At 39.7% G+C, this 57,467-nt stretch carries 59 protein-coding genes, 3 tRNA genes and 2 pseudogenes; 39 read left to right on the forward strand and 25 right to left on the reverse strand.

Going from position 1 to position 57,467, the window contains the following annotated elements; genetic code table 11:
• The 7 genes from Q0O89_RS02535 to Q0O89_RS02565 form a co-directional block, all read left to right on the forward strand.
• Positions 1-192, forward strand: a 192-nt coding sequence (locus Q0O89_RS02535; protein WP_293730202.1) for a hypothetical protein, incomplete at its 5' end; no start/stop codon positions are given.
• Between the two features lie 8 nt (positions 193-200).
• Entirely contained in the window at positions 201-653 is a 453-nt protein-coding gene (locus Q0O89_RS02540) for a hypothetical protein (protein WP_293730203.1), read from the forward strand.
• A gap of 63 nt (positions 654-716) precedes the next feature.
• Positions 717-1,121 (forward strand): DNA/RNA non-specific endonuclease, encoded by a 405-nt coding sequence (locus Q0O89_RS02545; RefSeq protein WP_293730204.1) that lies wholly within the window; start codon positions 717-719, stop codon positions 1,119-1,121.
• Between the two features lie 11 nt (positions 1,122-1,132).
• Entirely contained in the window at positions 1,133-1,531 is a 399-nt protein-coding gene (locus Q0O89_RS02550) for an NTF2 fold immunity protein (RefSeq protein WP_293730205.1), read from the forward strand.
• 285 nt (positions 1,532-1,816) lie between these two features.
• Positions 1,817-2,203 (forward strand): NTF2 fold immunity protein, encoded by a 387-nt coding sequence (locus tag Q0O89_RS02555; RefSeq protein ID WP_293730206.1) that lies wholly within the window; start codon positions 1,817-1,819, stop codon positions 2,201-2,203.
• Complete coding sequence (locus tag Q0O89_RS02560) at positions 2,169-2,276, forward strand: RHS repeat-associated core domain-containing protein (RefSeq protein WP_293730264.1); 108 nt, start codon at positions 2,169-2,171, stop codon at positions 2,274-2,276. Before Q0O89_RS02555 ends, Q0O89_RS02560 begins: the two co-directional genes overlap by 35 nt.
• A 427-nt stretch (positions 2,277-2,703) precedes the next feature.
• Positions 2,704-3,018 (forward strand): PBECR4 domain-containing protein, encoded by a 315-nt coding sequence (locus tag Q0O89_RS02565; RefSeq protein ID WP_293730207.1) that lies wholly within the window; start codon positions 2,704-2,706, stop codon positions 3,016-3,018.
• 305 nt (positions 3,019-3,323) lie between these two features.
• On the opposite strand, the pseudogene Q0O89_RS10505 reads toward Q0O89_RS02565, so the two are convergent.
• The 5 genes and pseudogenes from Q0O89_RS10505 to rdgC all read right to left on the reverse strand — a co-directional run.
• Positions 3,324-3,425, reverse strand: a pseudogene (locus Q0O89_RS10505) (site-specific integrase); the annotation flags it as partial.
• 165 nt (positions 3,426-3,590) lie between these two features.
• Positions 3,591-3,728: pseudogene (locus Q0O89_RS10510) on the reverse strand (IS3 family transposase); the annotation flags it as partial.
• A 13-nt stretch (positions 3,729-3,741) separates the two neighbouring features.
• Entirely contained in the window at positions 3,742-4,107 is a 366-nt protein-coding gene (locus tag Q0O89_RS02575) for a helix-turn-helix domain-containing protein (RefSeq protein ID WP_293730209.1), read from the reverse strand.
• A complete protein-coding gene (locus Q0O89_RS02580; protein ID WP_293730210.1) occupies positions 4,100-4,411 on the reverse strand; it encodes a DNA-binding protein in 312 nt (103 codons plus the stop codon). Before Q0O89_RS02580 ends, Q0O89_RS02575 begins: the two co-directional genes overlap by 8 nt.
• Positions 4,412-4,553: 142 nt before the next feature.
• Entirely contained in the window at positions 4,554-5,456 is a 903-nt protein-coding gene (rdgC, locus tag Q0O89_RS02585) for a recombination-associated protein RdgC (protein ID WP_293730211.1), read from the reverse strand.
• Between the two features lie 61 nt (positions 5,457-5,517).
• On the opposite strand from rdgC, the gene proC reads away from it, so the two are divergent.
• Positions 5,518-6,333, forward strand: a complete 816-nt coding sequence (gene proC / locus Q0O89_RS02590) for a pyrroline-5-carboxylate reductase (protein ID WP_293730213.1) — start codon at positions 5,518-5,520, stop codon at positions 6,331-6,333.
• Positions 6,334-6,378: 45 nt separating this feature from the next.
• On the opposite strand, the gene Q0O89_RS02595 is transcribed toward proC, so the two are convergent.
• Complete coding sequence (locus Q0O89_RS02595) at positions 6,379-7,596, reverse strand: pyridoxal phosphate-dependent aminotransferase (RefSeq protein WP_293730214.1); 1,218 nt, start codon at positions 7,594-7,596, stop codon at positions 6,379-6,381.
• Between the two features lie 165 nt (positions 7,597-7,761).
• Here Q0O89_RS02595 and Q0O89_RS02600 point away from each other — a divergent pair, with 165 nt between their 5' ends.
• From Q0O89_RS02600 to murA, 9 genes are all read left to right on the forward strand, one after another.
• Positions 7,762-9,030, forward strand: a complete 1,269-nt coding sequence (locus Q0O89_RS02600; protein ID WP_293730265.1) for an isochorismate synthase — start codon at positions 7,762-7,764, stop codon at positions 9,028-9,030.
• Between the two features lie 26 nt (positions 9,031-9,056).
• Entirely contained in the window at positions 9,057-10,763 is a 1,707-nt protein-coding gene (gene menD / locus Q0O89_RS02605) for a 2-succinyl-5-enolpyruvyl-6-hydroxy-3-cyclohexene-1-carboxylic-acid synthase (protein ID WP_293730215.1), read from the forward strand.
• 124 nt (positions 10,764-10,887) lie between these two features.
• Positions 10,888-11,685 (forward strand): ATP-binding cassette domain-containing protein, encoded by a 798-nt coding sequence (locus tag Q0O89_RS02610; protein WP_293730216.1) that lies wholly within the window; start codon positions 10,888-10,890, stop codon positions 11,683-11,685.
• Entirely contained in the window at positions 11,682-12,461 is a 780-nt protein-coding gene (gene mlaE / locus Q0O89_RS02615) for a lipid asymmetry maintenance ABC transporter permease subunit MlaE (RefSeq protein WP_293730217.1), read from the forward strand. Before Q0O89_RS02610 ends, mlaE begins: the two co-directional genes overlap by 4 nt.
• Before the next feature lie 34 nt (positions 12,462-12,495).
• Positions 12,496-12,987: an outer membrane lipid asymmetry maintenance protein MlaD gene (gene mlaD, locus Q0O89_RS02620; protein WP_293730218.1), complete on the forward strand. Its 492-nt coding sequence runs from the start codon at positions 12,496-12,498 to the stop codon at positions 12,985-12,987.
• Between the two features lie 27 nt (positions 12,988-13,014).
• Positions 13,015-13,650: a phospholipid-binding protein MlaC gene (mlaC, locus tag Q0O89_RS02625; protein WP_293730219.1), complete on the forward strand. Its 636-nt coding sequence runs from the start codon at positions 13,015-13,017 to the stop codon at positions 13,648-13,650.
• Between the two features lie 6 nt (positions 13,651-13,656).
• Positions 13,657-14,025 carry an STAS domain-containing protein gene (locus Q0O89_RS02630; RefSeq protein ID WP_293730220.1) on the forward strand — a complete coding sequence of 123 codons (369 nt, stop codon included), beginning with the start codon at positions 13,657-13,659 and terminating at the stop codon, positions 14,023-14,025.
• Between the two features lie 11 nt (positions 14,026-14,036).
• Positions 14,037-14,294, forward strand: coding sequence for a BolA family protein (locus tag Q0O89_RS02635; RefSeq protein ID WP_293730221.1), 258 nt, complete (start codon positions 14,037-14,039; stop codon positions 14,292-14,294).
• A gap of 22 nt (positions 14,295-14,316) precedes the next feature.
• Positions 14,317-15,594 (forward strand): UDP-N-acetylglucosamine 1-carboxyvinyltransferase, encoded by a 1,278-nt coding sequence (murA, locus tag Q0O89_RS02640; protein WP_293730222.1) that lies wholly within the window; start codon positions 14,317-14,319, stop codon positions 15,592-15,594.
• A 63-nt stretch (positions 15,595-15,657) separates the two neighbouring features.
• Here murA and Q0O89_RS02645 read toward each other — a convergent pair whose 3' ends face one another.
• Positions 15,658-16,356 (reverse strand): YggS family pyridoxal phosphate-dependent enzyme, encoded by a 699-nt coding sequence (locus Q0O89_RS02645; RefSeq protein ID WP_293730223.1) that lies wholly within the window; start codon positions 16,354-16,356, stop codon positions 15,658-15,660.
• 94 nt (positions 16,357-16,450) lie between these two features.
• On the opposite strand from Q0O89_RS02645, the gene sodC reads away from it, so the two are divergent.
• The 7 genes from sodC to Q0O89_RS02680 all read left to right on the forward strand — a co-directional run bounded on the left by sodC (position 16,451) and on the right by Q0O89_RS02680 (position 24,236).
• Positions 16,451-16,999, forward strand: coding sequence for a superoxide dismutase [Cu-Zn] SodC (gene sodC / locus Q0O89_RS02650; protein WP_293730224.1), 549 nt, complete (start codon positions 16,451-16,453; stop codon positions 16,997-16,999).
• 283 nt (positions 17,000-17,282) lie between these two features.
• A complete protein-coding gene (gene thrA, locus Q0O89_RS02655) occupies positions 17,283-19,739 on the forward strand; it encodes a bifunctional aspartate kinase/homoserine dehydrogenase I (protein WP_293730225.1) in 2,457 nt (818 codons plus the stop codon).
• The gene (thrB, locus tag Q0O89_RS02660; RefSeq protein ID WP_293730226.1) at positions 19,739-20,686 is read left to right on the forward strand and encodes a homoserine kinase; all 948 of its coding nucleotides are present in this window, start codon (positions 19,739-19,741) and stop codon (positions 20,684-20,686) included. Before thrA ends, thrB begins: the two co-directional genes overlap by 1 nt.
• 69 nt (positions 20,687-20,755) lie before the next feature.
• Positions 20,756-22,030: a threonine synthase gene (gene thrC / locus Q0O89_RS02665; protein WP_293730227.1), complete on the forward strand. Its 1,275-nt coding sequence runs from the start codon at positions 20,756-20,758 to the stop codon at positions 22,028-22,030.
• A 49-nt stretch (positions 22,031-22,079) separates the two neighbouring features.
• A complete protein-coding gene (locus Q0O89_RS02670; protein ID WP_293730228.1) occupies positions 22,080-22,424 on the forward strand; it encodes an ArsC family reductase in 345 nt (114 codons plus the stop codon).
• Positions 22,424-23,554: a succinyl-diaminopimelate desuccinylase gene (gene dapE / locus Q0O89_RS02675; protein ID WP_293730229.1), complete on the forward strand. Its 1,131-nt coding sequence runs from the start codon at positions 22,424-22,426 to the stop codon at positions 23,552-23,554. The genes Q0O89_RS02670 and dapE overlap by 1 nt, the downstream gene beginning before the upstream one ends.
• 1 nt (position 23,555) lies before the next feature.
• On the forward strand, positions 23,556-24,236 hold the full coding sequence (locus tag Q0O89_RS02680) for a M15 family metallopeptidase (RefSeq protein ID WP_293730230.1): 681 nt from the start codon (positions 23,556-23,558) through the stop codon (positions 24,234-24,236).
• A 218-nt stretch (positions 24,237-24,454) separates the two neighbouring features.
• Here the strand turns inward: Q0O89_RS02680 and yjgA are convergent, their stop codons facing one another.
• Positions 24,455-25,000, reverse strand: coding sequence for a ribosome biogenesis factor YjgA (gene yjgA / locus Q0O89_RS02685; protein WP_293730231.1), 546 nt, complete (start codon positions 24,998-25,000; stop codon positions 24,455-24,457).
• Between the two features lie 118 nt (positions 25,001-25,118).
• Here yjgA and pmbA point away from each other — a divergent pair, with 118 nt between their 5' ends.
• Positions 25,119-26,477 (forward strand): metalloprotease PmbA, encoded by a 1,359-nt coding sequence (gene pmbA / locus Q0O89_RS02690; protein ID WP_293730232.1) that lies wholly within the window; start codon positions 25,119-25,121, stop codon positions 26,475-26,477.
• A gap of 151 nt (positions 26,478-26,628) precedes the next feature.
• Here the strand turns inward: pmbA and Q0O89_RS02695 are convergent, their stop codons facing one another.
• The 9 genes from Q0O89_RS02695 to dnaQ all read right to left on the reverse strand — a co-directional run bounded on the left by Q0O89_RS02695 (position 26,629) and on the right by dnaQ (position 37,842).
• Positions 26,629-27,171: an NlpC/P60 family protein gene (locus Q0O89_RS02695; protein ID WP_273398329.1), complete on the reverse strand. Its 543-nt coding sequence runs from the start codon at positions 27,169-27,171 to the stop codon at positions 26,629-26,631.
• Between the two features lie 246 nt (positions 27,172-27,417).
• Positions 27,418-28,842 carry a dihydrolipoyl dehydrogenase gene (lpdA, locus tag Q0O89_RS02700; RefSeq protein ID WP_115638438.1) on the reverse strand — a complete coding sequence of 475 codons (1,425 nt, stop codon included), beginning with the start codon at positions 28,840-28,842 and terminating at the stop codon, positions 27,418-27,420.
• A gap of 53 nt (positions 28,843-28,895) precedes the next feature.
• The gene (gene aceF / locus Q0O89_RS02705) at positions 28,896-30,779 is read right to left on the reverse strand and encodes a pyruvate dehydrogenase complex dihydrolipoyllysine-residue acetyltransferase (RefSeq protein ID WP_293730234.1); all 1,884 of its coding nucleotides are present in this window, start codon (positions 30,777-30,779) and stop codon (positions 28,896-28,898) included.
• A gap of 123 nt (positions 30,780-30,902) precedes the next feature.
• Positions 30,903-33,560 carry a pyruvate dehydrogenase (acetyl-transferring), homodimeric type gene (aceE, locus tag Q0O89_RS02710; RefSeq protein WP_293730235.1) on the reverse strand — a complete coding sequence of 886 codons (2,658 nt, stop codon included), beginning with the start codon at positions 33,558-33,560 and terminating at the stop codon, positions 30,903-30,905.
• Positions 33,561-33,866: 306 nt separating this feature from the next.
• Positions 33,867-35,381 carry a ribosome biogenesis GTPase Der gene (der, locus tag Q0O89_RS02715; RefSeq protein ID WP_293730236.1) on the reverse strand — a complete coding sequence of 505 codons (1,515 nt, stop codon included), beginning with the start codon at positions 35,379-35,381 and terminating at the stop codon, positions 33,867-33,869.
• A gap of 162 nt (positions 35,382-35,543) precedes the next feature.
• Positions 35,544-36,605, reverse strand: coding sequence for a YedE family putative selenium transporter (gene yedE, locus Q0O89_RS02720; protein WP_293730237.1), 1,062 nt, complete (start codon positions 36,603-36,605; stop codon positions 35,544-35,546).
• Between the two features lie 177 nt (positions 36,606-36,782).
• A tRNA-Asp gene (locus tag Q0O89_RS02725) sits at positions 36,783-36,859 on the reverse strand.
• 35 nt (positions 36,860-36,894) lie between these two features.
• A tRNA-Asp gene (locus Q0O89_RS02730) sits at positions 36,895-36,971 on the reverse strand.
• A gap of 76 nt (positions 36,972-37,047) precedes the next feature.
• Entirely contained in the window at positions 37,048-37,842 is a 795-nt protein-coding gene (dnaQ, locus tag Q0O89_RS02735; RefSeq protein ID WP_293730238.1) for a DNA polymerase III subunit epsilon, read from the reverse strand.
• Between the two features lie 58 nt (positions 37,843-37,900).
• Here dnaQ and rnhA point away from each other — a divergent pair, with 58 nt between their 5' ends.
• A complete protein-coding gene (gene rnhA / locus Q0O89_RS02740) occupies positions 37,901-38,365 on the forward strand; it encodes a ribonuclease HI (RefSeq protein WP_293730239.1) in 465 nt (154 codons plus the stop codon).
• A gap of 77 nt (positions 38,366-38,442) precedes the next feature.
• Here the strand turns inward: rnhA and grpE are convergent, their stop codons facing one another.
• Positions 38,443-39,039 (reverse strand): nucleotide exchange factor GrpE, encoded by a 597-nt coding sequence (gene grpE, locus Q0O89_RS02745; protein ID WP_293730266.1) that lies wholly within the window; start codon positions 39,037-39,039, stop codon positions 38,443-38,445.
• A 113-nt stretch (positions 39,040-39,152) separates the two neighbouring features.
• Between grpE and Q0O89_RS02750 the strand changes: the two genes are divergently transcribed.
• Entirely contained in the window at positions 39,153-40,064 is a 912-nt protein-coding gene (locus Q0O89_RS02750) for an NAD(+) kinase (protein ID WP_293730240.1), read from the forward strand.
• 78 nt (positions 40,065-40,142) lie between these two features.
• Positions 40,143-41,819: a DNA repair protein RecN gene (gene recN, locus Q0O89_RS02755; RefSeq protein ID WP_293730241.1), complete on the forward strand. Its 1,677-nt coding sequence runs from the start codon at positions 40,143-40,145 to the stop codon at positions 41,817-41,819.
• Positions 41,820-41,896: 77 nt separating this feature from the next.
• On the opposite strand, the gene Q0O89_RS02760 is transcribed toward recN, so the two are convergent.
• Positions 41,897-42,544 carry an OmpW family outer membrane protein gene (locus tag Q0O89_RS02760; protein ID WP_293730242.1) on the reverse strand — a complete coding sequence of 216 codons (648 nt, stop codon included), beginning with the start codon at positions 42,542-42,544 and terminating at the stop codon, positions 41,897-41,899.
• 273 nt (positions 42,545-42,817) lie between these two features.
• Here Q0O89_RS02760 and Q0O89_RS02765 point away from each other — a divergent pair, with 273 nt between their 5' ends.
• From Q0O89_RS02765 to lexA, 7 genes are all read left to right on the forward strand, one after another.
• Positions 42,818-43,540: a hypothetical protein gene (locus Q0O89_RS02765; RefSeq protein WP_293730243.1), complete on the forward strand. Its 723-nt coding sequence runs from the start codon at positions 42,818-42,820 to the stop codon at positions 43,538-43,540.
• On the forward strand, positions 43,537-44,073 hold the full coding sequence (locus tag Q0O89_RS02770; RefSeq protein WP_293730244.1) for a septation protein A: 537 nt from the start codon (positions 43,537-43,539) through the stop codon (positions 44,071-44,073). Before Q0O89_RS02765 ends, Q0O89_RS02770 begins: the two co-directional genes overlap by 4 nt.
• A gap of 3 nt (positions 44,074-44,076) precedes the next feature.
• Complete coding sequence (gene yciA / locus Q0O89_RS02775; protein ID WP_293730245.1) at positions 44,077-44,538, forward strand: acyl-CoA thioester hydrolase YciA; 462 nt, start codon at positions 44,077-44,079, stop codon at positions 44,536-44,538.
• Between the two features lie 15 nt (positions 44,539-44,553).
• Positions 44,554-44,838 carry a YciI family protein gene (locus tag Q0O89_RS02780; protein ID WP_293730246.1) on the forward strand — a complete coding sequence of 95 codons (285 nt, stop codon included), beginning with the start codon at positions 44,554-44,556 and terminating at the stop codon, positions 44,836-44,838.
• Between the two features lie 191 nt (positions 44,839-45,029).
• Positions 45,030-45,737 carry a two-component system response regulator ArcA gene (arcA, locus tag Q0O89_RS02785; protein WP_293730247.1) on the forward strand — a complete coding sequence of 236 codons (708 nt, stop codon included), beginning with the start codon at positions 45,030-45,032 and terminating at the stop codon, positions 45,735-45,737.
• Positions 45,738-45,765: 28 nt separating this feature from the next.
• Positions 45,766-46,248 carry an SsrA-binding protein SmpB gene (gene smpB / locus Q0O89_RS02790; protein WP_293730248.1) on the forward strand — a complete coding sequence of 161 codons (483 nt, stop codon included), beginning with the start codon at positions 45,766-45,768 and terminating at the stop codon, positions 46,246-46,248.
• 135 nt (positions 46,249-46,383) lie between these two features.
• Positions 46,384-47,016 (forward strand): transcriptional repressor LexA, encoded by a 633-nt coding sequence (gene lexA / locus Q0O89_RS02795; protein ID WP_293730249.1) that lies wholly within the window; start codon positions 46,384-46,386, stop codon positions 47,014-47,016.
• 56 nt (positions 47,017-47,072) lie between these two features.
• On the opposite strand, the gene mnmC is transcribed toward lexA, so the two are convergent.
• Positions 47,073-49,085, reverse strand: coding sequence for a bifunctional tRNA (5-methylaminomethyl-2-thiouridine)(34)-methyltransferase MnmD/FAD-dependent 5-carboxymethylaminomethyl-2-thiouridine(34) oxidoreductase MnmC (mnmC, locus tag Q0O89_RS02800; RefSeq protein ID WP_293730250.1), 2,013 nt, complete (start codon positions 49,083-49,085; stop codon positions 47,073-47,075).
• A 165-nt stretch (positions 49,086-49,250) separates the two neighbouring features.
• Here mnmC and fabB point away from each other — a divergent pair, with 165 nt between their 5' ends.
• Together fabB and proA are read left to right on the forward strand one after the other, a co-directional pair.
• A complete protein-coding gene (gene fabB, locus Q0O89_RS02805; protein ID WP_293730251.1) occupies positions 49,251-50,471 on the forward strand; it encodes a beta-ketoacyl-ACP synthase I in 1,221 nt (406 codons plus the stop codon).
• Positions 50,472-50,583: 112 nt separating this feature from the next.
• On the forward strand, positions 50,584-51,834 hold the full coding sequence (proA, locus tag Q0O89_RS02810; RefSeq protein ID WP_293730252.1) for a glutamate-5-semialdehyde dehydrogenase: 1,251 nt from the start codon (positions 50,584-50,586) through the stop codon (positions 51,832-51,834).
• Positions 51,835-51,931: 97 nt separating this feature from the next.
• Here the strand turns inward: proA and Q0O89_RS02815 are convergent.
• Both Q0O89_RS02815 and Q0O89_RS02820 read right to left on the reverse strand, forming a co-directional pair.
• Positions 51,932-52,008 (reverse strand) — tRNA-Met (locus Q0O89_RS02815).
• Positions 52,009-52,075: 67 nt separating this feature from the next.
• On the reverse strand, positions 52,076-52,501 hold the full coding sequence (locus Q0O89_RS02820; protein WP_293730253.1) for a DNA polymerase III subunit psi: 426 nt from the start codon (positions 52,499-52,501) through the stop codon (positions 52,076-52,078).
• A gap of 61 nt (positions 52,502-52,562) precedes the next feature.
• On the opposite strand from Q0O89_RS02820, the gene rsmC reads away from it, so the two are divergent.
• Positions 52,563-53,555 (forward strand): 16S rRNA (guanine(1207)-N(2))-methyltransferase RsmC, encoded by a 993-nt coding sequence (gene rsmC / locus Q0O89_RS02825; protein ID WP_293730254.1) that lies wholly within the window; start codon positions 52,563-52,565, stop codon positions 53,553-53,555.
• Positions 53,556-53,633: 78 nt separating this feature from the next.
• On the opposite strand, the gene Q0O89_RS02830 is transcribed toward rsmC, so the two are convergent.
• The 3 genes from Q0O89_RS02830 to Q0O89_RS02840 all read right to left on the reverse strand — a co-directional run bounded on the left by Q0O89_RS02830 (position 53,634) and on the right by Q0O89_RS02840 (position 56,891).
• Positions 53,634-55,034 (reverse strand): porin family protein, encoded by a 1,401-nt coding sequence (locus Q0O89_RS02830; protein WP_293730255.1) that lies wholly within the window; start codon positions 55,032-55,034, stop codon positions 53,634-53,636.
• 88 nt (positions 55,035-55,122) lie between these two features.
• Complete coding sequence (locus tag Q0O89_RS02835; RefSeq protein ID WP_293730256.1) at positions 55,123-55,365, reverse strand: type II toxin-antitoxin system RelB/DinJ family antitoxin; 243 nt, start codon at positions 55,363-55,365, stop codon at positions 55,123-55,125.
• Positions 55,366-55,490: 125 nt separating this feature from the next.
• Positions 55,491-56,891, reverse strand: a complete 1,401-nt coding sequence (locus Q0O89_RS02840) for a hypothetical protein (RefSeq protein ID WP_293730257.1) — start codon at positions 56,889-56,891, stop codon at positions 55,491-55,493.
• Between the two features lie 146 nt (positions 56,892-57,037).
• Between Q0O89_RS02840 and Q0O89_RS02845 the strand changes: the two genes are divergently transcribed.
• On the forward strand, positions 57,038-57,430 hold the full coding sequence (locus tag Q0O89_RS02845) for a helix-turn-helix transcriptional regulator (RefSeq protein WP_273397330.1): 393 nt from the start codon (positions 57,038-57,040) through the stop codon (positions 57,428-57,430).
• The last annotated feature ends 37 nt before the right edge of the window (positions 57,431-57,467 follow it).

Consider the following 57,467-nt stretch of genomic DNA (forward strand, 5'->3'; position numbering starts at 1 on the left):
TTAAAACTTCTAAACCAACGCTCCATGATGTATCATTTGGGTGGAGCTAAATCAATAAATCCGCTAACTAATTTAATGAATAAAATAAGATCTTACTCTCCATCTAATCCTAATTCCGGGATATATGATATTGCTGGAGATTCGGCAAGTTGGGGAAAAGAAATATTTGATGATATTTTAAATAAACTATAGGAGCTTAAATGAAAAAAATCGAATTTAAAGAGGGAGACTTATTTTTTATCAATGATATAGAGCTAATAGGAAAAACAGAAAATAAGACTCTCAGCTTTGGAAACGAAAAACGAGTAGGTAAGTTAATTTATATCTCTTCTTTGTTTAAGGGAATGATTGGGTTTCTTCCTTCAAAAGAAACTTTTAGTACTCCGCCGCAAAATATCCAAGAAATAGAATTTACAAAAACTGTTATTTATACAGATTATATAGAATTAAAAAATGGCAATTGGAATATTATCGGACATCAAGATACGACAAATGCAGAATCCCTTCTAACAACACGAAGAGTAGCAAATGCTATTATGATTAAAGATGATGAAATCAGGATTTGTACAGAAGAGGATTATAAAAAATATAAAAACCAAGGTATTGCTGGTTTAGGAGCTGTTCATTATTTACTTATGAATTTACCTAAATAAGCTGGCTGAGAAACGCCTTATTCTTATGTTCATAATGTTTTAGATTTTCTTGATCCGTTTGGGTTGGCTGTTTGTCCTACATTAATTAAAGATAACCTAGGAAGGATAAAAGAATCCAGTGCAACAATTACAAAAGAGATGATTGGAACGGGAACGAGAGTTAATAATAGTGCTAGAGCTTATGCAAAAGCAATGGGTAATCAAGGAGATGATGCAGGACATATTTTAGCTAAAATTCTAGGTGGTCAAGGAGGAAAAGGAAATATATTCCCTCAATTAAAAGGAATTAATCGTGGGGATTATAGAGCATTTGAAAAACAAATAAGAGATTTGCTAAAAAGTGGCTCCGGTCCATTAGATCTTAAATGGAGTTTCACATATAACGGAAAAGGAACAAGACCGACAGGAATTCAATATGATGTATTCAAAGACGGAGTAAAAATATTAGATGAACTATTCCCAAACTAAAGAGGTGGCTAATGGAAAATGCAAAAGAAATATTATTTAAATTTTTTGATGAAATGTATTTATGGAATAGAGAAGCTTATCAATACACACAAGAAAATGGATTTGGAATTGAAACTCAAAAAGTATTACTTTCAAGCTTAGAACCCATAGTGAGAAAATTTTGCACTAAGAAAATTATCGACCAAATTTCTGTGAAATGTTCAGAAATACCAAAATATGATAAAAATAATCTTATTCTAGAAGGAACTGATGAAATTAATAAAAATAAAATAGCATTTTACATACGAGAATTAAATAGGTCCAAGAGTCTTTATAAATATACTCTTATCCATAAAAATGGAGTATGGTTAATAGATAAAAAAGATTGGCTTGTAGAATTTGATAACAAATGGGAAAAACATTATATCTAATTATATACATCCCCCCGATGGCGCTCGTCTCTGACGAGTGCCTATATCTCATATTTTAGATAAATTGTTTAGCCCCCCGTCTGGAGACGGGTGCTATCGGGGGGTACATATCGAGAATTTGAAAAGTCAGTTCGCAAAATGTTAGAAAAACATGGTTCTTTAGACTTAAAGTGGAAATTTAATTATCCTAATGTAAATTCTACAAGACCAAATGAAATTATTTATGATGTCTTTCATGACGGAAAACTTTTAGATACTTTAACATTTATAAATTAGAGATTTTATATGACAGAAAAAGATACTTTTATATGTTTCATGAACGAAATGCACAAATGGGAAAGTTATGCCACTAATATTGGATTAGCGAACAATCTTGATGAGCATAGAGAAATAGTAAGAAATATATTTAATAAATATTGCACGCCAAAAGATAGAAAAAGAGGGAAACCCAATATTCTATCTGCAAGTTCTATTTCGAGCTATGATTTATCAACACAACCAATATATAACATTGAATACAAAACTAAAAAAACAATCATATATACAAAACAAAAAAATAAAGCTGAAAATAATTTTAGATATACATTAATATTAAAAAATGATAAGTGGCTTATAGATAAAAAAGAAATCAGCTATAATAACGGCGAAAGTTGGGAGAGCTCTATATTATAACCGATTCCGCTACTACGATCCTGAAAGTGGGAGTTATATTTCGAGTGATCCGATTGGGTTAAATGGTGGGTAATCCGGTGCGGCTTTGTTATGTAAAGCCCCAATATAGAGATTTTATAGCCATCTCTAAAAAAACTTGACATTGATTCATAAAACCCCCAATATACTCATAGGTAGCGTAGCCTAAATAACGCAATGAGGTTGTTGGCTCATCGTCAATCTGAAACTAATCTAGAATGTAAAGGTCTAGCGGTGGCAGGCACCAGAAAACTCTGATATAAATCTAGGATGCAAAGGCCTAGCGGTGGCAGACACCAGAATAAACCAACAATTAAGCCCACACGTTTGTGGGCTTAATGCTTTCTGAAGGAATAATAATGAGTACTAAATTTGTGGATATAAAAGACCAAATTTTAATGAGTTAAAAAAATTTGAATATCTTTTAACTCACATTGAAATGTGCAGCAGTTTTCCTTAATAAACACTTTATTAATAAAGAAATGATTTATAGTACTAATAATGAATCCATTTCTCTTATATTTAAACGTAGTAATTTTATGCACCTATGCGGAATTCAATATAGTGAAGGTGCCTCAGAATTCTTTAATCTAGCCTTAATAAAACAAATCGATCTTAGCAAAATTTTTATTAAAACCGATGGGACAACATTTCAAAAATTATCAGTGTTAAGCTCAATAAATTCTTTACTTACTTCAGATATCACATTGACCGAAGGTGTTTTTTATCTAAATTTGTCTTTTGATAAAGCGTTAAAAACAAGAAAAAAAGTCTTTGCACTAACATTAGTGCAATAATGATAATACATTTATTCCGCTGTCATTGATTAATCTTAAATTTATAAATAATTTTCCAAACGGAAATAAAGTAACTCATATTAAGTCCATTCATTTACAAGATAGCACAGAAATAATATACTTATAGTTCATCAGTGTGAAGAGTACTGAATGATTGGGAAAATGTCCCCTCGATCATTTAAAAGGCAGGGATCCGAGTACTTGTACGAACCAATCTTAGATTGGGTTTGTTAGGCGCGGCTAACAAAGTATGTAATGGGGAGCTTATGCTCCCCTTCATTTTTCTAATGATCTTTATAAAAAAGTTACAGCATATTTACTGATTCTCTCAGCATTTCTACATCATGTTCAATATAGCCAAGTGTTACGCTGATATCCTTGTGTCCTAACAGCTTCTGAACCAAATAATCTTTCACATCGTTGACCGCACTTTCAAAATCAACATAACCACCATATGCCATCCACTCATATTTAAAACTTCTAAACCAACGCTCCATCGGGGCATTATCCCAGCAGTTGACCCGTCGGCTCATACTTTGTGTTAACTTGTGGTTTTGCACACATTGGGTAAATTGCTTGCTCCCATAAATACTGCCTTGGTCTGAGTGAAACAACATCGTTTTCCTACGTTTGGTCTGCAACATAGCGTGATTTAATGCATCGATAACCCATTGCGCATCGTGGTGTCGACTCAGTTTCCAACCAACCACTTGGCGGTCTAACTTAAGCCTGTAATTCGTTAATAAGCTCAGGTTTGCGGTGTAGTAGGTCTAACAGCGTTTTGGCGGCACCACTTGGTTTGCGTAAGCCTTGTTCCCAAGAGCGAAGGGTCGCAACTGAAATACCGAGCTTCTCCGCAAATTTAGGTTGTGATAATTTGGCGGCATGACGAGTTTCAACAATAGGGGAGACTTCAATTTGCGTTAAGCGAACGCCTGTAAAGTCGCCTTGTTTGACAAGTTCTAGAGTATCTCGTAAATCTTCTGCGTGTTCAGCCATTTCTGGATCGTCTTCAATCACAGCCTGAATGATAGTTTCTATATTCCAATGTTTGGCTTTTTCTTGAATTTTTTGATGAATCTTATCCATTTTTCGCTCCTGTTAATTGTTTTAAATCTTGGTTTGATAAGTTTTCTTTTTCATTTTTGGTGTAAATATCCATCATAATGACAACGCCATCTTCTAGTAAGTTGAAGTAGATTACTCTTACTCCTCCTCTTTTTCCCTTGCTATTTGCTTGCCAACGAACTTTGCGTAAGCCGTCAGCATGTTTTATGACATCTCCAACTAAAGGATTTTGGGCAATATAACTAAAAAATTCGAGGCGTTCGTCCTCTGTCCAAATCTCTCTGGCTTTACGCTGAAATTTCTGATATTCGATAATGGTATACATCTCAACTCTCCTTAGTGAAATGTATTATACTCTTACTATGTCTTATTGCAATGCTAGCAAAAGAAAACCGCCGTAGTGGCGGTTGGGTTAAGTAGAGAAATTTTGTTTTTACGAGTAGGTCTGATTGGTACATCCTTTACAGCTATAACCGCTCTTTTTCTCCCCCTAAATCATCCAATAAAAATGCAGTAAGTTTTGCGAGTTCGCCTGTCATTAAAATAAAATCGGCATCAAATCGTTGTGCAAAATCTTCCTTGAGAATATCATCATTTTTTTCACGAATTTGATCGGCAAATTTTAAGCGTTTTAATGAGCCGTCATCACAGAATACAAAGCTTAAATGTTCGTCCCAATCTAATGCTAACTTAGTGATAAGCTTGCCTTTTTCTAAATGTGATAAAATTTCTTCGCTTTCCAATGGTTGATTTTTACAGCGAATAATCCCTTTATCATCCGAGGCTTTAAGTTCCCCTTCTTCAAGTGCGGTTAAATATTGTGGAATATTATTTTGCGCGATCCAATTCGTCATGGCTAAAGCCGGTTCAATAGTAAACGCAAGGGGGATGACAGGCAAGGAACCTACGGATTTACGCAATAAGGCTAGCGCGTCTTCTGCTCGTTTACTTGCAGCAGCATCCACATAAATCAGATTAGTTTCAGTATTAATCCAAATCGCGGTGTGCTGATTTTTGCTGAATGCGCGTGGTAATAACATGGCAATAACATCATCTTTTAAGGCCTGTTTTTCGGTTTTCTTTAATTTTCTCGCTTCTTTTTCCTCTACTTGTCGTACTCGTTCATCTAATTCCGCTTTAATAACATGACTGGGCAAAATTTTTTCTTCTTTACGCGCCACTAACAGTATTTGTTTACCCACGGAAAAATGTAATAACTCAGAACCTCGTAAAGGGGTGCTCCAACCAAATTTACTCATATCTGATTGATTACATGGGTAATATTGATGTTGGGCTAGTTGATTTTGTAAATCCGACCAATCCAATTCTTTGGTTAAACGGTAAATAAGAGCATTTTTAAACCAGTACATTGGCATTCCTTTTAATTAAACGTAAAATGTCACCATATTCTAATCGATTTTAGGGAAAAATATGCAACAGAAATCTATTTGTTTTATTGGTGGCGGTAATATGGCACAGGCAATAGTGTTTGGATTATTAAAAAAAAGCTATACGGCGAATTTAATTACCGTCTGTGATCGGAATGAAAGCAAAAGAAAATTATTTGCTGAACAGGGCGTCAATACGACAACGGATCCTGCTCAGGGAGCCGCGCTGGCAGATGTGGTAGTTTTAGCCGTAAAACCTCAGAGCGCGGCAGAAACTTGTATCACCCTAAGCGCGGTCGATTTTAGTGATAAATTGGTGATTTCTATTATGGCCGCTATTCCAACTCAACGATTAACCGCACTTTTGCCCACAGCGCAAAATATTGTACGCGTTATGCCAAATACACCCTCATTGGTGTCAGAGGGCATGGCAGGATTGTTTGCACCATCTTCTGTAGCGGCAGAGCTTCAATCCTTTGCTGAAGAACTATTAAATGCCGTGGGCAAAACCTGTTGGGTAACAGCTGAAAATGATATGCACAAGGTAACTGCGGCCTCAGGTTCTAGTCCGGCTTATTTTTTCTTATTCATGGAAGCCATGCAACATGCGTTATTAAATATGGGATTAACAGAAAAACAAGCACGAGAACTTATTCAACAATCTGCTTTTGGGGCGGCAAAAATGGTGGTGGATAACCCACAAACGAGTTTGACGACTTTACGTGAAAATGTCACGTCTAAAGGTGGCACAACAGCGGCCGCGTTAGCCGTATTTAATGACAAGCATTTAGTCGACACTGTTGAACAAGCTATGCAGGCTTGTGTGGCAAGATCGAAAGAAATGGAAATGCTGTTTTAGCCCATTTATGGCGGGGCAAATAGAATTCGCCCCTTGTTGTATTTATTATTTTTGTTTGTAATTACTCAAGAACCGCGAGAATTTGCCTAAGGCATCTTCTAGGGTGCTAATATGTGGCAAGAACACTAAACGGAAGTGGTCTGGGGCATGCCAATTAAAGCCACGTCCATGCACTAATAATACTTTTTCCTGACGTAATAAATCCAGCACTAATTTTTCATCGTCATAAATGCCAAATTTCTCAATGTCAATTTTCGGGAACATATAAAGCGCACCTTTCGGTTTTACACAACTAATTCCGGGAATTTGATTGAGTAAGTCATACGCACGTTGGCGTTGTTCATAGAGTCGCCCACCTGGGACGATGAGTTCATTGATACTTTGATAGCCTCCTAAGGCGGTTTGAATAGCGTGTTGCATTGGTACATTGGCACATAAACGCATGGAAGCAAGCATATTCAAACCTTCGATATAACCTTGAGCTTTATCTTTGGGACCATTTAAGATCATCCAGCCTTGACGGAAACCACAGATGCGATAGGCTTTAGATAAGCCGTTAAAGGTGACGGTTAAAAGATCGGGGGCAATCGCTGCGATATGATGGTGTACGGCACCGTCATATAAAATTTTATCGTAAATTTCATCAGCAAAAATAATGAGACCATGCTCTCGTGCAACATCAGCGATTTGCTCCAATAAATCTTTACTATACACAGCACCGGTTGGGTTATTAGGGTTAATAATCACAATCCCTTTAGTACGAGAGGTAATTTTACTTTTAATATCCTCAATAGAAGGGAACCAATCGGATGATTCATCACATAAATAATGCACTGCTTTTCCGCCGGAAAGCGTTACTGCAGCGGTCCAAAGCGGATAATCAGGCATTGGCACTAAGACTTCATCATCGTTGTTTAGTAAGGCTTGCATTGACATGGTAATTAATTCTGACGCACCGTTGCCAATATACACATCGTTGACAGTGGAACCGTGAATACCTTTAGATTGGTAATATTGTACTACTGCTTTTCGTGCAGAATATAAGCCTTTTGAATCACAATACCCCTGAGAAGTAGCCATATTGCGGATAATATCCACCATAATTTCATCGGGTGCTTCAAACCCAAAGGGCGCGGTGTTGCCAATATTTAATTTGAGAATTTTATTGCCTTCTTCCTCAAGGCGTAAGGCTTCTTGATGGACAGGACCACGAATATCATAACAAACGTGTTCCAACTTATCGGATTTAGGAAAATAGTTCATTTAGCTTTCCTTTTTTTGATAAAAAATAAATAGATAGGGCGTTAATTTGTGAAAAATTAACCGCACTTTACCCTTATTTTTAACAGAATGAAAGATTTACTAAAAAAAATTTTTGAATTGGGGTAAAATGCAGAACAATTTTGTCAGGAATTTATGAACTAAATGATGTTTGAGTTACTTGCTGAAAAAGTGAAATCTCACCAAATTGATGCACAATCACCGATGATTACTGTATTTCATCTTGAAATAACAGAATTTGGTGAGCTTTTAGCATGGCTTAAAGCACAACATGTGTTTCCCCAATATTATTTAAATTTCCGTGATAGTGATAATAAACTGGTGGCAGTGGGAAAAGTGCGGTCTTTTGGGGATGAGATTTCAGCACAACAATTTATTGAAAAGACACAACAGCCTTTAATTGGCGGATTAACCTTTAATAAAAAGGGGGATTTTTGGTTACCGCGTTTGTTGATTGAGCAACAAAAACAACAAACAGTGATTTCTGTCTTTATTGATAATCAAGCCAATTTAGTAGAAGAAAAACAACAAGCATTAAGCGCGATTCAGGCATTAACCTGTTTTGCGGAGCTTGAACCGTTAAATTCTCAGGCTCGCTTAGTTTCGCAAAAGGCTAACCAAGAGGAATGGTGTCATTGGGTTGAACAGGCGTTAAGTGCCATTGAGCAAGGTGAATTAAATAAAGTCGTGTTAGCGAATGAAAGCTTGTTTGAAAGTACGCAACCGATTAATGCCCAAGATTTTCTTGCAGAAAGCGAAAAACAAAATACAGGTTGTTACCATTTTCTGTATGCAAAAACGCCAGATAGTGTTTTTGTTGGGTCAACGCCTGAGCGTTTATTTGAACGCTGTGGTGAACAAGTCAAAACTGAAGCGTTAGCAGGTACAGCGTTAATGTCTGATGATGCAAAGCAAAATCAAGCGCAAGCGGATTGGTTGTTACATGATCAAAAAAATGATGATGAAAACCGGCTTGTGGTAAAAGATATTTGTGATAATTTACAGGAGTTTGTGCGTCATATTCAAGTGGGGCAAGTGGAACTCAAACAGCTTCGTCGAGTCCAACATTTACGCCGCTGTATTCAAGCAGAGTTAAAAGCTCACTTTGCTGATGCAGCTTGCTTACATGCGATTCACCCTACGGCAGCAGTGTCAGGATTGCCGCAGCAAAACGCCCTGGCATTTTTACAAAAAACAGAAAATTTTGACCGCACTTGGTATGCAGGAACCTTGGGAATAATGACTCAATCTCATGGGGAATTTTGTGTGACTATTCGTTGCGCGTTTATTGAACAAAATAGAATTCGGATTTTTGCTGGCGCCGGTATTGTTGCAGGTTCAGTTCCTTTATTGGAATGGCAGGAAATTGAACGCAAGGCATCGGGGTTAGTCACTTTATTAAGCACAGGAAAGTAGACACTAGTCGAATAATGGAGAGTAATATGTCAGTCAGCACCTTTAACCGTTGTTGGTCGAAAGTGATTTTAGAAACATTAACACGTCATGGTGTGAAGCATGTTTGTATTGCGCCTGGTTCTCGTTCAACCCCGTTAACTCTCGAAGCTGTACGTCTGCAATCTCAACAGAAAGTGCAATGTCACACGCATTTTGACGAACGTGGTTTAGGTTTTTTTGCTTTAGGGTTGGCTAAATCATCTCAGTCTCCCGTGGTGATTATTGTGACTTCAGGTACTGCAGTGGCCAATTTATATCCGGCAGTCATTGAGGCAAGACAAAGTGCGGTGAATTTAATTGTTATTTCGGCAGATCGCCCGGCAGAATTATTAGAATGTGGTGCAAATCAGGCGATCCTTCAAGAAAATATGTTTGGCGTTTATCCTGTCGCTACATTGAATTTACCTAAACCTCATCAAGATTATGCGGCAAAATGGCTCATTTCAACTATTGAACAGGCTTGTTATCAGCAAGCAGAGAAAAATGGGGTTATTCATATTAATGCGCCATTTGCTGAACCTCTGTACGATGCAGATGTAGATAATATTGATATTCATCCTTGGCTTGCACCTATTCAGCGTTGGTTAGGTCAGCATCAACCTTGGACAGTACATCAAAAGCCACAACAAGAAGTGATGGTTCATGAACATTGGGATCATTGGCGAACCAAACGTGGTGTATTAGTGGTAGGGCAGTTACCACATGGCCATGCGATGGGAATCAAAGCTTGGGCAGAAACGATGGGGTGGGTGATGCTAACGGATATTCAATCTGGCGTTGAACCGAATTTGCCTTATGTGGATATTTGGTTGGCGAATAAAACCGTACGGGAAAAATTATTACAAGCAGATTTGGTTATTCAACTGGGGTCGCGTTTTGTGAGTAAAAGAATTAATCAATTTTTGCATGATTTTCAAGGTGAGTACTGGGTTGTAGATGAAAGTGAATCTCGAGTAGATCCTTTTCATCATACGCAAACGCGTTTTATCGCGAAAGTTCATCATTGGCTACGAGCGCATCCACCATTACGCCAAAAACCTTGGTTGTTAGAACCTTTGGCTCTTTCTAATTTCTGTGCAACCTTTATTGAACAGCAAGTCGGGGGCGGGTTGAATGAAGCGTCTTTGGCTCATCATATTGGGCGTCTATTACCGAAAAACTGCTCGTTATTCTTAGGGAATAGTTTATTTGTTCGTTTGGTTGATGCATTAACGAAACTATCTGAGACTTACCCTGTTTATACCAACCGTGGCGCAAGCGGTATTGATGGTTTGATTGCAACAATTGCCGGTATAGGTATTGGCGCCAATCAGCCTGTTGCGGCAGTGATTGGTGATACTTCAGCACTCCATGATTTGAATTCGCTCGCGTTACTAAGAAAAGTGACGCAACCAACAGTTTTATTTGTGGTGAATAATAATGGTGGTGCGATTTTTGATATGTTGCCGGTGGGCGCAGAGGTAAAAAATGCTTATTATCGCATGCCACATCATTTAGATTTTTCTGAAGCTGCGGCGATGTTTGAATTGAAATATGCACGACCTTACACTTGGGCGGATTTAGGACAAGCCTTAAAACTTGCTTATGCTCGTAAAGAAACGACTATTATTGAAATTAAAGTTAGCCCAAGTGATGGTGCAAATGTTTACAAAGGCTTAATTGAACAAATTAGCCAGGCAGTTATTGGCGCGTAAAAGGCGGATTAGGTAAAAAATAAGCCCGTCGTGGGCTTTTATTGAAAGATAAACAGACCCTAATGAACGATTTTAAAATTAATGAGTCCAATGAACCCTAAATGAGTAAAAAATGGAAAAAATAATGCGTGAGAAAGCACTCGTTGAAGTGAAAAATCTTACCTTTAAACGAGGTGAGCGCACCATTTATGACAATCTTAATTTGCGTGTAGAAAAAGGTAAAATTACCGCAATTATGGGGCCTTCTGGAATCGGTAAAACAACATTGTTAAAGCTAATCGGTGGGCAGTTGCATCCTGAGCAAGGCGAGATTTTATTTGATGGCAAGGATATTTGCCAAATGTCTAACCGAGAGCTGTATCATGTTCGCCAACGCATGGGAATGTTGTTTCAGTCGGGAGCATTGTTTACGGATATTTCTACCTTTGATAATGTCGCGTTCCCTATTCGCGAACATACGAATTTGCCTGAAGCATTAATTCGTAAGATTGTTTTAATGAAATTGGAATCCGTAGGATTGCGTGGTGCGGCAAATTTAATGCCATCAGAATTATCAGGCGGTATGGCGCGTCGAGCGGCTCTGGCTAGAACGATTGCCCTTGATCCTGATTTAATTATGTATGATGAACCTTTTACCGGGCAGGATCCTATTAGTATGGGTGTCATTATCAGTTTGATTAAGCGTCTTAATGAAGCCTTGAAATTGACTTCTATTGTGGTTTCCCACGATGTGCAAGAAGTCTTAAGTATTGCAGATTATGCGTATATTATTGCAGATAAACGTGTGATTGCAGAAGGAACGCCTACTTCATTGCTTCAAAGTGCGGATCCGCAGGTGGTACAATTTATTCAGGGTAAGGAAGATGGACCTGTGCGTTTCCATTATCAGGCCAATGACTATTTAGAGGATTTATTTCAATGATTGTACAATTAATCTCTCACTTAGGTCTGGCGGTAATTAAATCAGTACGCGCGTTGGGGCGTTCCGGTTTTATGTTTTTTGGTGCATTAGTGGGGAAACCTGAATTTCGTAAGCATGCGCCATTATTAATCAAGCAGCTTTATGTACTGGGTGTGCAGTCTTTATTGATTATTCTGCTTTCAGGCTTTTTTATCGGTATGGTGCTAGGGTTGCAAGGTTATGTGGTTTTAGTGGACTTTGCTGCCGAAGCGAATGTTGGACAATTAGTTGCACTTTCGTTATTACGTGAATTAGGCCCCGTTGTGACCGCACTTTTATTTGCCGGGCGAGCAGGTTCTGCATTAACAGCGGAAATCGGTTTAATGAAAGCCACAGAACAACTTTCTAGCTTAGAAATGATGGCAGTGGATCCGCTACGCCGTGTGATTGCGCCACGTTTTTGGGGCGGTGTGATTGCGATGCCTATTCTAGCGATATTGTTTACTTCTGTTGGTGTCATTGGCGGCTCTCTTGTGGGGGTAGATTGGAAAGGTATTGACAGTGGTTCCTTTTGGTCTGTGATGCAAAATGCAGTAGATAGTAAAGATTTACTTTATGGTTTTATTAAGAGTATTGTTTTTGCTTTTGCAGTTGTGTGGATCGCTTTATTCAATGGTTATGATTGCGTGCCGACCTCGGAAGGCATTAGCCAAGCAACGACAAAAACCGTGGTGCATTCGTCATTAATGGTATTAGGTTTAGATTTTGTATTAACTGCGATGATGTTTGGTGCATAACCAATCAGAGTGCGGTGAAAATTAGGAAATTTTTATGCGACAAACAATTAAATACGAATTTTGGGTGGGATTATTTTTACTTTTAGGTATCGCCGCTCTGGTGTTTATGGGTTTAAAAGTGGCAAATGTGCAAGGTTTTAATGAAGCAAAATCTTATCACGTCACTGCAACTTTTGATAATATAGGAGGTCTTAAAGTGCGCGCACCATTAAAAGTCGGTGGCGTGGTAATTGGTCGCGTGACCAATATCGCTTTAGATGAAAAGACTTATTTACCCAAAGTCACCATTGCAGTAAATGAAGAATTTAATCAAATTCCTGATAACAGTTCTCTTTCTATCAAAACCTCAGGCTTACTTGGCGAACAATATATTGCTTTAAGTGTTGGGTTTGATGATGGTGAAACAGAAATGTTAAAAGAGGGAAGTAAAATCGTAGATACTAAATCTGCATTGGTATTAGAAGATCTTATTGGTCAGTTCTTATATGGCGATAAGAATAAAAAAGAAGAGCCTGCGGCTCAATAATTCGGAAAGTGATTAATCGGAGTGTTTATGACTATGCAATTCAAAACCTGGTTTTCAAAAATATTAGTTTTGGTCACCGCACTTTTTGCGGTGCAAGCAGTAATGGCAGCAGATAGCCCTTATGAATTAACTAAACAAGCTGCAGAGAAATTATTCTCTGATCTTAAAGCTGAACAAACAAAAATTAAATCAAATCCCAACCATTTGCGCTTAATTGTACGCAATGATTTAATCCCTTATGTACATGTGAATTATGCAGGTTCATTGGTATTAGGACCTTATTTTAAATCAACAACACCAGAACAGCGCGAGAAATTCTTTGCGGCCTTTGAAAAATATATCGAACAAGCTTATGCACAGGCTTTAACATTGTATGCAAACCAAGACATTCAAGTTCAAAAAGAGCAAGTGGAAGGCAATACGGCGAGTGTGCTTGTCAAATTGTTACCGACTTCAGGCAATGAAACGTTAAATATTACTCTGTTATGGCGTAAGAATAGTAAAACAGGGAAGTGGCAAGTTTACGATATGATTGCCGCTGATGGCTTGAGTATGGTGGATAGTAAAAAAGTAGAGTGGAGTGGGGTGTTACGTAAAGAGGGGATTGATGCCTTAACCATTCAAGTAGAAAAAGCTGCGGCAGCCCCTGTAGTGATTAAATAATTTAAGATGACAGTAGAAAAACAAGCCCAGACCAATGTAAAACTGACGTGGTCGGCAATACAAAATAATGATAAAATTGCTCTCCAGCTTGCTGGGGAGCTTTCTCGTAATACGTTGTTGCCTCTTTGGAATGAATGGAAAAGGCAGCAACGTTTTGCTGTTTTAAGTACCGTGCACATGGCGAATCATGTTATTGAATGGGATCTTTCATCATTAATACGTATGGATTCAGCAGGCTTTGCGCTATTTAGCGAATTATTGCATGACATACAAAAAATAGCGACATCACAAAAAATAATAAATGTGCCGGATGAACTGATTACACTGGCTGAATTATTTGATTTAGGTGACTGGTTAAACTCTTTTATTGATTAACGGAACATACAATGGAACCAATAGAAATTGAACGTATTTTAAAAGAATCTTTACAACTTGATGAGGTTTATGCTCAAGGGGAAAATGCCCATTTTGGGGTAATTGTTGTGAATGATGATATTGCGGCGTTATCACGTGTTAAGCAACAGCAAACTATTTATGCTCCTTTAATGCCTTATTTTGAAACCGGAGAAATTCATGCGTTGACCATTAAAACCTATACCAAAGAAAAATGGAAAATGGATCGTATGTTAAATGGAATGAACTAATAAAAGGCAAGGGGAATAAAAAATGGAAAAGTTTCGTGTTTATGGTCAATCAACACCGTTGAGTGGTGAAGTGCAAATTTCTGGTGCAAAAAATGCGGCACTTCCGATTCTTTTCGCTGCGATTTTAGCGGAAGAGCCGGTGAAATTAACCAATGTACCTGAATTAAAAGACGTTGATACCACGTTTAAAATTTTGAGACAACTTGGTGTAACCGTTGAACGTGATGAAAATAAAGCGGTATTAATTGACGCAAGTAAAATTGATCATTATGTTGCGCCTTATGAACTGGTAAAAACGATGCGCGCATCAATTTGGGCTTTAGCACCGTTATTAGCGCGTTTCCATGAGGGGCAGGTTTCATTACCAGGTGGTTGCACAATTGGTGCTCGTCCTGTGGATATGCATATTTCGGGTCTAGAAAAAATGGGCGCGAAAATCGAACTCGATGAAGGTTATGTTAAAGCCACAGTAGATGGGCGTTTGATCGGTACACGCGTATATATGGATAAAGTGAGCGTTGGCGCAACTTTATCCGTAATGATGGCGGCAACATTAGCTAATGGAACGACTGTGATCGAAAATGCCGCTCGTGAACCAGAAATCGTGGATACGGCAGATTTCTTAAATAAAATGGGTGCGAAGATTTCTGGTGCAGGAACAGATATGATCACAGTTGAAGGGGTAGAACGTCTTACTGGTTGTGAACACGCTGTCGTTGCGGATCGTATTGAAACAGGGACATTCTTAATTGCAGCGGCAATTTCCGGCGGTAAGATTGTTTGTAAAAATGCCAAACCTGACACCATGGATGCCGTTCTTGAAAAATTACGTGAAGCCGGTATGGAAGTGAATGTGACAGCAGATTCTATTAGTTTAGATAGTCATGGACAACGTCCTAAAGCAGTGAATATCCGCACCATGCCTCACCCCGGTTTTCCAACGGATATGCAAGCACAATTTACGTTACTTAATGTTGTTGCTGAAGGAACAAGTAAAATTACCGAAACGATTTTTGAAAACCGTTTTATGCATATTCCTGAACTTATTCGTATGGGGGCGAAAGGTGAAATTGAAGGCAATACTGCCTTAATTCATGGCGTTGAAAAATTATCGGGCGCGCAAGTAATGGCAACAGATTTACGTGCGTCAATCAGCTTAGTACTCGCAGGTTGTATCGCAAATGGCGAAACCGTTGTGGATCGTATTTATCATATCGATCGTGGTTATGAGCATATCGAAGAAAAACTGCGTGGGCTTGGTGCTAAGATTGAACGTTTTAGAGAAACCGGCGAAGAGTAATGGGTTTAATATGAAAATGGCGGATTAATTCCGCCATTTTTATGGTTAAACATTATTCATGATTTAGGAATAATTTCTTTGCCCAAATATCGCCGTACCAATTCGTACCATAGTAGAACCACAAGCAATCGCTGTATTCATATCATCAGACATTCCCATGGAAAGTGTATCAATTTGTTGATTTGGACAAGCGGCTTTTAATTCCTCAAATAAGGCTTGCATCGCACTCAGTGCTTTTTCTTGTTCTGCCATATTATCTGTTGGAGCAGGGATTGCCATCAAACCACGTAAACACAAGCGCGGTAGATTTTCAATATGTTTAGCTAAGGCTAGCATTTCTGTAGGCGGAATACCCGATTTGCTACTTTCATCGCTAATATTAATTTGAATTAGTACATTTAATGGCTTTTTATAAGCCGAACGCTGTTCATTTAAACGATCAGCAATTTTTGTACGATCAATGGTTTGCATCCAATCAAAATATTCTGCCACTAAACGGCTTTTATTCGATTGTAACGGGCCGATAAAATGCCATTCTAACTCAGGATGTTTATCCGCAAAATATTGAATTTTCTCTATACCTTCTTGCACATAATTTTCACCAAATGCGATTTGCCCTGCGTCAATGGCTTCTTGAATAGCTTCTACGGGCTTAGTCTTAGAAACGGCTAATAATTTCACCGCACTTTGTGGGCGTTGGGCTTGATGACAGGCGGCTTGAATTTGTTGGTGGATGGTGGCCAAGTTATCTTTTATTTGCATAATTATTTATTTATCTTTATATTTAAATTGTCCTGATAAGGATGTATTTTAGCTCAATTATACTATGACGAGTAGACAAACAAATAGGTAACTTATGAAAAAAGCACTTTTAACACTTGCTTTAGTTGCAGCAACAGGTACAGCAGTTGCACACATGGATAAGCCAAATACAACAGAAGGCTTAAAAATTAATGTACAATTATTAGATCCTGTAAAGGGTAATCAAGATGTTGGTTTTGTGTCAGTCACGGAATCAAAATATGGTTTAGTGTTTACTCCTGAATTAAAAGGTTTAACTGCAGGTGTTCACGGTTTCCATATTCATGAGAACCCAAGCTGTGATGCTAAAGAAAAAGACGGCAAGTTAACTGCTGGTTTAGCTGCAGGTGGTCACTGGAATCCTAATGGTGCCAAAGCACATGGTTTCCCATGGTCTGATGAAGCGCATTTAGGCGATTTACCCGCGCTTTATGTGGATGCAGAAGGCAATGCGACTCATCCAGTATTAGCACCACGCTTAAAATCATTAGCGGATATTAAAGGCCGTTCAATTATGATTCATGCTGGTGGTGACAACCATTCTGATGAACCAAAACCATTAGGTGGTGGCGGTGCAAGAATGGCTTGTGGCGTAATTAAATAAGACAAAATTGATTAAAATAAGCATGAAAATCAAACTTCATGCTTATTTTTTTATTTTCTATTTGACAACGACATAAAATCTAGGTATTTATAACAACATTAGTTTCAATAAAGAAAATACTATGAATTTTAACCGCACTTTAACTACCACCATTATTATGATTACCATGACGTTGTCTGTGGCGGGGTAGTGCGAACAAAAGAATACCAAGAGACCCGCACTTAAGCGGGTTTTTTTATATGCCGATTTAGCAAACTCAACAAATTTTAAGAAGGAAAATATTATGCGTGTACTTAAATTCGGTGGCACATCGCTTGCCAATCCAGAACGCTTTTTACAAGCAGCAGAGCTGATTGAAAAAGCCCATTTAGAAGAACAGGCGGCAGGTGTGCTTTCAGCTCCGGCTAAAATTACCAATCATCTCGTCGCGCTTTCTGAAAAAGCCAGCCAAAACCAACCTACCGATAGCCATTTCAATGACGCAGTAGAAATCTTCTACAACATTATCAATGGATTACACGCCAAAAATAACAACTTCGATTTAGCCGGTACAAAAGCGTTAATTGACGCAGAATTTGCTCAAATTGCAGATTTGTTAGATAACATTCGCGCTGCCGGTAAAGTGGAAGATGCGGTAAAAGCGACCATTGATTGCCGTGGTGAAAAATTATCTATTGCCATGATGAAAGCGTGGTTTGAAGCCTGTGGGTACAATGTGACCGTGATTAATCCAGTGGAAAAATTATTGGCATATGGTACTTATTTAGAAAGTAGCGTGGACATTGCAGAATCGACTAAGCGAATGGATGCCGGTTCTATTCCAAAACAGAATGTGGTTTTAATGGCCGGTTTTACCGCAGGTAATGAAAAAGGAGAGTTGGTTTTATTAGGTCGCAATGGTTCGGATTATTCGGCTGCTTGTTTAGCGGCTTGTTTAGGCGCAAGTGTGTGTGAGATTTGGACGGATGTGGATGGTGTGTTTACTTGTGACCCACGTTTAGTGGCTGACGCACGTTTATTGCCACACCTATCTTACCGTGAAGCCATGGAATTGTCTTATTTTGGGGCAAAAGTGATTCATCCACGTACAATCGGTCCATTGGTTCAAACAAATATTCCGTGCTTAATTAAAAATACAGGCAACCCAAGTGCGGCCGGCTCTGTAATTGATAGCGATGAAAATGCGTCTGAAGAATTACAGGTTAAAGGCATTACTAATTTAGATAACGTTTCAATGTTTAACGTTTCAGGTGCCGGAATGCAAGGTATGGTAGGAATGGCAGCACGCGTATTCTCCACGATGTCGAAAGCAGGCATTTCAGTGATTTTAATTACCCAATCTTCATCCGAATACAGTATTAGCTTCTGTGTCCCGGCAAAATCTACAGAGCTTGCTTTGGATGTGTTGAATGCAGAATTTGCCCATGAACTACAAACAGGCGACTTAGATAAGGTTGAAATTATTCGTGAATTGTCAATTGTATCTGTTGTCGGTGATGGTATGCGTTCAGCGAAAGGGATTGCAGCACGTTTCTTCTCATCCTTAGCAGAAGCTAACATCAGCATTGTAGCGATTGCACAAGGTTCATCAGAACGCTCAATTTCTGCAGTTGTACCAATGAATAAAGCGATTGAAGCGGTCAAAGCAACACATCAAGGGCTATTTAACAATAAAAAGTCTATTGACGTCTTCCTTGTTGGCGTAGGGGGCGTTGGTGGGGCTTTGATCGAGCAAATTAAACGCCAAAAAGAATTTTTAGCGAAAAAAGATATTGAAATTCGTGTTTGTGCTTTAGCCAATGCAGATCAAATGTTACTCAATGAAAACGGCTTAAATTTAGATAACTGGAAAGACGATTTAGAGAATGCGATTCAGCCATCAGATTTTGATGTGTTGTTGTCTTTTATTAAGTTGCATCATGTGGTGAATCCTGTTTTTGTTGATTGTACTGCGGCGCAATCTGTTTCTAATCTTTACGCGAGAGCATTGCGTGAGGGTTTCCATGTGGTTACACCGAATAAGAAAGCCAATACAGGTAGCTTTGCTTATTATCAAGAATTACGCCAAGCTGCACGCCAAGGTCGCCATAAATTCTTATATGAAACCAATGTGGGAGCAGGTTTACCTGTGATTGAGAATTTACAAAATTTACTGGCAGCAGGGGATGAAGTCGAAAAATTTGAAGGTATTCTTTCAGGTTCGTTATCTTTCATTTTCGGTAAATTAGAAGAAGGATTAACGTTATCTCAAGCGACCTTTATTGCGAAAGAAAAAGGCTTTACCGAACCTGATCCGCGTGATGATCTCTCAGGTGCTGATGTGGCTCGCAAGTTGTTAATTCTTGCGCGTGAAACAGGTTTACCATTGGAATTTGAAGATATTGAGGTGGAAGGTGTATTACCTAAAGGTTTTTCTGAGGGGATGAGCAAAGAAGAATTCTTGAAAATTTTGCCGGAAGTGGATGCTGAATTTAATAAGCGTGTTGAAGCAGCAAAAGCGGAAGGTAAAGTGTTGCGCTATGTGGGCTCAATTAATGGTAGCAAATGCCGTGTTGCGATTGAAGCGGTAGATGAAAATCATCCGCTCTATAAAGTGAAAGATGGAGAAAATGCCCTTGCATTCTTAACGCGTTATTACAGCCCGATTCCATTATTATTACGTGGTTATGGGGCGGGTACTGATGTGACTGCCGCAGGAATTTTTGCAGATATTCTCCGCACTTTACAAGGAGGCGCGTAATGAGTTTACGTATTTATGCCCCTGCATCAAGTGCCAATATTAGCGTGGGTTTTGATACGCTTGGTGCAGCAATTTCCCCCATTGATGGCTCATTGTTAGGTGATGTGGTACAAATTGATGATATTGCAACTGGTTTTGAATTGGAAAGTGCGGGCTATTTTGTGCGTAAATTACCAAAAGAACCACAAAAAAATATCGTTTATCAGGCCTATGTATTATTTAGTGAACGTTTTAAATTACGTGGTGGGAATATTAAACCGTTACGTTTAACCCTTGAAAAAAATATGCCGATTGGTTCAGGGCTTGGCTCAAGTGCTTGTTCGATTGTAGCAGCATTGGTAGCATTAAATCAGTTCCATAATGAACCTTTTTCTAAAATGGAATTATTAGAAATGATGGGGGAATTGGAAGGGCGAATTTCAGGTTCAATTCACTATGATAACGTTGCGCCTTGTTATTTAGGTGGTGTGCAATTAATGGTGGAAAGCCTTGGTAATATTAGTCAAACCTTACCGTTTTTTGATAACTGGTATTGGGTGTTGGCTTATCCCGGTATTGAAGTGTCAACAGCAGAAGCTCGTGCGATTTTACCAAAAAGCTATACACGCCAAGATGTGATAGCCCATGGTCGTCATTTAGGTAGTTTTGTACATGCTTGCCATACCCATCAAGAAGTCTTAGCTGCACTTATGATGCAAGATGTGATCGCGGAGCCTTATCGTGCACAGTTGTTACCTAACTTCGCGGAGGTGAAACAAGCTACTCGTGATTTAGGTGCGTTGGCAAGCGGTATTTCAGGCTCTGGCCCAACGATGTTCAGCATTGCTCCTGATTTACAAACCGCGATGAAGATAGAAAACTATCTTGAGCAACATTATCTACAAAATAACGAAGGTTTTGTGCATATTTGTAAAGTGGATAATGCAGGCGCACGGGAATTAGCGTAAAATACCCCAAAATTTAACCGCACTTTACCTCAAAGTGCGGTCTGTTTTACTAAAGATTGGAAGACAAATATGAAGTTATACAACATTAAACACCCAGAAGAACAAGTTAATTTCTCGCAAGCGGTACGCCAAGGTTTAGGTAAAGATCAAGGTTTATTCTTTCCTGAAACTATCCCAACCTTAGATAATATTGATGAATTATTAGCGTTACCATTAGTTGAACGCAGCCAAAAAATCTTAGGGGCAATTATCGGTGATGAAATCCCAACAGATAAATTAAATGCGATGGTAAAAAACGCCTTTACTTTCCCTGCGCCCGTGGAAAAAGTCGAAGAGGGTGTTTATGCCCTTGAGTTATTCCATGGTCCAACTCTGGCGTTTAAAGACTTTGGCGGTCGTTTTATGGCACAAGCCTTAGCCGCTGTGCGTGGTGATGGCAAAATTACCATTTTAACCGCCACATCAGGCGACACCGGTGCAGCAGTGGCGCATGCGTTTTATGGCTTGGAAAATATTGATGTGGTAATTTTGTATCCAAAAGGCAAAATCAGCCCATTACAAGAAAAATTATTCTGTACGTTAGGCGGTAATATTCGCACTGTGGCGATTAACGCAGACTTTGATGCTTGCCAAGCCTTAGTGAAACAAGCCTTTGATGACGCAGAATTACGTCAAGCTATCGGTTTAAATTCAGCTAACTCCATCAATATCAGCCGTTTATTGGCACAAATTTGTTACTACTTTGAGGCCGCAGCACAACTCAGCCCGGCTGAGCGTCAAAATTTAGTGGTTTCGGTACCAAGTGGTAACTTTGGTAATCTAACCGCAGGTTTAATCGCCAAAACCTTAGGTTTGCCGATCAAACGCTTTATCGCCTCAACCAACGCCAACGACACGGTTCCGCGTTATTTGAAATCAGGCGAATGGTCGCCAAATGCTACCGTTGCCACCCTTTCTAACGCCATGGATGTGAGCCGTCCGAACAACTGGCCGCGTGTGGAAGAGTTGTTTAAACGCAATGGATGGGGGTTATCTGAGCTAGGTGCGGGGGCATTGACTGATGTTGAAACGGAAGAGGCATTAAAAGCTCAGTATGCTAAAGGTTATTTGTGTGAGCCACACGGTGCAATTGCTTATCAAGTATTAAAAGATCAATTACAAGCTGGCGAGACAGGCTTATTCCTTTGCACCGCACACCCAGCGAAATTTAAAGAAAGCGTTGAGCGTATTTTAAATATCGAACTACCATTGCCGGAAGCCTTGGATAAACACAATAAATTACCATTGCTTTCAGATGAAATGGACGCGGATTTTGCACAATTACGTGCTTATTTGTTGAAATAATCAACCATAACGGGTGGGCTTGCCCCACCTTTTTTATTAAGGAATTTTTATGATCATTGTTTACGGCATTAAAAACTGCGACACCGTGAAAAAAGCCCTAAAATGGCTGGCGGATCATCAGATTGAACACAAACTTCACGATTACCGCGTGGACGGCTTAGGCCCGAATTTTTTAACGCAAGCGGAAAACCAATTCGGTTGGGATAACTTGGTGAATAAGCGCAGCACCACGTGGCGTAATTTGGATGAGAATATCAAAAAAACACTCGACAAACCCACCGCACTTCGTGTGTTGGCAGAACAGCCGACCTTGATTAAACGCCCGATTATTCTACAAGATAACATCGCATTGATTGGGTTTAATGAAAAAGACTATGCAGAAAAATTAAAATAATGAAAAACGAAATTATCAATCTTGCACAAAATTTAATTCGTCGTCCATCTATTTCCCCTGATGACCAAGGTTGTCAGCAAATGATCGCGGAACGTTTGGCAAATTTAGGTTTTGAAATCGAATGGATGAATTTTGGTGAAACCACCAACTTATGGGCAAAACATGGTTCAACTAAGCCTTTAGTTGCATTTGCGGGGCATACGGATGTGGTGCCAACCGGGGATGAAAGCCAATGGCAATATCCGCCTTTTAACGCAGAAATTGTGGGCGATATGCTCTATGGACGTGGGGCAGCAGATATGAAGGGTTCTCTTGCGGCAATGATTGTGGCGGCGGAAGAATATGTCAAAGCCAATCCTAATCACAGCGGAACCATTGCATTTTTGATTACCTCTGACGAAGAAGCCGCTGCCAAAGACGGCACAACGAAAGTAGTGGATGCCTTAATGGCACGTGGCGAATTGATTGATTATTGTATGGTGGGCGAGCCGTCAAGTAGCCAAACTCTTGGTGATATTGTGAAAAACGGTCGCCGCGGTTCTATTACAGGCAACCTTTATATTCAAGGGATTCAAGGACATGTGGCGTATCCGCATTTGGCGGATAATCCTGTGCATAAAGCCGCGCCTTTTTTAACAGAATTAACTCAATATCAATGGGATAAGGGCAATGAATTTTTCCCACCGACCAGTTTGCAAATTGCCAATATTCAAGCAGGCACAGGCAGTAATAACGTGATCCCTGGGGAACTTTATGTGCAATTTAATTTGCGTTATTGCACGGAAGTCACCGATGAAATCATTAAAAATAAAGTGGCGGAAATGCTGCAAAAACACGGTTTAACTTACCGAATTGAATGGAATTTATCAGGTAAGCCATTCTTAACTAAACCGAATAAATTAGTGAAAGCGGTGGTGGACAGCCTTGAGCAAATTGTCGGTATTACGCCAAAATTAGACACAGGCGGCGGCACCTCTGATGCCCGTTTTATCGCTTTAATGGGCGGTGAAGTGGTGGAGTTAGGGCCACTGAACGCCACGATTCACAAAGTGAATGAATGTGTCAGTGTGACAGATTTAGCCACCCTTGGCGATGTGTACAAACAAATGTTGGTAAACTTGTTGGATTAATATGACCTTAACTGCGGAACAATTAACCGGCAAGGTGCGTTCGCATCTGGTGAATTTACCTTGTCCCCATTCGCCGAACCATTTTTTACAACCCCAAGCGGCGCGAGCTTTCCTGTCTTTGCAAAAAAGTGCGGTGGAAAATGGCTTTAATTTACAACCTGCCAGCAGTTTTCGCGATTTTCAGCGTCAACAGCTGATTTGGAACGGCAAATTTAACGGCGAACGCAAAGTGCATGATGATCAGGGAAAGGCTTTAGATTTAACCGCACTTTCCGATTGGGAAAAATTGCAGGCGATATTACGTTGGTCAGCGATGCCGGGGGCAAGCCGTCATCATTGGGGAACGGAAGTCGATTTCTTCGATCCTGATTTATTGCCTCAAAATCAAGGCTTGCAACTGGAGCCTTGGGAATATGAACAAGGGGGGTATTTTGCGGATTTAAGCGCGTGGCTGGCGGATAATTTGGAAAAATTTGATTTTGCTTTGCCGTTTATGCAATCCCACAAAACCCTTGAAGTTGGGCGCGAACCTTGGCATATCAGCTATCTTCCCTTGGCAGAAATTGCCGCGCAACAATTCACCCCGGCGATCTTAATTGAGAGTTGGCAGAATGAAGACATTGCCGGAAAAGCATGTTTGCTTACCCATTTAGGCGAGATTTTTCAGCGGTTTGTGTTGTAAATACATAGGAAAAGTGCGGTGAAATTTCACCGCACTTTTCAGACCGATGACAAGCCCTATACGAGCCGTATAGGGTTACTTAATCTGAGCCGCTCTGCGGCTCTTCCTTTCAGCCCCAGCGGGGCTGGGCTTAATGAACCTAGCACGGCTCGTGCTAGGTTATGTCTCAACGATGAGCTTTGTCAGAAATCTGACTTTCGTCTATTATGCCTTTTGTTTTAATCTTGCAAAATCAATGTTTTCAAATATTGATAAATGTCACGATACGCCTTAGGCGGTTTATTTTGTGCCTTTTCTTTTTGCGCGGAACGAATTAAATTGCGCAAGTGTTGGCGATCGGCATTTGGATGTTCGTCCAACAATTTCGCTAAAGCATCATCACCTTGTTCCACTAATTCATCGCGTAACAATTCCAGTTTATGCAATATGGCTTGTTGCTGATTATGCTTGTTTTCGATTTTATCTAGGCTTTCGCGAATATGGTTAATTTCCTCTTCCGTTGCCGAACGAAGTAATTTACCGATAAATTGCAATTGGCGGCGTTTGGCTTCTAAACGAGAACGGCGTGCTAAATTGATGGCATCTAGCAAGGTTTCATCCAGTTGGATTTTATCCAAATTCGTTTGTGTGAGTTCCACTAATTTTGAACCCAACTTTTTTAATTCTTCCGCATCGCGTTTAATTTCGCTTTTGCTCACCCAAATAATTTCTTCTTGTTCGTCATCAGTCCAATCTAATTCAGGCTTTTTGCCACGTTTTTTCATTCTTTCAAATCCTATTTATTCAAATTTTGCGCCATTTTAGCAAATAAGCTACAATGCGACAAATTTTCAGGTAGGGCGAATAGGCGAAGCTACCAAGTCGTATGGATTTAAAGGAAAAATGGTCAAAACAGAACAACATTCAACCGCGCTTTTAAAAGTGCAAGAACAAGAATTACGTGAAGCCGTGAGCTATGCCGTTGAAATTGCCACTCAAGCAGGTGCAACAGCCGAAGTGGCGGTAACAAAAGTCAGCGGATTATCCGTTTCAACCCGTTTGCGCGAAGTGGAAAACGTGGAATTTAATAACGATGGTGCTCTAGGCATTTCCGTTTATTTAGGGCAGCAAAAAGGCAATGCGTCAACCTCTGATTTAAGTCCGGCAGCCATTAAAAATGCTGTGGAATCAGCGTTGGCCATTGCGAAATATACTTCAGCGGATGATTGTGCGGGGCTTGCACCAAAAGAATTAATGGCATTTGATGCCCCTGATTTAGAGTTATATCACCCTGCAGAGATTGACGTGGATCAAGCAATTGACTTGGCGTTGCAAGCGGAAAGCGCAGCATTAGATTATGATAAGCGTATCGTAAACAGCAATGGCACCAGTTTTAATTCTCATCAAGGTGTGCGTGTTTATGGCAATAGCTATGGAATGTTGCAAAGCTATTTATCCAGTCGTTATTCTATTTCTTGTTCGGTATTAAGCGGCGCGGATGACCAACTTGAGAGCGATTATGAATACACGGTTTCACGGAACGTCACAGCGTTAGAAAGTCCAGAATGGGTCGGGCACAACGCTTCGCAAAAAGCCATTGCGCGTTTAAATCCGCAAAAAATCGCAACCCAAGAAAGCCCGGTCATTTTCTTGAACGATGTGGCAACGGGATTGATTAGCCATCTAGCGGCAGCGATTAGCGGCGGCAGCCTGTATCGTCAAAACAGCTTTTTGTTAGATCATTTAGGCAAACAAGTGTTACCGGATTGGTTTGAAATCAATGAACATCCGCACTTAATCGGACGTTTAGCCTCAACGCCTTTTGATAGCGAGGGCGTTCGTACTTCAGATAAAGCAATCATCAAAGACGGCGTTTTGCAAACCTATTTACTCACCAGTTATAGTGGCAAAAAATTAGGGATGCAAAGTACAGGGCATGCCGGTGGGATTCATAACTGGTTAGTAAAACCGAATTTGCAAGGAAAACTCACCGCACTTTTACGCCAAATGGGAACAGGGTTGTTGGTCACGGATTTAATGGGGCAGGGCATTAATATGGTGACGGGGGACTACAGCCGTGGTGCTTCTGGTTTTTGGGTGGAAAATGGTGAAATTCAATATCCGGTTTCTGAAATTACTATTGCAGGGGATTTGAAAACCATGTTGCACAATATCGTTGCAGTGGCTGATGATATTGAACATCGTTCAAATATCCAAACAGGGTCTATTTTGCTTGAAAATATGAAAATTTCAGGGAATTAGAGACGGTTTGTGCTTCATAAAAAGATCGCTTAAATGCGGTCTTTTTTATTTGTTATTAACAGAATGAAGTCCGTTCATTTTTTAGCAGGCGAGGTAAAAGATAAATAAAAAAGGAAGCCTTGCGTTGCTTCCCTTTGATGTTCTATGCTTTTTATAAAATACGGCGAGATTGAGTATAGGTTCTTGCCCAATAGTTTTCATCTAACGAGCTAATGGTTACCCCTTGGCTAGTGCTTGCGTGCATAAATTTATTATTGCCAATATACACCCCTACGTGGCTATTCTTGCGGAAAAATACGAGATCCCCTTGTTGTAATTGATGTTTTTGGATTTGGCGACCAAGATAACGTTGTTCACTGGTTGAACGCGGGAGTGACATGCCAAACGCTGCCGCAAAAGTTTCTTGCATAAAGGCAGAACAATCAATACCTTGGCGAGTGGTTCCCCCCATACGATAACGTGTTCCAGCCCATTGGTTATACACTTTCGCTAAATTTTGAACACCCGCTTTTGATGAGGTTGAAGTGATTAACGGGAAATTTGGGCGGTTCGTTTTTAATGTTCCAATCAATGCCGTCAATTCAGCATCGTTTTGCGTCATTTCTGACGCAGAACCACCACCTGCTTGCTTCGGTGAAGCCGAACAAGCCGCTAAAAATAATACACTTGTTAATAGAATAACTTTCTTAAACATAATATAAAAAATAAAAATATTTTGATAAAAATAAACTCGACCGAGAGTCTATCAAAAAAATACTGGTAAAACCACCTTTAATTTCATTTTTAAGCACTTTTTGTGATGAAAATCACATTTTTATGCAGATTTTTTCCCTTTGTGAGATGTTGCTCTGCATAATTATGCAAAATCACAAAATGAATAAAAAGAAAACCGCACTTTTATCGCATAAAAGCGCGGTTATATTTTAGTTTATTTTAGCGATTATTTTTTCTTCGCTTTAGGGTTAGGTAAATCTGTTACCGAACCTTCAAAGACTTCAGCAGCTAAACCTACTGACTCATGTAAAGTTGGGTGAGCGTGGATGGTTAACGCAATGTCTTCTGCATCACAACCCATTTCAATGGCTAAACCAATTTCACCTAACAATTCACCCGCATTAGTCCCCACGATAGCACCGCCAAGAATACGGTGGGTATCTTTGTCGAAGATAAGTTTCGTCATACCATCTGCACAATCTGAAGCAATCGCACGACCTGAGGCTGCCCAAGGGAATGTTGCCACTTCGTAATTCAAGTTTTCCGCTTTACATTCTTTTTCAGTTTTGCCGACCCAAGCTACTTCTGGTTCAGTGTAAGCAATAGATGGGATTACTTTCGGGTCAAAGTAATGTTTTTTACCGGCAATGACTTCTGCTGCAACGTGACCTTCATGTACACCTTTATGCGCTAACATTGGTTGACCCACAATATCACCAATCGCAAAAATGTGTGGCACATTGGTGCGCATTTGTTTATCGGTACGGATAAAACCACGTTCATCAACAGCAACACCTGCTTTTTCTGCGTCAATTAGTTTGCCGTTTGGTGTACGACCAATCGCTACTAACACAGCGTCATAAACGCGCGTTTCATTTGCCGCTTTGCCTTCCATGGAAACATGAATACCGTCTTCTTTGGCTTCAACGGCGGTCACTTTGGTTTCTAAAAGTAGGTTGAATTTTTTCTCAATGCGTTTGGTGTAGATTTTAACGATGTCTTTATCTGCGGCAGGGATCACCTGATCAAACATTTCAACCACATCGATTTGTGAACCTAACGCGCTATATACCGTTCCCATTTCTAAACCGATAATACCACCGCCCATAACAAGTAGTCTTTTTGGAATTTCACGTAAAGCAAGGGCATCCGTTGAATCCCAAACACGTGGATCTTCGTGTGGAATAAATGGTAATTGGATTGGGCGAGAACCTGCCGCGATAATGGCGTTATCAAATTTAATCGTTGTTGCATTACCTTCGCGATCGGTTGCCACTAAGGTATGGCTATCGGCAAACTTCGCTAAACCTTCAACTACATTGACTTTACGCATTTTTGCCATACCGGCTAAACCGCCTGTTAAACGGCTTACTACGCCATCTTTACCCGCACGAATTTGGTCTAAATCAATGGTTGGCTCGCCAAAAACAACACCGTGATGTTCAACGTGTTTTGCGTCTTCAATGACTTTCGCTACGTGTAACAAGGCTTTAGATGGAATACAGCCTACGTTTAAGCAAACACCACCTAATGTTGAATAACGTTCCACTAAAACCGTATCTAAGCCTAAGTCTGCACAACGGAATGCGGCAGAATAACCTGCCGGACCTGCACCAAGTACAACAACTTGTGTTTTAATTTCTTTGCTCATTTTTCTTCCTTTTCTCAAAATGTGCGGATTTTTCACCGCACTTTTGCCATTAATTACATAACTAAACGGCGTAAGTCAGATAATACACCATTAATGAATGTAATGAAACGAGCGCCATCTGCACCATCAATGACACGGTGGTCATAAGACAATGATAATGGCAACATTAAACGTGGGGTAAATTCTTTACCATTCCATACCGGTGTCATTTCTGATTTTGACACACCAAGAATCGCTACTTCAGGCGCATTCACGATAGGGGTAAAGTGTGTACCACCAATACCACCAAGGCTTGAAATGGTGAAACAACCGCCTTGCATATCGGACGCCGTTAATTTACCTGCTCGGGCTTTTTTCGATACTTCCGCTAATTCACGAGAAAGCTCAATAATGCCTTTTTTGTTTACATCTTTAAATACAGGAACTACTAAACCATTAGGCGTATCAACTGCTACACCAATGTTGATGTATTTTTTCAAGGTCAAGCGTTGCGCATCTTCTGAAATTGAGCTGTTGAAACGTGGATATTGTTCTAAGGCTTTTGCCACCGCTTTCATAATAAACACAAGCGGTGTGACTTTCACATCTTGTTTCGTTTTTTCAAGCAAGGCATTTTGTTCTTTACGGAATTGCTCAAGCTCAGTAATATCCGCTTTATCCCATTGGGTAACATGTGGAATCATCACCCAGTTACGATGTAAGTTTGCACCTGAAATTTTTTGGATTCGACCTAATTCCACTTCTTCGGTTTCACCGAACTTGCTGAAGTCCACTTTTGGCCATGGTAATAAGCCTAAACCTGCACCATTTGCCGCACCGGTAGCTGCCGCGCCACTCTCAAGTGCTTTAAGAGCGTTTTTCACATAGTCTTGAACGTCTTCTTTTAAGATACGACCTTTTCGACCAGTCCCTTTTACTTTATCCAAGTTAACACCAAATTCACGTGCTAAACGGCGAACAACAGGGGTTGCATGAGCATAACTATTGCTTGCAGCTACGGTATCTTGATTGACTGGTGCTAAAGATTGAGCCGGCGCAGATGCCGCTGATGCTTGAGTCGGTGCCGGTGTTGAAACAGGTGCTTGAGTAGGTGCTGATGCAACTTGAGCCGGTGCAGAACCTTGTGCTTCAAAACGCATAATTAATGAACCGGTTGAAACCTTATCGCCTGATTTCACTAAAATTTCTTTTACCACACCTGCAAATGGTGCTGGCACTTCCATTGACGCTTTATCGCCTTCAACGGTAATCAAAGATTGCTCTTCTGAAACGGTGTCACCCACTTTAACCATGATTTCAGTAACGTTTACTTCATCGCCACCGATGTCCGGAACATTCACATCTTTCACGACAGCACTTGTAGTTGCCGGTGCAGATTGTTCAACAGGTGCTTGAACCGCAGGTGCTGGTGCGCCTGTTTCAAATTTCATAATCAATTTACCCGTTGAAACTTTGTCACCTACCGCAATTAAAATCTCTTTCACGATACCTGCGATTGGCGCAGGCACTTCCATTGAAGCTTTGTCACCTTCAACATTGATAATAGATTGATCAACTTCAACGCTGTCGCCCACTTTAACCATAATTTCAGTGACGTTTACTTCATCGGAACCGATATCAGGTACGTTGACTTCCACGATCGCTGAGGCTGTTGCAACTGGTGCCGGTGCTGCTTGAGCCTGCGCTTCTGCTACAGGTGCAGAACCTGCTGCTTCTAGTACGAACATTGGCGAACCTGTTGTTACTTTGTCGCCGACTTTTACTAAAATTTCTTTTACTACGCCAGCTTCAGGGCTTGGTACTTCCATTGAGGCTTTGTCACCTTCAACATTGATAATGGATTGGTCAACTGCAACAGTATCCCCAACCTTAACCATGATTTCTGTTACACTGACTTCATCAGCCCCGATATCCGGTACATTAATTTGTTTTGACATTTTGGTAATCCTTCTTGTAAACGGACAGGGATAAACCCTGTCCCTACAAATATCTTTTATTCGTAGGGCGGATTTTATGCCCGCCCGATTTTGCAAAATTTTATAAATTTTTTACCGTTTTTATTATGCATATAACGGATTAATACGATCTACATTCAAGCCGAATTTCGTAATGGCGTCTGCAACCACTTGAGTGGTTACTGTGCCTTCTTTCGCTAATTGCGATAATGCAGCTACAACAATGTAACGTTCATCCACTTCAAAATGTTCACGTAAGTTTGCACGGCTGTCTGAACGACCGAAACCGTCCGTACCTAACACATGGTAGTGTTGAGTTGGTACGAATGCACGAATTTGATCTGCATAAGCTTTCACATAGTCGGTTGCTGCGACAGTTGGAAGATCCGCTAATACTTGTGCAACATAAGGAACACGTGGTGTTTCAGTTGGATGTAATAAATTCCAACGCGTTGCATCATTACCATCACGACCTAATTCATTGAATGATGGAGCAGAGAACACATCTGCAGTAATACCATAGTCATTAGCAAGAATACGCGCGGCTTCACGCACTAAACGCATAATTGCACCGGAACCTAACAACTGAACGCGACCTTTGCCGTTACCTTCAACGGTTTCAAATTTATAAAGACCTTTACGAATCCCTTCTTCAGCACCTGCCGGCATCGCTGGTTGCTCTGTGATTTCATTTAATGTGGTCATGTAATAGAACACATCTTCTTGTTTTTCACCGTACATACGGTTGATACCATCTTGCATGATCACAGCGACTTCGAAAGCGAATGACGGATCATAGGTAATACAGTTAGGGATAATGCCTGCTTGAATATGGCTATGACCATCTTCATGTTGTAAACCTTCACCATTTAAGGTTGTACGACCCGAAGTACCCCCCACCATGAAACCACGCGCTAATTGGTCGCCCGCCAACCACATCATATCGCCCACACGTTGGAAACCAAACATAGAGTAATAGATGAAGAACGGAATCATTGGTTGATTGCTTACTGAGTAAGATGTCGCTGCCGCAACCCAAGATGAGGTTGCGCCTAACTCATTGATCCCTTCTTGCAAGATTTGACCATCTGTTGCTTCACGGTAGTAAGCCACTAAATCACGGTCTGATGGTACATAAACCTGACCTTGTGGGCTATAAATACCCACTTGACGGAACATCCCTTCCATACCAAAGGTACGGGCTTCATCCGCAAGAATCGGCACAATAGTTTTACCAATATTTTTATCTTTTAATAAAATATTTAATACACGCACAAATGCCATTGTGGTTGAAATACCACGTGGTTGCTCATCAAGTAACGCTTGGAATTCTTCCAATGCAGGAACTTTATATTCCACATCAAATTTTGCACGGCGAGCAGGGACATAACCATTTAAGGCTTTACGTCTGCCGTGTAAATAATTGTATTCTTCAGAGCCTTCAGGGAATTTAATGTATTCCAAGTTTTCCACTTGTTCATCAGTTAATGGTAAATGGAAATGATCACGGAAGCCTTTTAAGCTCTCTAATGACATTTTCTTAGATTGATGTGCGGTGTTTTTACTTTCAGCTTCAGGAATTTTATAGCCTTTAACTTGGTGAACTAAAACCACAACAGGTTTATCTGCTTTTTGCGCACGTTCATAAGCCGCATAAAGTTTTTCAGTATCATGCGCACCACGGCGTAATGCCCAGATTTCATCGTCTGTCATGTCAGCTACTAATGCTGCAGTTTCAGGATAACGACCGAAGAAGTGTTCACGAACATAAGCACCATTTTTAGATTTGAAGGTCAAATAGTCGCCATCAACTACTTCCATCATTAATTGTTTTAATTTACCGGACGTATCTTTTTCCAGTAATTTATCCCAGTTGCTCGCCCAAAGCACTTTAATGACTTCCCAGCCGGCACCGGTAAATAACGCTTCTAACTCTTGAACGATTTTACCGTTACCATGAACCGGACCATCTAAACGTTGTAAGTTACAGCTAATCGTAAAAATTAAGTTATCTAAACCTTCACGCGCTGCAAAACTCAAATCACCTTTAGATTCGATTTCATCCATTTCACCATCGCCTAAGAACGCGTAAACTTTTTGATCCTTAGTATCTTTTAAGCCACGGTTATCTAAATATTTTAAGAAACGCGCTTGACGAATTGCATTCACCGGGCCTAAACCCATTGAAACCGTTGAGAATTGCCAGAAATCAGGCATTAATTTAGGGTGTGGGTAAGAAGATAAACCATCTGCAAAGGCTTCTTGACGGAAGTTATCCATTTGTTCTTCCGTGATACGACCTTCAACAAATGCACGCGCGTAAATACCCGGCGCCGCATGCCCTTGGAAGAACACTAAGTCACCACCGTTTTTCTCAGTAGCACCTTTAAAGAAATGGTTAAAACAAACTTCATACATTGAAGCAGCAGATTGGAAAGTCGAAATATGACCACCTAAATCCAAATCTTTCTTCTGACTACGCAACACCATCGCAATGGCATTCCAACGTACCGCTGAACGAATACGGCGTTCAATTTTGTGGTCACCCGGATAAACCGGCTGTTCAGAGACAGGGATAGTGTTAACATAGGCGGTTGTGGTGCCTGACGGCAAAGAAACACCATCAACACGCGCTTTGCTCATCAATTCTTCAATGATAAATTTTGCACGCTCAACGCCTTCTTCACGAATTAATGAATCAAGTGATTGTAACCAATCTTGAGTTTCGATTGGGTCTACGTCATGGGTTAAGTTTTCTGACATAGTACTTTCCTTTTTAAGTGAGTGAATCAAATGGCTTACAACTTAGAAGCCGCTTAAATCCTAAACAGATAAAATCGAACTTGTTATCTATTTAACAAAATTTTTGAAATTTTATAGAATTTTTTGAGTGAAAGATAGTAAATTTTACTTATTTTTAACAAATTTTTCACGATATAAAGTAAAAGTACCACATATTTCTGATTATGGGCCAGAATGACAGTTAAGAATTGATAGTGATAAAAGACGACTTGAGGACTATATTGCAAAAAGTGCGGTGCAGATCATTTGACCGCACTTTTTGATGGATTAACGTTTCGATTTTTTTATAAATTTCATTAAGCGTTTACGTTTGCGTAATTGGCTTGGCGTTAATTTATTGCGTTTGCCTGCAAATGGGTTGTTACCTTCTTGGAAGAGAAGACGAATTGGTGAGCCGATAATTTTTAAGCTACGGCGATAATAGTTTGATAAATAACGCTTATAGCTATCAGGTAAACGTTCAATTTGGTTGCCGTGTACAACAATAATCGGCGGGTTGTAGCCACCTGGGTGTGCGTATTTTAATTTGATACGGCGACCGCTCATCATCGGTGGTTGGTGTTCATCTGTTGCCATTTGCAAAATACGGGTGAGAATCGATGTTGTCATTTTTTGCGTTGCACAAGCATAGGCTTCACGCACACTATCAAATAAATTTCCCACACCGCTACCGTGTAAAGCGGAAATAAAATGTACACGAGCAAAGTCAATAAAATCAAGACGGCGATCGAGTTCTGATTTTACGCGATCTTTTACTTCTTGATCTAATCCATCCCATTTATTGACCACAATAACTAAAGAACGCCCTGCATTTAAAATAAAACCAAGTAAAGACAGATCTTGGTCAGAAATACCTTCGCGAGCATCAATCGTTAGTAACACTACGTTTGCATCTTGAATGGCTTGTAGTGTTTTAATTACTGAGAATTTTTCAACGGCTAAATGGACTTTTCCGCGTTTACGAACGCCTGCCGTATCAATGATAGTGTAGTGCTGTCCATCACGTTCCATGGGAATATAAATACTGTCACGTGTCGTGCCGGGTAAGTCATAAACAACAACGCGATCTTCGCCTAAAATACGGTTGGTTAGAGTAGATTTACCCACATTCGGACGCCCTACAATAGCAATTTTGATATTTTTATCTTCAGGGGCTTCATTTTCTTCTTCCAGAGCTTCATCTAGCAGAGCAGTGTCATTATCATCAGAAAAATCAAAATCACTATCCCATTCATCTTGCTCAGAATTTTCCGCTTTTTCTTCCGCACTTTCTTCACTCATTTTGGCAGCCAGTGGTGCGAGCACCTCTTCCATAAGTTGAGTGACACCACGACCTTGTGCAGCGGCAATTTGCGCAATATCTCCTAAGCCTAATTGATAGAATTCAGCGCAATGGCTATCAGCATCAATACCATCAGTTTTGTTTGCGACTACAACTGTGGTTTTATTTTGACGTTGGCGTAGATAATGTGCAATTCCAATATCCGCCGGGGTTAAGCCAGCGCGCGCATCGACTAAGAATAAAACGACATCAGCTTCTTCAATAGCGAGCAAAGATTGCTCAGCCATTTTTTCTTCTACACCTTCTTCAGAACCATCGATACCGCCGGTATCAATAACAATAAAATCATAACCGGCAATATTAGCTTGGCCGTATTTACGGTCACGAGTTAAGCCCGGAAAGTCAGCAACAAGCGCATCACGTGTACGTGTTAATCGGTTGAATAATGTGGATTTTCCTACATTTGGGCGACCCACAAGGGCAACGACTGGAGTAGTCATAAAAAACCTCAATAAATTAGAAAAGTTGCACTAAGTTTGCTCATTAGGTGCAAATAAATAATCGCGCATTATAGCGGATTTTCTGTTAGATGAAAAATGAAGACGTAGAAAAAGACAAAAGTGCGGTCAAAAATAGAAAATTCTTGACCGCACTTTTCAGGATTAAAGGCTCGATTTTTTCGTTAAGCCAATATAAATGCAGAAAATGAAACCAATAAGTAATGCATAAGGAGAGTAGTCGCTAATGCCAGCACCAGATGCCGCAAGGCTTAAACGATGCGCTGCAGCAGCCCCAACTAACATCCCTAAAATAAACATACTAGAATTATTATCACCTTCGCCAAGATGAACGAGATGTTTGCCAGGACAACCACCGCCAAGCGAGAAACAAAGCCCACATAGCGCCATACCTAGGAAATTCCAGAACCATTGATTGTGGGCAATAGGTTGTTTTTCAAAACCAAGATTAAATTGTCCTAGCGTATAGTTTGTGATTACAGCAAATACAACTAGTGCAATAACGCCATTTAGTAGCGTTGGGTCTTTGAAAAGCACCATATTACGGAATGCACCAATAGAGCAAAAACGAGATTTTTGCATAAGTACACCCAGCACTAAACCCGCACCAAGAGAAAGCCATAAATTTGCATGTTGCGAGGCAGGACCTTTTTGTGAAAAGTAGAGTGGTAAACCTTCACCAAAACTGAATTGAGTAAGAATGCCTACAAACAGAGCAACAGCAATAATAATAGGCAGAAAACCGAGCACACTTGATTGTTCTTTTGCTCTGCCTAATGAAAAGCCTTTATTAGCAAAAAAGATCCCTCCTAGTACCCCAACAAATAAGCCGGCAATACCCGCGATTGCAGTTAAATCTCCGCCTCCTAAGCGCAAATAAGCACGCCATGGGCAACCTAAAAATACTAAGGCGCCAATCATGGCGAAAAGACCGAGAAAAAATCGGGTGAAAGGAGCGGAACCACCACGCGGTTTGAATTCTCTAGACATTAATGCACTCATTAATGCACCTAAGATTAAGCCAATTAATTCGGGGCGGATATATTGTAATGGAGCGGCTTGATGAAGCCCGACGGAACCGGCTGTATCACGTAAAAAACATGCAGCGCAGAATCCCATATTTGCTGGATTGCCATTGTAGGTTAGAAGTGGAGCAATGATACCAAGTGCAGCACCTGCAACCACAGGCCATTTTGAAATATTCATAATGAAACCCTTGTGATATCGAATGTTAAGATCAAATTGTGTGTTTTAAGTTTAATTAAAACGGGATAATTGTACTGGTTAACGAGCAGAAGAAACACAGGAGAATGTCAGAAATGTGTACTAGATCAAACTTTAAATAAAATAAAAGCACAGTCAATGAACTGTGCTTTAAAAAATTGGCGGAATGGACGGGACTCGAACCCGCGACCCCCTGCGTGACAGGCAGGTATTCTAACCAGCTGAACTACCACTCCGCAGTACTTATATAAGGAGTCAAAATGAAAAAAATTGGCGGAATGGACGGGACTCGAACCCGCGACCCCCTGCGTGACAGGCAGGTATTCTAACCAGCTGAACTACCACTCCGCTAAGTGGTGCGAATAATACTTGTCAAAGTGCATTTCGTCAACTCTTTTTTTAGTTATTTAAAATAGTTGATTAATTAATGCACGGTTTCCGTAAGTTCAGTTTGTGGCATTAAGCGTTTTACCCAAATACAATTCTCTTTACTTTTTTTTTGGATGGCTTTAATTTGTTCTTCATGTGCAAGACGCTCTTCTTCAGTTGGCTGTAATATCTTCAAATCAGTCACCATTTCAACCGCACTTTTTGTCATGGTCTGCACTTGTTCGACTTTGATTTCAGGAGTTTGTGGTTCAGTTTCATCAAACAAACTGACTTGTCCACCGGTCATAGCAAGATAGACATCCCCTAAAATTTCCGCATCCAGTAACGCTCCGTGAAGTGTTCGTTTGCTATTATCGATATGCAAGCGGTCACAAAGCGCATCTAAACTATTTCGTTTGCCTGGATATTGACGGCGAGCAAGCTGTAATGTATCGGTAACAACACAAATATCAGCCGTTTTTATGTCAATATTGTGTTTTTTGAATTCATAGTCCATAAAACCCACATCGAAGGGGGCGTTATGAATGAGCAATTCTGCACCTTTAATAAAATCAATAAATTCTTGAGCAATGCTTGGGAAATCAGGTTTGTCGGCTAACATTTCGTCCGTAATGCCATGAACTTGAATAGCCTCAGGATCAACTGGCCGATCCGGCTTAATATACAGATGCAATTTACGTCCTGTATATTTACGATTAACCATTTCAACGGCACCAATTTCAATAATACAATGCCCTTCATAATGTGCGCCAAATTGGTTCATACCTGTTGTTTCGGTATCTAGCACAATTTGACGTTCGATTTGTGATGCTGATTTTGGAGTTGTCATTAGAATATTCTCAAAATTTACGGTATGATCATCATAACTTTGGCGATTGTATCAGATTATGAAGAAATACATTGAAATTTTTACGGATGGCTCATGTTTAGGCAACCCGGGGGCAGGTGGTATTGGCGTTTTATTACGTTATAAACAACATGAAAAAACGATTTCAAAGGGTTATTTTAAAACAACCAATAACCGCATGGAGCTACGAGCAGTTATTGAAGCATTGGATAGCCTAAAAGAACCTTGCAAAATTACCTTAAGTAGCGATAGTCAATACATGAAAAATGGAATTACGCAGTGGATTTTTAATTGGAAGAAAAATAATTGGAAAGCCAGTACAGGCAAGTCTGTAAAAAACCAAGATTTATGGATTGCACTTGATGCCGCAATTCAACGCCATGAAATCAACTGGAAATGGGTAAAAGGACATGCCGGTCATCGTGAAAATGAAATTTGTGATGAATTAGCCAAACAAGGGGCAGAAAACCCGACTTTAGAAGATATTGGCTATCAAGCTGAATAGAAAAAGTGGCTAATAGTTGAAGAAAACCAATATTAGCCACTTTTTATCTATACTATGCACTGATTAAGTTTGACCAATTATGCGGCAACCATTACCATCGCTGGACGAATGACGCGATTATTGAGTAAATAGCCTTTTTGTAGAACTGTGGTAATTTGGTTTGTTTCAAAGCCTTCTGCAGGTTGCATTGAAATCGCTTGATGTAAATCCGGGTTAAAGGTTTCCCCCACAATCCCTACGGGCTCAATACCAAAACGAGCAACTGTCGCTAATAATTCTTTTAAGGTTAATTCTACACCATCAAATAACCCTTTTATGGACTCATCTTCTTTATTAGCCGGTGTAGCAAGGGCGCGTTCAAGGTTATCAATCGTATTCAAAATATCCTTTGAAAATTTCTCTAGAGCAAACTTATGGGCTTTCTCCACATCTTGTTCAGCACGGCGGCGAATGTTATCCACTTCCGCACGAGCGCGTAACAACGCATCTTGTTCTTTTTTTGCGGCATCAGCAAGCTGTTCTTCCAATTCTTGAACGCGCGCAATCGCTTCTTCTAAAGGATCTGCGGCAGTTTCTTCCGCTTGAACCTCTGGCTGTTCTAATTCTTCTGTGTTTTCAGCCAAATTTTCTTGCTTTAATTCTTGTTCAGACATTGTTTTCTCCGTTTTATCAATGTTATCAATGAAAGTGCGGTCATTTTAGCAAAGGATTTTATGAATGTTAACCTTTGCGCTATGCTTGTTTCGTTGTAATATAAGGGCTGTTTAAGATAATTCAAGCAAAATCTATGGAAATCCAACAAGAACACCGTAATCCGCTACATACTTCCTTTAAAACTATTGGTTTGGTCGGGCGGCCGCGCCATGATGTCACCTTACAAATGCATAAAAATATTTATCTGTGGTTACAAGAGCGTGGTTATCAAGTGCTTGTGGAAGATGAAGTGGGGAAATCATTAGATATTGTCGAATCAGATTTGGCAAATCTTGATGAAATCGGTCAAAAAGCACAGCTAGCGATTGTGATTGGTGGTGATGGCAATATGTTGGGGCGGGCACGTATTTTATCCAAATATGGTATTGCCTTAATTGGGATTAACCGTGGGAATTTAGGCTTTCTTACAGATATCGATCCGAAAAATACTTATGCACAACTACAAGCTTGTTTGAATGGTGAGTTTTTTGTGGAAGAGCGTTTTATGCTTGAGGTTAACGTTGTGCGTAATAACGAAATTATTGCCACAGGCCATGCCATTAACGAAGCGGTAATTCATCCGGCAAAAATAGCCCATATGATTGATTTTCATGTGTATATTGATAATAAATTTGCCTTTTCCCAACGTTCTGATGGCTTAATTATTGCGACGCCAACCGGCTCAACAGCCTATTCTTTATCGGCTGGTGGGCCTATTCTAACACCACAATTAAATGCGATTGCCTTAGTTCCTATGTTCCCACATACGCTTTCATCACGTCCGCTAGTGATTGATGGTAACAGTGAAATTTCTTTACGTTTTGCTGAATATAATACGCCACAATTAGAGGTAGGTTGTGACAGCCAATTAACCTTGAGCTTTAATAGTGATGATATTATTACTGTGAAAAAATCACCCTATAAGTTCCGATTGCTACATCTTCAAAATTATAATTATTACAATGTATTAAGTTCAAAATTAGGCTGGCTAAAAAAACTCTTCTAAAAAATACTGTAAAAAATCACTTTACTGTATATTTAGATATTGTTAATATTAAATGTATACAGTAAAGAGGGTTTTATTATGCTTACTCAACTCACTATTAACAATTTTGCTATTGTCCGCCATTTGGATATTGAACTGGCTAAAGGAATGTCTGTTATTACCGGTGAAACAGGGGCGGGGAAGTCTATCGCTATTGATGCATTAGGTTTGTGCTTAGGGCAACGTACGGAAGCTTCGATGTTACGAGAAGGACAAGAGCGTGCGGATGTGTGTGCGACCTTTGTTATTGAACCACAAAGCCCCGCAGCCAACTGGCTTATTGAGCAAGACTTGCAAGACCAAGATAACCCTGAGAACTGTATTTTACGCCGTATTATTAATAGTGAAGGTCGTTCAAAAGCCTTTATTAATAGCACCCCAGTGTCTGCAGCACAATTAAAAGAACTAGGGCAGCATTTAATTCATATTAATGGACAACACGCATCACAGCTTTTACTCAAAAGTGATTTTCAATTAGAAACGTTGGATAACTTTTGCGCTCATACTACCTTGTTAGCACAAATGCATGAAGATTATCATCAATGGAAAACACTTCAGCAACAAGTCAAAACTTTTAAACAAAAATGTGCTGAAAACGAAGCTAAAAAACAACTTTTACAATATCAAGTCAGTGAATTGGATGAATTTAATCTTCAACCCAATGAATTTTTAGAATTAGAAGAAGATCACAAACGTTTATCAAATAGCGAAGAATTGACCGCACTTTCACAATCAGCATTACAAGTGTTAAGTGAAAATGAAACGGTTAGTGTAGATAGTTTACTTTATCGAGCCATTCAACATTTAGAGGAGTTAGTATCACTCGATCCTAATTATATGGATGTACAAACAATGCTCAATGAGGCATTGATTCAAGTGCAAGAAGCCACCGGTACAATGCATAGTCTTTCATCAGGTATTGAGCAAGATCCATATTTGTTACAGGAAATTGAAACACGAATGGGGCAAGCGATTCAACTTGCGCGTAAACACAATCTCCAACCTACTGATCTTGTTGAGTTTCATCAAACCTTAAAGGCTGAATTAAGTGCATTGTTAGATTTTTCAGAGAGTGAAGAGATATTAATTGAACAAGAAAAACAAGCTTTTAATAAAATGCAACAAACGGCGACCGCACTTCATCAAAGCCGTCAACAAGGGGCAGATAAATTAGCGGCGGAAGTGACTGCTTCGATTAAACAGCTAGCCATGGAAAATGCCCAATTTTTTGTTCATTTAGAGACAGATTACAATAAAATAACGACAAATGGTGCAGATAGTGTTGTTTTTAATTTGCAAAGTAATTTAGGGCAATCAGCACAACCATTGGCAAAAACCGCTTCAGGAGGAGAGCTGTCTCGTATTGCTTTAGCCATTCAAGTGTTGACTTCTGATAAAACAGCTATTCCAACGCTCATTTTTGATGAAATTGATGTGGGGATTAGTGGAGCCACAGCGAGTGTTGTAGGCAAACTTTTGCGCCATTTAGGGAATAAATGCCAAGTCATTTGTGTTACCCATTTACCGCAAGTGGCTTGCCAAGGACATCATCATTTTACGGTAGAGAAATTTACCATAAACGGCAAAACTGAAACCAATATGACCGCACTTTCCGCACAAGAACGTGTTAAAGCCTTAGCAAAATTACTTGGTGGGGCCAGTATTACAGAAAGTGCGCTTGCAAATGCACAAGAAATGTTAATGCTTGCGTTGTAGCAGTGATAATGAAAGACCTTGCTTTAAAAACAAGGTCTTTATTTCGAATTAATGAAATTAAAGAATTGTAAGATGATTTAGAATTTATAAGCTAAGCCAGCAAAAGCAATAATCGGATCAAGTTTAATCGCAACTTCATGTTCTGCGCCTAATGCTTTAAAGTTTGCTTTAGTTCGAATATGTGTATACCACAATGCTGTATTGAGATAGAAATTATCAGTCAATTTAATATCGATACCTGCATTAATCACTGGACCTACAGAATGTTTTTTAACGCGTAAATCAGAGATGTTATCGTTTTTAATTTTTGCGTCAAAGAAACGAGTATAGTTAAGACCAGCACCAATATATGGACGGGAACCAGAATCTTTATTCAAGAAATAATATTGAACATATAAGCTAGGTGGTAAGTGTTTTACTTTAACCGTTTCACCTAATGCGGCTCCTAGTGCAGGAACGCTTGCATCAATAGAATGGCTAAATGGTGTTGCGGCTAATAATTCAACCCCGATATTATCAGTGAGCATATAGGTTCCAGTTAAACCTAATTGTTGATTATCATGTACATTTAATTTTATGTCTGTTGCTGTATTAGTATGTGATGATGAATTTGCAGATACATAGATACCACCTGCACGCACAATCCAGCTACCAGCTTCATGTGCTGAAGCAACGCCGCTCACTAAAGTTGCTGCGATTCCTAATGCTAACATTGTTTTTTTCATAATCGACTCCTATGTCTTACAATGAAATAATAACCCTAATATTGTTGTGCATTTACACAAAACAAACTATACCCCTATTGAGGGATTAAATCTGTGATCTAGATCATAGTTTTAAAAATTAACCTAATTTTTATATCCTGATCTACTGAACTTTTTACATTATTATGTTGTCGGGGCATTTTGATATAAATCAAATTTTCACTTTTTTATGAATTTAATTATAAAGTAGGTATAATGTGCGGTTAAAATTTAATGTGTTTTATTGGATGGTTTATGACGATTAACTTTACTGAACTATTTAAAGATAGCTGGAATTTTGTACGTAATCAACGTCAATTTGTTGTGACGTTTGTGTTGATATTTGTTGGTATCACATGGCTGTTGGCATTGGTTGCACCAGAGCAACCTAGAGCAATGATTTCTGATAATGTAGGTGATGATATGGGTATGATGGTGCAAAAAATCATTCCTTTATTTATCTCTGCTTGGGCACTTGTAGCAATTGATCATATTAGCCAAGGGAAAAATTTAAATTTACAAATATCTGTCATGCAAGCCCTACGCCGTTTTTTAGGTTTTTTCTTGCTAAGCATGTTATGCTTTCTGCCCCTAGGATTAGGCATTCTCAATGGGGTATATGCAATTATACTAAAACAATCCCCTTCTTTTTTTGCTCTTGTTTTAATCGTTCTAGGGATTTTTGTTTTTGTACGCTTTTGCCTCGCACCTATTGCTTATTTAATGGGGGATTGTCATTTTAAAAATGCGCTGCCATATATGCTAAAATTAACACACCGCCGCGGCAGTACATTATTTTTATACTGTCTTATCACTTATTTTTGCTTTCCATTGTTCATTTTTCAATTGACATTATTGGTAGCCAATAGTATTTCATTATTTCTCGTATTTGTGGTGAGTGCGTTTATCAATACTTTTTCACTCGTATTAACATATCGTTTTTATACAATTTTTACACAACAGGTGAAGACCAAATGAAACAACTACTCGAATTTATACCACTCATACTCTTTTTCGTGGTTTACAAACTTTCCGGCATTCAAGCCGCTGCAATAACCTTGATGATAGCAACCGCACTTCAATTGGCCATTTTAAAATTTAAATATGGTGCAATTGAAAAACAACAAGTTATTATGGGAAGTGCGGTGATATTTTTTGGTGCTTTGACCGCCTATTTTAACGAAGTTAAATACTTACAATGGAAAGTGACCCTTGTTTATGCTTTTTTTGCCTGTGTGTTATTAATTGCTCAATTGGGTTTTAAAACACCTTTAATTCAAAAATTACTGGGCAAAGAACTTGAATTGCCCACTGAAGTTTGGCATAAACTTAATCTTGGTTGGGCACTTTTCTTTATTATATGTATGCTCATGAATATTTATATCAGCCAAAATTATTCGGAAGAAATTTGGGTTGATTTTAAATCTTTTGGCATTATTGCTATGACACTTGTTGCCACAGTGGCAACGGGTATTTATATTTATCGTTATCTACCAAAGGACAAAGAATAAGCTATGACAGAACAAAAACAAGCTCGCCAACCTGATGGTTCGTTAATTTTACGTACACTTGCTATGCCATCGGATACCAATGCGAATGGCGATATTTTCGGTGGCTGGATTATGTCACAAATGGATATGGGCGGTGCTATCTTGGCAAAAGAAATTGCCAAAGGTCGTGTCGTTACAGTTTGTGTAGATAAGATCACATTTTTACGCCCAATTTCTGTTGGCGACGTTGTTTGTTGTTACGGGAAATTACTTAAAGTTGGCCGCACTTCTATGCAAGTTAAAATGGAAGTTTGGATCAAACAAGTCTATGAAGGTGTTCGAGATCGATATTGTGTAACGGAAGCGCTTTTTACTTATGTGGCTATCGATAAAGATGGTAAACCACGTCCAGTACCAACCGAAAACAATCCAGAATTAGAACAAGCACTTGCATTGTTAATGCAAGAGAGTAAAAACGAAGCATAGATAAAAGGAGGAAACATGGACTACTTTGTTATTTTCGCTCAAGATATCCCCAATACATTAGAAAAACGCCTTGCTGTTCGTCCAGAGCATCTAGCGCGTTTACAACAGTTACAAGATGAAGAGCGTCTTTTAACTGCCGGGCCTAATCCTACTGCTGATGGCTCTAGCGTAACAGGTTCCACAGTGATTGCTAAATTCGCCAGTCTTGAAGAAGCGCAAACCTGGGCAAGTCAAGATCCTTATGTGGATGCCGGTGTCTATGGAGAAGTGATTATTAAGCCTTATAAGCGCGTCTTCTAATCTATTTATGGCATAGCATACGCACCTTCGAGGTGCGTTTTTTGTCCGAAAAAAAGAAAAAAACATCGTGCTTTTCTTATTTTTATGATCTAAATCATAAAAACTAGCTAATAAGCGACATTTTCTATTGTTACAAATTTGTTGCAAATATAAAATACCCCTAATTAAAACTAGGGATTATAGGGGCGGTTATGAAAACACCACACATTCTTATTGTAGAAGATGAAACCATTACGAGAACAACGCTAAAAAGTATTTTTGAAGCGGAAGGTTATGATGTTTTTGAAGCAACCGATGGGGTACAGATGAACCAAATTTTAGCGGAAAAAGAGATTCATCTTGTTGTTATGGATATTAATTTGCCGGGTAAAAACGGGTTAATGCTTGCTCGAGAACTGCGTGAAAAAGCCAATGTGGGCTTAATGTTTTTAACGGGGCGAGATAATGAAGTTGATCGAATTCTTGGCTTAGAAATTGGGGCGGATGATTATATTACCAAGCCATTCAACCCTCGTGAATTAACTATTCGTGCACGCAATTTATTGCAACGCACCATGAAAAATAGTGAAGAAAAACAAATGCTTGTTGAGTTTTATCGTTTTAACGGTTGGACCTTAGACATTAATCGGCATGTATTGATTAATCCGGAAGGGGAAGAATATAAACTACCTCGCAGTGAATTTCGTGCAATGCTTCATTTCTGTGAAAATCCGGGAAAAATTCAAACGCGTGAAGAGCTTTTGCATAAAATGACAGGGCGCGAACTAAAAGAGAATGATCGTACTGTTGATGTTACTATTCGCCGTATTCGTAAACATTTTGAAAATCACGAAGGAACGCCTGAAATCATCGCGACTATTCATGGTGAAGGTTATCGTTTTTGTGGTGAAATTGAATAAATCATAACTAACACGAATTATAAAAAATATGACAAAGAAAAAACAAAAAATAGGCTCTAATACGATTGCATTAAATAAACGTGCCCGTCACGATTATTTTATAGAAGAAGAAATTGAAGCTGGACTTTCATTACAAGGTTGGGAAGTAAAGTCTATGCGAGCAGGAAAAGCAAATATTAGCGATAGCTACGTTATTTTTAATAACGGTGAAGCTTTTCTGTTTGGTGCCAATATTCAACCTTTAAGTGTGGCTTCAACACATATTGTTTGTGATCCAACCCGAACACGTAAATTATTATTAAGTAAACGTGAATTGGATAGTTTATTTGGTAAAGCAAATCGTGATGGATACACCATTCTCGCGCTTTCCCTTTATTGGAAAGGGGCGTGGGCAAAAGTCAAAGTTGGTTTGGCCAAAGGGAAAAAACAGCATGACAAGCGCGAAGATATCAAAGAACGCGAATGGAAAATGCAAAAAGATCGTATTATGAAAAACACCCAGCGTGGCTAGATTAAACAGCTTCATTAATATGGAGCTGTTTTTTTATGAGAATCATACAGCTTGAGAATTTTTACATAAAAACTTGAAATTAATTTCAGGCTGTATATAATGGCAATATATACTATATAAGGGTAAGGAGAACAAATGAAATTAAGCAAACCGTTGACTGCACGTCAACAAGAAGTGTACAACTTTTTGAAAAGTTATATTGATAAAACAGGTATGCCGCCGACACGTGCAGAAATTTCACGTGAATTGGGTTTTCGTTCTCCCAATGCGGCAGAAGAGCATTTGAAAGCACTTGCGCGTAAAGGTGCTGTAGAGATTTTAGCAGGGACATCACGCGGTATTCGTTTACTACTCGATGCAGCAAATGATGAACTTGAAGGATTACCATTAATTGGGCAAGTTGCAGCAGGTGAACCTATTCTTGCAGAACAACATATTGAAGGAACTTACAAAGTGGATCCGGATATGTTTAAACCTCAAGCAGATTTCTTGCTTAAAGTTTATGGTCAATCTATGAAAAATATCGGTATTATGGATGGCGATCTCCTCGCAGTTCATAGCACGAAAGATGTACGAAATGGTCAAGTGATTGTGGCACGAATTGAAGACGAAGTGACTGTAAAACGTTTAGAGCGTAAAGGTGATGTTATTTATCTTCATGCAGAAAACGAAGAATTCGAGCCTATTGTGGTTAATTTACGTGAAACAGAACATTTCTCAATCGAAGGGATTGCTGTAGGCATTATTCGTAACAATGCTTGGATGTAATCAAACGATATTGCAGATAAATTAGAGGTAATAGGCAATTTGCCTATTACCCTTTTTTATACAACTGTAGCTCCCTTTAGCAGTTTTCGCATCCAACTACGATTTGCGCTTAATGCGTGCATAATATCTTCACTTAATGGTACAGGTTCTCCATAAATAATTGAAGCAAGCGTTTCCCCTAAAATAGGTGCAGAGGTTAAACCGCGTGAACCAAGAGCCGCGATGAGGTAGAGGTTATTGTAATTTACCGCAGATGGAATTGGTTGTTTACGGCGGCGCAAGTTAAACAAGTTTTTGTATTGTTCGGCTTGAGCATAAAAATTTGGCACATTGCCTACCATTGGGATACGGTCACGCACAGCACAGCGTATGCCAACTCTTGCAAGGTTGCTTTGTGTATTCACATCTTGTGTCCAATCTAAACGGAGATTTTTCTGGATTTTTTGTTGATTTTCTTGCTGTTCAATTTCACTAAATTGGCGATCATCACTATCACGCACATGACTTGCACCAATGCAATGACTTGTTTGCGCATAATCCACAGGTGTTAAATAGCCGTCATAACACACGACAGATTTGAGTTTACGTAAGGTTTCGGTTGTCTGAATTTGACTTACCTGACCTCGAACAGGGTAGAGTGGAAGTTGTTCAGTTTGAGTAAAATGATTAACTTTATAACCATTAGCTAACACCACAATATCATGACTAAATTTTTCGTTATTGGCGGTGATAAGTTGCCAACCCACTGGGTTTTGTTCAAGTGCGGTGATTTTTTGCGATGTTTTTATATTTAAACCGAGTGTGTGTAAATAAGCGAAACTATTTTGTACAAACTGACGTGGAGCAAGCCATGCCCCTTTGGGAATAAATCCACCGCCACAAGGTACAGGTAAGCCAATCGCATCACTGAGCTCTTCGGACGTCATTGGGCGATATAAATCAGATGACCAATGATAGCTAGCTATTTTTGCTAATTTCACTTCACTTTTTTCATCGTAACCGCATAGGGCAATACCGCATATTTCGTGTTCAAATTCAATATTGTTGACGATGGCTTGGCGTAATCGTTGGTGCCCATAAGCAAATGCATGGATGTAGAAACGGATATTTCGCAAATCGTCATCGCTAAGCTGTGGATAAAAAGCACCTTGTTTATTGCCTGAAGCATTGAGAGCCAGAGCTTCATCTTCACAATAAACAGTGACCTTTGCGCCGCGTTCTAATAAGGAAAGTGCGGTGAAAAGTGAAGCAATTCCTCCGCCTATAATAGCAATATCGGCTTGACCTTCAAATTGCGCCGCTTGCGGTAAATACCAAGGAGTTTGGGAGTGTTGTTCTGAAGTCTGTGTTTTGGTTCCTGCCAAACATTCTCGTTTATGTCCAAATCCCTTGCGTTTTTCAACTTGAAAGCCGACAGATTCAAGCCCTTTTCTCACCGCACTTGCCGCTGTGAATGTAGCAAAAGTGCCGTTTGTTTTGCTGTAACGGTACATAAAGGTGTAGACTTGTTCATTCCACATATCGGGGTTTTTACTTGGAGCAAAGCCGTCCAGAAACCAAGCATCTACACGATTTTGCATTACATCCCCAAGTTGTGGTAATTGGGTTTGAATATCGCCAAACCAAAGATCTAATGTGGTTTCGGCAAAGTGAATGCGTGTACAGCCTGTGATGGGATCTTGCCAGTTTAATTGTAAGGTGGCGGAAAGCGATTGAAATTCGGGATAGCTTTGATGTGCCTGAATTAAATTTTCTACTGGGATAGGGTGTTTTTCAAAAGAAATGAAAAACAAACGTTTAAGTGGTGAATGTGGGGTTTCTTGGCGAAATTTACGGAAGAGCGTGGTTACTGCAAAGAAATTTAATCCTGTACCGAAACCTGTTTCAGCAATGACAAAATGTGAATCCGTAAACTGTTGCCAACGTTCCCATAAACGATTTCCTTCAAGAAAAACATATTGGGATTCGGCTAAGCCGTTTTGATTTGAGAAATAAACATCATCAAAAGCATCAGAAATTGGGGTATTGGTTTGATCAAAATGGATTTTTGCTGGTTGTACGTGTAACATAATGATTTCTTTTATGGTGTAATTGATACATTATAAGCGCAGAATGATGTAAAGTGGTCGAATGTTGTAATAAAAACTTGATTTATTTTGATTTCATAGTAAATTACCATTCAGCTTACAAGTGTAAGGCGAGTTTAAAATAACCTAGTAACAAAGGAAAAAAGAATGAAAAGAGCCGTTATCACAGGTTTCGGTGTTATCTCTAGTATCGGTAACAACAAAGAAGAAGTTTTAGCCTCATTAAAAGTAGGTAAATCAGGGATTGAAACTGTACCTAGCTTTATCGAAATGGGGATGCGTAGCCATATCGCCGGGACGATTAAATTAGATCCTTCTGAGCATATTGATCGTAAAGTTTATCGTTTTATGGGCGATGCGGCAGCTTATGCTTATCTTTCTATGAAAGAAGCGATTGAAGACGCCGGTTTGACGGAAGAGCAAGTATCTAATGACCGTACCGGTTTAGTTATCGGGGCGGGGACAGGTTCTGCACATAGCCAATTAGTGGCTTGTGATGCGGTCCGTGGTCCACGTGGTGTAAAAGCAGTAGGGCCTTATGCTGTGACGAAAACAATGGCATCAAGTGTATCCGCTTGTTTAGCGACACCTTATAAAATTCGCGGTGTGAACTACTCAATGAGTTCAGCTTGTGCGACATCTGCGCACTGTATTGGTCATGCTTGGGAATTAATCCAATTAGGCAAACAAGACATCGTTTTTGCCGGTGGTGCGGAAGAATTATCTTGGGAATGTGCTACAGAGTTTGATGCAATGGGCGCACTTTCAACAAAATACAATGATACCCCAGAAAAAGCTTCTCGTGCTTATGATGCAAACCGTGACGGTTTCGTTATTGCCGGTGGTGGTGCTGTTGTGGTGGTAGAAGAATTAGAGCACGCATTAGCACGTGGTGCGAAAATCTACGCAGAAATCGTCGGTTATGGTGCAACATCAGATGGCTATGACATGGTAGCACCAAGTGGCGAAGGCGCGGAACGCTGTATGAAACAGGCAATGGCCAACGTAGATAGCCCAATCGATTATATCAACGTACATGGTACATCAACACCGGTGGGTGATGTAAAAGAATTAGGCGCGATCAAAAATGTATTTGGCGACAACGTTCCTGCAATTTCATCAACGAAATCAATGACAGGTCACTCTTTAGGCGCGGCTGGAGCACATGAAATTATTTATACGCTATTAATGTTGGATAATGATTTTATTGCGCCAAGTATCAATATTGAAACCTTAGATGAACAAGCACAAGGTTTAAATATCGTCACAGCAACCAAAGAAAATGCTGGCTTACAAACAGTTATGTCGAATAGCTTTGGTTTTGGTGGTACAAATGCAACCTTGGTGTTTAAACGTTATACCAAATAATTGACGTAAGACAGGATGAAGTGCGGTGAAAATTGATGATGTTTTTCACCGCACTTTTTTTATATTCCAAAATCGAGTATGCTGTGGAAAATTATAAATTAAGGAATGTATTATGACCAATTTAATTGAAATGGGAAAAGCAGCACGCCAAGCGTCCTTTGAGTTAAGTCAGCTTTCAACCCAAGAAAAAAATCGTGCGTTACAAATCATTGCGGATCAACTGGAAGCCAAACAAGATGAGATCTTGCGTGAAAATGCAAAAGATATTGAAAATGCCAGAGAAAAAGGGATTAGCGAGGCGATTATTGATCGTTTGTTATTAACCCCTGAGCGTCTGAAAGGCATTGCCAATGACGTGCGTCATGTGATTTCTTTAGCCGATCCTGTGGGCAAAATTATTGATGGTGGCGTGTTAGATAGTGGTTTGAAATTAGAGCGTTTGCGTGTTCCCGTTGGTGTGATCGGTACAATTTATGAAGCTCGCCCTAATGTGACCATTGATGTGGCAAGCCTTTGCTTGAAAACAGGCAATGCGGTAATTTTACGGGGTGGCAAAGAAACGCAACATTCCAATCAGATTTTAGTTAATGTCGTGCAACACGCCCTTGAACAAGCGGGGTTACCGAAGGCAGCCGTAAAGGCGATTACTGACCCTGACCGCGCATTGGTGATGGAATTGCTGAAGTTGGATCGTTATGTGGATATGATTATTCCACGCGGCGGCGCAAGTTTACATGAGCTTTGTAAACAACATTCAACCATCCCTGTGATCGTGGGCGGAATTGGGGTTTGTCATACCTTTGTAGAGCAAAGTGCGGATCAAAATAGAGCAATTTCGGTGATCAAAAATGCGAAAACCCAACGCCCTAGCACCTGCAATACCTTGGAAACCTTGTTAGTTCAAGAGAGCATTGCCGCGGAATTTTTACCAAAACTCGCTGCAGACTTAAACGTCAACTATTTTGCAGATGCGACTGCGCTGAATATTTTAAAACAGGCTGGTGCGGATGTGCAGGCGGTGCAAGATGAAGATTTGCGTAAAGAATGGCTTTGCACGAATTTAAATGTATTGGTGGTTAAAGATATTCATGCCGCCATCGATCACATTCGCGAATATGGCACGCAACATTCGGAAGCGATTTTAACTGAAAGCCAGCAGTTGGCACGTCAATTCGTGGCGCAAGTGGATGCTGCCGCGGTTTATGTTAATGCGAGCACCCGTTTCACTGACGGCGGACAATTTGGTCTCGGTGCAGAAGTGGCGGTCAGTACACAAAAACTGCACGCCCGAGGCCCTATGGGATTAGAAGCCTTAACCACTTATAAATGGGTGGCTGTGGGGGGTTATACGTCACGAGTGTAGTGCATTTTAGCGTGGTGGGATAACCGCCACGTTTGTGTTTGACAAAGAGCCGAATAGACAAAAGGCGTTAACCGAAGTTAACGCCTTTTTTAAATTCTGGTTGCGGGGGCCGGATTTGAACCGACGGCCTTCGGGTTATGAGCCCGACGAGCTACCAAGCTGCTCCACCCCGCGTCTGATGTGCGTAAATATACGCTTTTCATTTAAGATTGCAAGTCAAAATCGTGCAATTGCCGACAAATTAAACGGATTGGATAAATGATTGCTGAATTTGTCGCCAAAGTTCACGCTTTTGTTTGGCATTTTGTTTCAATTTCGCCAGTTCTTCCGTTTGCCAAAGAGGGCTATTATCCGTTTTCAATTGTTCAAAAGTGCGGTGAATTTTTTCGCTGTTTTCTGACAACAACCAATAATACACCGGTTGTTGAACCTTTAAATGTTGCGCATGATCAAAATCGATAAGCAAACATTCATTTTTCTGTATTTCAACACTGCGCAAAAGATCCCATAAAAAGGGTTCATCAAAATCTAAAGCCGTTTCAGCAATGACAATAAGACGGATTTCTTGTGACACAGGAATATTCACCGCCCCTTTTAGCACATCAGGCCGGCGTAATTGCCATTGCGTAATCCCCATTTCTTGTAGTAACAAATCGCGTCTGTTCATTCGGTTTCCGTTTTCCGTTATAATGCCGATAATTTTAGCCTACCTTATAGGATTTTCCCAAATGATTTCTCTCGAAAGCCAAGTTTTAGAACGCCATTTACATTTATTTCAAGATAAAACCATTTTATTTGCGGGCGGCATTAACGATGATTTTCCGCAACAAATTCGCCCAATGGCAAAAAATGTTGAGATCTGGTCGTGGTATTTTGATTATGCCAAAACGCAAAGTGCGGTGAATTTTTCGGTTGTTTTGGATAAAACCGCGGATTTGATTGTGTATTATTGGACAAAAAACAAAGCGGAAGTCCAATTCCAATTAATGCAATTACTTGCCAATGCAAAGGTTGGACAGGAAGTATTGATCATTGGCGAAAATCGTTGTGGTGTGCGTTCGGTAGAAAAATTGTTGGGCGAATTGGGGGAGGTGGGCAAAATTGATAGCGCGCGCCGTTGTGGCTTGTATCATTTTCAACTACAAAAAACACCGCACTTTCAATTAGATAAATATTGGACGCTTTATGAAAATCCGCTGTTGGGGGGCTTAAGAATTTATAGTTTACCGGGGGTATTTAGTGCCAATGAATTGGATAATGGCACGGCGTTATTGCTCTCAACCATTGATACGCATATTCGTGGCGATGTGTTGGATTTAGGCTGTGGTGCAGGGGGGATTGGCGCGTATTTGAAAAAGCAAAACCCGAAAGCCAATGTTATGATGACCGATATTCACGCCATGGCCATTGAATCGGTGAAGAAAACCTTAGCGGAAAACCAGTTAGACGGTAAGGTGCAGGCAAGTGACGTGTTTTCGCATATTCAAGACAAATTTGATCTCATTATTTCTAATCCACCGTTCCATGACGGCATTGATACCGCTTATCGAGCCGTGAACGAATTGATTAAACAGGCAAAATGGCATTTAAAAGACGGCGGCGAGCTACGCATTGTGGCAAATGCTTTCTTGCCTTATCCTGATTTACTTGACCAATATTTTGGTTCACATGATGTGCTGGCGAAGAATGGAAAATTTAAGGTTTATTCTGTCAGAGCGTAAAGCGAGTAGGGCGAATGGAAATTCGCCCTTGATGATAGCTTATTATTACAAATGCAATGATACTTTTTTGATTGATCACTAAAACGTCTTCTCAAAACTCAAATAAACCCGATTTCGTTTATATGAATAAAGATCCACTAAATTTGAATTCACACGCTGATATTGATAGCTGATTTTCGGCGTAATTCCCCAAAAATGCAGGTTACGATGCCAAAGTGTAACGTTCAGACCTAACTCTCTATCTTGACGTACTTGATTAAAAATGCGGTGAGCTTGGTCAAATTCACGCTTTCCATAACTGAGCTGAATACGGCTGGAAATGCCGCCCCACCATTCTTGCCCCCAACCGATTCGCCCTGTATAGCGTTTTGAGGCTAAAGAACGCTCTAATGTCCGATCTCGCAGCACATCTACACCGCCATAGAGATAACTTTTCGCATTAAAGGCATAAAGTAGCGTGGCAGAACCAAATAATGTTGTGCTATCCGCCAGCTGATTTTCACCCCGATGTTTGAGCTTACCCATTTCCCCTGCGGTAGAAAGTTGCCATTGGGAGGTAAGCCAATGTTCGGCTTCAACTCGAACTCCATAGCCGTGATTGTAGCGATGATTACCATACCAACGCATTTCGTAATAAGGCAAAAAGGAAAGACGACTTTGGGCATTTTGATACTGGTAGCCAAGACTTGAACGGTTTTGTTGATCGTCAAATTGATGATTATCCCAATAGGATTTTCCGCTAAATTGGTTCTCAAAATGCAGATAGTGCGAACCGCTGACGTTCCAATTTTTAGCCAAATTGAGATGATAACTTAGCCCATTTGCCGATTGCGGTAGCGACTCTTCCGTTTTCTTAAACGGCACATTCCCCACCCGAACATAAGGCGAGCTTGAGGCATTATTGACATTGCTTTCGTGCAAATAATTCACACCAAAGTCGAATGTCCAATCCGAACGTTTTTGAATAGCGGCAATATATTGTTCCACTCCATTTGCAATTTGCGGTGGTAATCCGTCCGCTTGTAACTTACGAAATTGTGCAAGTGCGGCTTCATTTTGCCGATCTTCAAACAACATCTGCGCTAAACGAAAACGCACAGGCTGAAAATTAGGGTGTTTCGCAATAATGCCACGATAGAGATCGATTGCCGTTTTATACTCCCCCTGACTTGCCAAAATAATGCCGTTGGCATAATCGATCAGTATCAAATCGGGATTGGGTGTTTGTTGATAAATCCACACCAGTTCAGGCAATAAATGAAATTGTCGGCTATCAATCGCCCGATTTAACATTTGACGAGTCAGTTCAGGCTTACTAATAAGCTCTTTAGTTAAAGTGATTTCCTCACTATTTGCGGATTTTTCTGAAAAAATAACCGCTTGTTGTGGTAATGTAGGCTCGGCGGATTTGATTTCCAATTCGGGGGTTGCGTTTACTGCTAAAGGAATAAAAAAGGTAAGGGAGAGATATTTTTTCATAAATTTAAGTGTAATTTGCTATGCCCAAATAGGCGTTTATACAAGTTTTCATTAAAGATGAAGTAACAAATTACACTTAAAGCTAAAGTCAGAATAATTCTGGAGGAAAAACCGCACGTTTTTCAGATAAGATTTCTTGAGCCTCTTGCATTGCTTGTAGTGTTACGGCATTTGGCACTTTGACTTCAAATGGTATTGCCTTCTCCTTTGCAACACGAGTTACCGCCATGCGTAAGAATTCAGACATCGTTAGGCCCATTGCTTTTAGTGCAGCAGTTGCTTCATCTTTAATGCCATTATCAATTCTAGCTCGGATATAAGTTTCACTCATATAGAATACTCCTTCTCATTTGTAGTCCTATTGTAGTCTTTTTTGAACAATAAGTACAATTTAAAGAATGAAACCCACACAGAAAACTTGTTAATGTGTGGGGTGAATTTATATCCTACGATTGATTATTGACGTTTGCCTCCGAAACTAATCGTATGTGTATTTGGTGTATAAGTTACAATGCCTACAGCTTCTTCTGCATTTGGTCCTGCAAAATATCCTATATAACTATATTCATTTAAAACAGAATTTTGCTGACTAACCGTACCGCTAAATACAACAGCATCATTTGATGATACGATATTACCATTGTTTAGATCATAGTTTCCTGATTTCAAATTTTGAATATTTCCTGAAACAACTCCAGTTTTAAAATTAGCATCAAGAGTAAGATTACCGACAGATTGATATGGAGTATAAGTTTTCATACCAGCATTATCTTCTTTCTCTATATATCCAGTTTCAATTGCCTTGCCTTTATATGTTGCAGAATTTCCTTGTGTAATAAATTCTGCAGTATTTTCAGTTTGTAGCGCCACAAAACCTGATTTACTTTTTATTTCTCCCGTAGTGTATGATAGCTCATAATCTAGCCCGAAATTAGAATTATGAATTGTACCGCCATTTCCAACCCAACTAGCATAGGTAGAATAAGGTTGATTTACAAAATAGATAGTTCCTTTTTCACCTAAATTTGTAGCAACATCTTCCATATTACCATTTTGCAAACGTTGGCTAATTCCCTTAGCAGTAATCTTTGAAGCATGAACTTCATCATCAGTCGGAGCTTCATAGAAATTAATTTTGTCTGCCATAACTCTATCAAACCCACTCTGAGTATCATTTCCTAACCATTCAAAATGATCACCGCTAGGTAAAAAATATCTTGAACGAGCATTATTATTTTCGCCAGTATGTCGCCAAGTCGAACTCTCCGCAGTAAATGTTTTTTGAGCTTCTTCTAATCTACGTTGTTCTTCTGCAAGACGTTCTGCTTCTTCTTGTGCTTTACGTTTAGCCTCTTCAAGATAAGGGGATAACTCAGCTTCTAATTTAGCTATATCTTCTCGAGCTTTTGCCAAATCTTTAGCGGCTTTATCCGCTGCGGCTTGGGCTTTTGCTTGTTCTGTAGCAGTTGCATTTTCAGCATTTTTTAGTGCTTGTTGCGCAGCTGCAAGATCTTTTGCAGCTTTATCCGCTGCTGCTTGAGCTTTCGCTTTTTCTGCCGCAGTGGCATTTTCTGCATTTTTTAACGCTTGTTGTGCTTTTGCCAATTCAGCTTCAGCCTTAGCTTTAGCCGCTTCTACTGCTTTTACTTTTTCGGTTGCTTCATTTGCACTATTTTGTGCAGATTTAACCGCTTGTTGCTCTACTTCCACCTGTTTTTTCAATGCTTCGATTTGTTTTGCTTGTTCTGGATTATTCGTTGGTGCAGATGAACCACCGCCACCACCGCCCGAGCTACAAGCTGTGACACCTAATGAAACTAAAATTGCCATTGCTGCTGTTTTAACTGACAAACGCATAGAAAGACCTCATTTTAATGTGTTATTTAATAAAAATATGTGTAAAATACGAGCTATTTTAAAAGTAGACTTAATCTTCCGCTAACAACAGATAGTGTGGCGAAACCACTCAATTTGTGGGTGGACAAATCAATGGAGGGGAGTTTGTGAGTGTTAATGAGAAAATTCGTATGATGCGAGAAATGAATCAATGGTCACAAGAAGAAATGGCGGCAAAAATGAATATGTCAACGAATGGTTACGCTAAAATTGAACGTGGTGAAACCAAGCTTAATTTGCATAAACTTGAACAGATTGCCCAAATCCTTAATATTGACATATTAGAATTGATGCATAGTGAAGGAAAAGGGGTTCTGTTTTTAATGAATGAACATGCCAATAACACAAACTATTATGGGAATCCTGAAAACCTTACTGCTGAAATTGAAAAATTAAAGCTGACAATAGCGCACAAAGATGAAATGTTAATGCAGAAAAATGAGGAAATTGTGGCATTGAAAGAAATTATCACGTTGTTAAAAACAAAAGCCAATGAATAATGAAATTTATGGCAAGTTAAAATGCTTAATAGTAGTA

It is taken from the genome of uncultured Actinobacillus sp., from assembly GCF_945915845.1.
Classification (GTDB): Bacteria; Pseudomonadota; Gammaproteobacteria; order Enterobacterales; family Pasteurellaceae; genus Exercitatus.

Coding starts and splice junctions, on each gene's coding strand:
- yciA (WP_293730245.1), top strand. CDS start 44,077: ATGACAGAACAAAAACAAGCTCGCCAACCTGATGGTTCGTTAATTTTA.
- Q0O89_RS02830 (WP_293730255.1), bottom strand. CDS start 55,034: ATGAAAAAATATCTCTCCCTTACCTTTTTTATTCCTTTAGCAGTAAAC.
- rnhA (WP_293730239.1), top strand. CDS start 37,901: ATGAAGAAATACATTGAAATTTTTACGGATGGCTCATGTTTAGGCAAC.
- Q0O89_RS02565 (WP_293730207.1), top strand. CDS start 2,704: ATGATTTATAGTACTAATAATGAATCCATTTCTCTTATATTTAAACGT.
- Q0O89_RS02770 (WP_293730244.1), top strand. CDS start 43,537: ATGAAACAACTACTCGAATTTATACCACTCATACTCTTTTTCGTGGTT.
- thrA (WP_293730225.1), top strand. CDS start 17,283: ATGCGTGTACTTAAATTCGGTGGCACATCGCTTGCCAATCCAGAACGC.
- Q0O89_RS02635 (WP_293730221.1), top strand. CDS start 14,037: ATGGAACCAATAGAAATTGAACGTATTTTAAAAGAATCTTTACAACTT.
- mlaD (WP_293730218.1), top strand. CDS start 12,496: ATGCGACAAACAATTAAATACGAATTTTGGGTGGGATTATTTTTACTT.
- arcA (WP_293730247.1), top strand. CDS start 45,030: ATGAAAACACCACACATTCTTATTGTAGAAGATGAAACCATTACGAGA.
- Q0O89_RS02750 (WP_293730240.1), top strand. CDS start 39,153: ATGGAAATCCAACAAGAACACCGTAATCCGCTACATACTTCCTTTAAA.
- mnmC (WP_293730250.1), bottom strand. CDS start 49,085: ATGTTACACGTACAACCAGCAAAAATCCATTTTGATCAAACCAATACC.
- fabB (WP_293730251.1), top strand. CDS start 49,251: ATGAAAAGAGCCGTTATCACAGGTTTCGGTGTTATCTCTAGTATCGGT.
- Q0O89_RS02580 (WP_293730210.1), bottom strand. CDS start 4,411: ATGTATACCATTATCGAATATCAGAAATTTCAGCGTAAAGCCAGAGAG.
- rsmC (WP_293730254.1), top strand. CDS start 52,563: ATGATTTCTCTCGAAAGCCAAGTTTTAGAACGCCATTTACATTTATTT.
- mlaC (WP_293730219.1), top strand. CDS start 13,015: ATGACTATGCAATTCAAAACCTGGTTTTCAAAAATATTAGTTTTGGTC.
- Q0O89_RS02600 (WP_293730265.1), top strand. CDS start 7,762: ATGTTTGAGTTACTTGCTGAAAAAGTGAAATCTCACCAAATTGATGCA.
- recN (WP_293730241.1), top strand. CDS start 40,143: ATGCTTACTCAACTCACTATTAACAATTTTGCTATTGTCCGCCATTTG.
- proC (WP_293730213.1), top strand. CDS start 5,518: ATGCAACAGAAATCTATTTGTTTTATTGGTGGCGGTAATATGGCACAG.
- Q0O89_RS02670 (WP_293730228.1), top strand. CDS start 22,080: ATGATCATTGTTTACGGCATTAAAAACTGCGACACCGTGAAAAAAGCC.
- smpB (WP_293730248.1), top strand. CDS start 45,766: ATGACAAAGAAAAAACAAAAAATAGGCTCTAATACGATTGCATTAAAT.
- Q0O89_RS02835 (WP_293730256.1), bottom strand. CDS start 55,365: ATGAGTGAAACTTATATCCGAGCTAGAATTGATAATGGCATTAAAGAT.
- thrB (WP_293730226.1), top strand. CDS start 19,739: ATGAGTTTACGTATTTATGCCCCTGCATCAAGTGCCAATATTAGCGTG.
- Q0O89_RS02575 (WP_293730209.1), bottom strand. CDS start 4,107: ATGGATAAGATTCATCAAAAAATTCAAGAAAAAGCCAAACATTGGAAT.
- Q0O89_RS02630 (WP_293730220.1), top strand. CDS start 13,657: ATGACAGTAGAAAAACAAGCCCAGACCAATGTAAAACTGACGTGGTCG.
- thrC (WP_293730227.1), top strand. CDS start 20,756: ATGAAGTTATACAACATTAAACACCCAGAAGAACAAGTTAATTTCTCG.
- pmbA (WP_293730232.1), top strand. CDS start 25,119: ATGGTCAAAACAGAACAACATTCAACCGCGCTTTTAAAAGTGCAAGAA.
- proA (WP_293730252.1), top strand. CDS start 50,584: ATGACCAATTTAATTGAAATGGGAAAAGCAGCACGCCAAGCGTCCTTT.
- murA (WP_293730222.1), top strand. CDS start 14,317: ATGGAAAAGTTTCGTGTTTATGGTCAATCAACACCGTTGAGTGGTGAA.
- rdgC (WP_293730211.1), bottom strand. CDS start 5,456: ATGTACTGGTTTAAAAATGCTCTTATTTACCGTTTAACCAAAGAATTG.
- lexA (WP_293730249.1), top strand. CDS start 46,384: ATGAAATTAAGCAAACCGTTGACTGCACGTCAACAAGAAGTGTACAAC.
- dapE (WP_293730229.1), top strand. CDS start 22,424: ATGAAAAACGAAATTATCAATCTTGCACAAAATTTAATTCGTCGTCCA.
- Q0O89_RS02595 (WP_293730214.1), bottom strand. CDS start 7,596: ATGAACTATTTTCCTAAATCCGATAAGTTGGAACACGTTTGTTATGAT.
- mlaE (WP_293730217.1), top strand. CDS start 11,682: ATGATTGTACAATTAATCTCTCACTTAGGTCTGGCGGTAATTAAATCA.
- Q0O89_RS02645 (WP_293730223.1), bottom strand. CDS start 16,356: ATGCAAATAAAAGATAACTTGGCCACCATCCACCAACAAATTCAAGCC.
- Q0O89_RS02680 (WP_293730230.1), top strand. CDS start 23,556: ATGACCTTAACTGCGGAACAATTAACCGGCAAGGTGCGTTCGCATCTG.
- der (WP_293730236.1), bottom strand. CDS start 35,381: ATGACTACTCCAGTCGTTGCCCTTGTGGGTCGCCCAAATGTAGGAAAA.
- menD (WP_293730215.1), top strand. CDS start 9,057: ATGTCAGTCAGCACCTTTAACCGTTGTTGGTCGAAAGTGATTTTAGAA.
- yedE (WP_293730237.1), bottom strand. CDS start 36,605: ATGAATATTTCAAAATGGCCTGTGGTTGCAGGTGCTGCACTTGGTATC.
- aceF (WP_293730234.1), bottom strand. CDS start 30,779: ATGTCAAAACAAATTAATGTACCGGATATCGGGGCTGATGAAGTCAGT.
- Q0O89_RS02820 (WP_293730253.1), bottom strand. CDS start 52,501: ATGAACAGACGCGATTTGTTACTACAAGAAATGGGGATTACGCAATGG.
- sodC (WP_293730224.1), top strand. CDS start 16,451: ATGAAAAAAGCACTTTTAACACTTGCTTTAGTTGCAGCAACAGGTACA.
- Q0O89_RS02555 (WP_293730206.1), top strand. CDS start 1,817: ATGACAGAAAAAGATACTTTTATATGTTTCATGAACGAAATGCACAAA.
- lpdA (WP_115638438.1), bottom strand. CDS start 28,842: ATGAGCAAAGAAATTAAAACACAAGTTGTTGTACTTGGTGCAGGTCCG.
- Q0O89_RS02695 (WP_273398329.1), bottom strand. CDS start 27,171: ATGTTTAAGAAAGTTATTCTATTAACAAGTGTATTATTTTTAGCGGCT.
- Q0O89_RS02550 (WP_293730205.1), top strand. CDS start 1,133: ATGGAAAATGCAAAAGAAATATTATTTAAATTTTTTGATGAAATGTAT.
- Q0O89_RS02760 (WP_293730242.1), bottom strand. CDS start 42,544: ATGAAAAAAACAATGTTAGCATTAGGAATCGCAGCAACTTTAGTGAGC.
- yjgA (WP_293730231.1), bottom strand. CDS start 25,000: ATGAAAAAACGTGGCAAAAAGCCTGAATTAGATTGGACTGATGACGAA.
- Q0O89_RS02840 (WP_293730257.1), bottom strand. CDS start 56,891: ATGCGTTTGTCAGTTAAAACAGCAGCAATGGCAATTTTAGTTTCATTA.
- Q0O89_RS02610 (WP_293730216.1), top strand. CDS start 10,888: ATGCGTGAGAAAGCACTCGTTGAAGTGAAAAATCTTACCTTTAAACGA.
- Q0O89_RS02765 (WP_293730243.1), top strand. CDS start 42,818: ATGACGATTAACTTTACTGAACTATTTAAAGATAGCTGGAATTTTGTA.
- Q0O89_RS02780 (WP_293730246.1), top strand. CDS start 44,554: ATGGACTACTTTGTTATTTTCGCTCAAGATATCCCCAATACATTAGAA.
- dnaQ (WP_293730238.1), bottom strand. CDS start 37,842: ATGACAACTCCAAAATCAGCATCACAAATCGAACGTCAAATTGTGCTA.
- Q0O89_RS02540 (WP_293730203.1), top strand. CDS start 201: ATGAAAAAAATCGAATTTAAAGAGGGAGACTTATTTTTTATCAATGAT.
- aceE (WP_293730235.1), bottom strand. CDS start 33,560: ATGTCAGAAAACTTAACCCATGACGTAGACCCAATCGAAACTCAAGAT.